This window comes from Flavobacterium zhairuonense (assembly GCF_004352915.1).
GTDB lineage: Bacteria > Bacteroidota > Bacteroidia > Flavobacteriales > Flavobacteriaceae > Flavobacterium > Flavobacterium zhairuonense.
Map to the genome: position 1 here is coordinate 173015 of NZ_SJSY01000068.1, position 45648 is coordinate 218662.

Consider the following 45648-nt stretch of genomic DNA (forward strand, 5'->3'; position numbering starts at 1 on the left):
AAAGCGGCGAAAGAAAACAATACTTCAAATGAACCAATACAGATTAAAAACAAACTGAAAAAAGACGAAACCAAAAGCGCTACAATTGGTGTTCCTCCTTTGTTTACCATTGTTCCCTGTTTGATGAAAAATCCGTCACGACTTAATCCGTAAAGAATCCTTGGAGGAATCATCATAAAAGCATTCAAAATACTGATCAAAGAAAAAATAGAAATTACGGTTACTATTTTAGCGCCGTTTTCTCCGAAAAGGACTTTGGCAACATCGGCCGCGGCCAGATTTGATTTTGCTAAAGTTTCGATAGGCAAAACATGAAAAAATGCCGCATTTACTAATATATAAATTGCTACAACAAGTAAAACACCGCTGTATAAGGATTTCGGAATGTTTTTGCTCGGATCGTCATTTTCTTCAGCAAAAAAACAAACGGCATTCCAACCATTATAAGTTCCGATGATAAGTTGTAAAGATTTAAAAAAGCCAAAAACAAGTCCGATTTGAAAAAAAGTGTTATCTGTTTTGATTGGCGGGACTTCAACTCCTGAATACATAAAACAAGCCACAACTAAAGCAACAAAACAAATCACTTTTAAGAAGCTGGTAATTTGCTGAATTACGCTTCCATTTTTTACGCCGCTTAAGTGCAATAAAACAAATGCAATTAATAATGAAATCGAGATTATAGTCGAATAATTTGCTAATTCAGGAAATAAAATAATAGTATATTCACTAATTACAATGCAATAGAAAGCGGGCGGAATAGCATTAACGATATAATCATACCAGCCCGATAAAAAACCAGCATATTCACCCAAAGCTCTTTTTATATAATTGTAAGATCCACCAGCTTTTGGGAGCATTGTTGCTAATTCTGAATAGGAGTTGGCTCCTAACAAAACGTATATGCCACCAAAAAGCCACGAAGCAAGAATAAGCCAATAATTGTTTAATAATCCAGCAATCGATCCCGGCGTTCGTAAAATCCCGACTCCAATTGTACCGCCAATTAATACGGCTATGTTAAAGCTTAATCCTAGTGTTTTTTTTAATTGGTTTTGTTTGGAATCTGACATCGATTTTGGTTTTGTTGAGAGTGGAAATTTAAAACAAAAGTAAAGATAATTAGAGCACTTTTTGCTGTAAAAAATAAAAACCTCATTTATTGCTAAATGAGGTTTTTGCTGAAATTTAAACCAAAACTTTTGATGCTTTTTAGAATTAAAGAGCTGAAAAAGTTCTAACAAATTAAAATCTAATTCAAAAATTTAGAATTTGTATCGTAGACTTGTCATAACTTGACGAGGTGCGATTGGATTCACGCTATAATTTTCGTGAACGGTATAGTTTAACTCGTTTGTAATGTTTGATAATTTACATAGAAGCGAGAATTTTTTCCAAGTATATCCAACAGATGCATCAATTGTAACATAACCTTCTAATGGAATTTCTCTGTGGTAAATGCCATCAGGATATTTAACTGTATCTGTACTGATTTGGTCGTTCCATCCTCCTAAACGATCACCGATATAATTTCCAACTGCTCCAACAGATAGATTTTTGAATATACCTTCTTGTACAGTGTAAAAGAAACTTAAGTTTGCAGTGTTTGCTGGAGTTCTAACAAGACGGTCACCTTCTATAAAACTTCCGTTCAGACCAGATGTTTTAGTGTAACGCATATCATTGTAGCTGTAACCTGCAATAATACTAAGTCCTTCAATTGGTCTTGCAGTAATGTCAACTTCAACACCTTTACTTTTAGTTTCTCCACTTAAAACTTTTATGTTTGTATCTGAATTTAAGCTTCCATCAGCTTTAAATTCTGCTGTTTGAGCCAAATTGCTATTTGTGATTTGGTAAACCGTAACGTTTGTGCTTAATAATCCTTTTAAGAAATCAGTTTTAACACCCGCTTCGTATTGATCGATAATTGATGGTTCGATCGGTTTTAAATCAGCTGTAGTTCCTGTGTTTGGAGTAAACGAAGTAGAATAACTTGCAAATAAAGAAACATCTTTTCTTGGTTGGTATATTAATCCGAATTTTGGAGAAAATGCATTGTCTAATTTTTTAGGGCCAACAGTTGGTACTGCATCCTCAGGTCTAACAGTTTGTTTGCCTCCAGCATAAGTTTCTTTGTAAGTTGTAACTTCAGCTTCTTGCCATGACCAACGCAAACCTGCCAATACTTTAAACTTTTCTGTAATTGAGATCAAATCTTGGAAATATACACCAAAACGGTTCGTTTCTGTTTTTGCAATTTGAGTCGCTCTAGCGTTAGGAATATCATTTCTTTGCGTTGACGGATCAAAGTTAAAAAGATTTATAGTATCGTAATTTGCAGGGGTAAATGCATAAGTGTAAGCTGTTGCAAATGAGTTTTCCCAGTCTGTACCTGTAAATACTTGATGTTTTATTGATCCAGTATTAAAGTTTCCTTGAAGGCTTAATTGGTCTCCTAAAATTTGTTCTAAGTTTTCATTTTGAACTAAAGGTCTTGTCCAATCTCCATTTGGTTGTATCGTAGATAACTGTGCAGTAGATTTTGAAGCTCTATTGTAAGTTTGGTAAGAACTATTAAAGTTAAGCTTCCAGTTTTTATTGAAATCATGATTTAATAGTACAGATGCACTAGCAGATTTTGTATTACCATTAGACCAAATTGAACCGTAAAAAGCATTTCGAGGCAAATCAAGAATTTGCGTACCAATAATTCCGGTTCCAAAATCAGGTGTCCAATCTGCGCTTAAATAATCTCCCTGAACTGTAATTTGAGTTTTAGGACTAATTACGAAAAGCAACGATGGATTTACATAAACACGTTCGTTTTTTACGACATCTCTAAAGCTTTCAGAATTTTCATAAGAACCATTGATTCTAAATGCAATTGATTTTGTCAAACCTCCGTAAAAATCGAAAGCTGGCTTGTAATAAGAATAACTTCCAATCTGCATTGAAACTTCTCCTCCGCTTTTGAATTGAGGTGTTTTTGTCACTAAGTTTAAGATTCCTCCTGGCGCAACGTTTCCAAATAATAAGGCAGAACCACCTTTTAGAAATTCTACTTTATCTAAACCTGAAACATCTGGAATAGAACCCGCATTGTAACGGAAACCATTTTTAAACATATTGTTGGCAGACATGTCGTAACCTCTAGAGAAGAAAGACTCTTGAGCACCACCACGAGCAGAACCTACATAAACCCCATTTGCATTTTTTAAAACTTCGCTTAATCTGATCGCTTGTTGTTGTTCGATAATTTCTGAACCAATAACTTGAATAGATTGTGGATTATCCATTGGTTTCAAACCAGAACGTACAGCAGTTACTGGTTTAGGCTCTTTGCCTTTAGTAACAACTACTTCGTTTAGGATTTCTCCTTTTTTATTTTTTACGGTATCACTAACAGTTGTGGTATTTTCGGCACTTGTAAATTCTTGGCTATAAGCTCCAAAACTTATCAAAGATAAAGCAAGTAGTAAACTATGTTTCATGTGACTTATTTAGATTTAATAAAAATAATTTTTTGCAAATATAAGGTCACGTAAAGGGTTTAACAAAATTTATAGAGGTATTTTCGCTCTTAAAGTTTTATTATTATTGTCTTAAGATTTGCTTAAGATTTTGGTTTTTAGAATCTATTTTCTTATTTAGATTGAATTAAAAGAAGCTGTTTTAAAACAGAAAAAGCCCTGCTTAAAGTAAGCAAGGCTTTTTACTAAGACTAATTTAAAAATGAAGGGGTATTGTTATTTTACGGTAATCTGGTAAGTTGCCATTTTCCAGATTTCATCATATTTTTTGCCGTTATGTTCTCCAGATGATTTATCTGTGTGTGCATACTCAACCATATAATTTCCTGACCAGATAGGAGTGAATGAAAATTCTCCTTTATCATTTGTCCATAATTCTTTTTCCCAGCCATTTGGAGCAATTACTTTGATTTTTGTTTCTTTTGCTATTGCGCCATCATAAGATGCAACACCAGATACTTTTACGTCTTTTTTTGCAACGTCGGCATTTTCAGAGAAAACAGCAATTTTGTTGCTGTTTGAAGCAATGCTATTTCCGGCAGTTTTGTTTCCAACAACAACATTTGCGCTAGAATTGTAATCTAATTTCATTGTTCCGTAAACATCTTTAACTGTATGGTGCATTACAATTGTGTAAACGCCATCTTCATCTGGAGTAAAGAATGCTTGATATTTGTTATCTAAAGCTTTTGATGTAAGCTTAGTTTCTTTTTTTGATGGACTGATAACTACTAAAGAGAAATCTTTTAAATCTGAAAACCATTTGTCAGCTTTTGTAATATCATTGTCTGAGAATTCTCCAAAATAAACTGAAATTTCTTGTGCTTTTCCTTTAACTCCCGTAGCTTTTGTTTCGATCCAAAGAGCGTGAGCAAATAATTGAGGACTGACAACCAACATTAAAAATAAAAATGCAATTGTTTTTAAAGTTTTCGATTTCATAGTATTTAAGATTAAGATTAATAGTTTAGAAAATTGTGTTGTGTTTAAACTGATGTAGAAAGCATCAATTAGTCAATATTAATGGCCTTTTCGAAATTAAAGGCAAATATAAAGTTTAAAATTAGTTTTACAATTCTTATTTAGAATAAATATTAATAATAACTATAAAAGTTTATTTTTAAGATGATTTAGCCGAAGTTTTTTTCTTTTTATTATTTCGTTCCCACCAAATTAAAAAACCTGTGATAGGCAAACTGGCACATACAAGGCTGGCAAAAAAGGCTAATACTTTTCCAGGAAAGCCCAAAATGCTTCCTACATGCAAATCGTAATTTATAAATCTGAATTTTTCGCCGCCGCTTTTGTCATTGTACGTAGTGATTTTTAAGTTTTTGGCAGTATAGCGATCAAATTCCATTGATACGTCATCAAAGCGATTTTTATATCGCACGAATGCTTGAAAAGTGGCCAATGAATCATCTTCTTTTGGAATAAACAAATAATAGCTTTTAGCCTTAGGATTTGCTTTTCGGGTTGCCGTGAATATTTTGTCCGTGGCTGTATTTTTGATATATTGTGTGGTATCCGAAACTAATTTTTCTTTTTCAACTGTTTTACCTCCGTTAAAGATCCATTGAACGCCTTTGTCATAGCATTCAAAAGCCCAAACGAGTCCGGTTAGTGCGATAATTAAGGCGAAAAACATCATGTAATAACCCAGAATATTGTGTAAATCATAATTTTTGCGTTTCCACTGAGTCGTGTTTTTCCATCGAAACCAAAAACGCTGTTTTGCAGCTTGCTTATTTTTTGGCCACCAAAGTATTAGGCCAGTAATCAACGAAATGATGAAAATAATGGTTGCAGTTCCAACAATCGGGTCGCCAATTTCGCTATTCAAACAAAGCGTTTGATGCAACATTCGAACAAAAACAAAAAACTCAAAATTATACTCTTCAAGTTTTTGCACAGTTCCAGTATACGGATTTAGGTAAACATATGTATTTTGATACCGATTCCAGTACCAAACAGCATCTTTATCTAATTCTTCAAAAAACCAGACGATAGCGGTACGTTTATCATCATTAATGATTCGGGCGCCAGAAAGTTTTTGATTCGGATGAATTTTTGCATTTGCTTCTTCAGCAATTTTTATAAGTTGGCTTACAGGCAGTTTTTTTGCTTTTACCTGATCAGCATAATAATATTCGTGGACAATAGGGCGTAATTCTTCTTCAAAAACATATAAACAGCCTGTAATGCCTAGTATAACCACAATTAAGCCAGAAGACAATCCCAGCCATAAATGTATTTTTTTTATAAAATTTTTAAATGTCATGTTTGTTTATGATCCAGCAGTTAGATTTAAATTGCTCTTATTTTAAAAAGCACCTCTTGATTGAGTGGAGGTGCTTTTTTATGAATTTAAATTTAGAATTTAAGAGTCAAGCTTGCCAAAATGTTAGTTGGAGCTTGTGATGTTCCCCAAAAATCCCAGTATCTTTCATTGCTGATATTGTTGAATTTCAAACCAATTCTCCAAGAAGATTGTTCATAATAAACAGATGCATTGTAAGTTGTATAAGATGGCATATAAAAAGTATTATCTGCAGTAAAGTAATTTTTATCCACATAATTTGCGCCTGCACCAATTCCTAAGCCTTTTAATTTGTTTTGGAAAGTATAAGAAGTCCAAAAGTTGAAAACATTTTCGGGAGAACCTGTCGCTTTATTTCCTTCTATAGTTGCATCAGAAGCTTTTACGATTCTATTGTCATTATAGCCGTAACCAGCAACAATGTTGAATCCGTTGATTGGGTTAGCAATTAATTCAAAATCAAAACCTTTGCTCACTTGTTTTCCATCTTGCACTGTAAATCCAGATGCATTTAATCTTGTCGCATTATCAATTGTAATATTGTAATAACTTACAGAACCGCTTAATTTTTTGTGAAATGCTTCGGCTTTAATTCCTCCTTCGTATTGTACAGCATAAATCGGATCCAAAACTAGCTGAGTTGCATCTGGTTGTGTAACAGGTTGCATATTTTGAAAACCGTTCATATAATTTCCAAATAATGAAACTTGATCTTTCACAAGTTCGTAAACCAATCCAAGTTTTGGAGATAATGCAGTTTGATGATACCCTTCGACAGTTCCAACTTTTTCGCGGTCAAAATTGTCCAAACGCAAACTCAGCATTGCAGAAAGACGATCTGTAAAATTGATAACATCGCAGGCATAAGCACTGAAAGTTTTTTGATCAGCAACAGGAGATGTTGTCAGTACTAGGCCAGCATCAACAGCTTTTCTTCTAATGGGAGCGAAGTTTGTTGTAACATCAATATTGTCAAGAGTGAAAGTAGTTCCGCCAGAAAAAGAGCCACTAAAAAGTCTGTAATTTAAACCAACCAAGAATTTGTGTTTGATGCTTCCGGTATTAAATTTTCCGTTTAAGTTTTCCTGAATGTTGGTGTAGTTGTTGTAGATTGGCCCCCAAAGTCCAACTCTTCTTGCGACTTGAGTTGGAGAACTCCAAACCGCATAACTTTGATAACTGCGCTCTACATCTTCGCCCACAAAAGAGAAAACGGTTGTCGATTTCCAATTTTCTGAAATTTCATATTCTGCCTGAGCAAAAACTTTAGTTGCTGTTGTTTTTGCATCGTTGTCGTCATGGAACATCGATTTTCTGTAATCAATTTTCAAATCATTCGGATTTGTTATTCCTGAAGTTGTCGCGTAAGTATTGTAAGTGCGGCGTGTATTGTTTACATTATAAAGTTCGGCGTCAAAATTAAAAGTAAGTTTTTCTGATGCCTTATAAGTTAAGCTTGGGGCAAAAAGAAATGCATTGTTAAAGCCGTAATTTAAGAAGCTTTTCTCCCTGTTAACAGCCATATTGATTCGGAACAAAACAGTTTTGTCTTTATTTAATGGTGTATTTACATCTGCTGTAAGTCGGTTAAGATTGTAGCTTCCTGCTGTATAAGATATTTCGGACGCAGTTGCTTCAAAAGGTTTTTTGGTCACCAAATTCACAACTCCTCCAAATGAAGAAACAGATGAACCAAATAAAGTTCCCGATGGACCTTTCATAATTTCAATTCGCTCAACATTCCCAAGATCTACAGAAGAACGCCCAGAAGCCGTTTCCATTCCATTTCTGGCATTTACTCCAGTTGAGAATCCTCTAAAAATCACGCCAACTCCTCCAGAAGGATAACTGATTGAAACTACACCAGGCGAATTTTGAACGGCGCTTCTAATATCTACAGCAACTTGCTCCTGTAAAAGTTCTTTGTGTATCACGCTGTAAACTTGCGGGTTTTCGAGATTTTTCAGAGGCATTCTGGCAACATAATCTGTTTTTTTAGAAACGATGCTTTTTTTGCCGCTAATTACCACTTCTTGAAGTTCTTTATTTGAAACTTTAAGTTGCAGGTTTAATGTATTGGTTTCGTTTTCTGTAACCATAACCTCTTTTTCAGAAGTTTCATAGCCTGTTAAAGAAATTTGAAGTGTGTAAGTCCCTGTTTTTACTCGGTTAAATTCAAATGTACCATCATCATTGGTTGTGGTGCCATATTTTGAATTTTTTAAAATGATATTCACTCCAGCGGCAGCATCGCCATCTGAAGTTGTAATAGTTCCTTTTATTTTTCCACTGTTTTGCTGTGCAAAAATGCTTAAAAACGAAAATAAAAAACTGATTGAAAATAGAAAACGAGAAGTTTTCAGCATAGTGTAAGTCATTGAATTATTTAATTGGTTTGTAATTAATTTTATTTAGAATAAATAAAAACAGTACAAATGTAGAAATTAAAATAATTTTAACAATTTTTATTTTTATCAATTGTTGATGAAATTGTTAAATGTTGGTTTTGTGGGTAATTAAAGGGAATTCTTATTCAAAGTTGTAGTTAGATAAAATTTAAAAGCCTTAATTTTGCAGTCAGAAAATTGATTTCATGATTTTACCTTTCTTAAAAAAGTATCAAAACACACCCAAAGGATATCGAATAGCAAACACTGTATTTTTTTTCCTTTCTGGAATTGGCTATTCTTCTTGGGTTTCCAGAATTCCGCACATACAAGCCCAATTGCATTTGTCTGAAGCACAATTTGGAGCAGTATTATTTGCCTTTCCGATTGGATTGATGCTTACAATGCCATTTACAGGAAAATTATTGAACAAATACAGCAGCCGCTACATTATGCTTTTAGGCGCAATTATGTTTAATATTGTACTTGCATTGCCTGGTTTGGTGGCTTTTGTATGGCAGTTGGTTCTTGTGCTTTTGATTTTTGGGGCATCCCGAAATATTTTCAATTTGTCGATTAATGCACAATCGCTCGAAGTGCAAAAATTATATCCAAAATCGATTATAACACGTTTTCATGCCGTTTGGAGTATTGCCATTTTTACAGGCGCTGGATTGGGCTATGTAATGGTAACGCAACATATTTCGCCTGCACATCATTTGTTGGGTGTAAGTGTTTTTATGATGGCGCTTACGGCTTGTTTTTATCCTATGAGTATTCATAATGAACCAGTTCCAGTTAAAAAGAAATTCTTTTCAATGCCCGAAAAAAACTTAGTCAAATTTGCTTTGATTTGTTTCGTTTCAATGGCTTGCGAAAATACCATGTATGATTGGAGCGGAATTTATTTCGAAAATATACTAAAAGCGTCGCCAAAATTAACCAGCGCCGCGTTTGTGTTTTTTGCTACAGCTGTAACTTTAGGACGCATTTTTGGTGATTATGGTGTAATGAAATTTGGAACTAAAAAAATCTTGCTTTATAGCGGAATCTTAATTACAGTAGGTTTCGGAATTTGTTTTATCCTGCCTTATGTTTATCCAACTATTTTTGGTTATATGTTGATTGGATTTGGCGTTTCTTGTGTGGTTCCATTGGTATTTAGCATTGCCGGAAGATCATCAAATTTAAGCAGTGGTTCGGCGTTGACTTCGATTTCTACAATTGGTTATTTGGGGTTTTTATTGGTTCCGCCAATGGTTGGTTTTATTTCTGAATATTTAAGTATGAAATGGGCGTTTCTAGTAATGGCGCTTTTAGGTATTCTGATGATTTTCATGGTCAATAAAATCGGGGAGAATGAGTAGTTTTTTTTAGCTTCTAAGATGCTGAGGTTTTTAGAAACTGAGTTTTATTATTTTTCATTCTCGATTGTAGTTTCAGTATGATATTCAAAAATGTAGCTAAAAATTATCAGAATTGGTAAAGCAAGCCAAGCTGTAAAAACCAATTCAATTCCGTTTTGACCACCCGAACCATAACATAAAATATCTGCAGTTGTAAAAAATATACTAAGTGCAGTTTGAATAAAAAAGTATTCAAAAAAATTGAAGAAAATCAGATATGTTCTCAGTTTTTCCGAAGTTTCTGTTTCTTTACTCCTAAGTTTTTTAAGCATTAAAACAGGAAGCGAAATCATTCCAATCCAAGAAAGTGCCCAAAATGTTTTCCAAATTAAGGTGCATTCCATTCCTAGTTTTTGTAGAATGAACTGACCACAAACTAAAAGAATAACAGTAAATCCTGGAATAATGACACCTATGAGACAAAAAATCATCGTAGCTCTAATATAATTGTATTTATATTTCAAATTATATCAATTGATTGTGTTCTTTAATTCTTTATTTATGATTATATAATTGAAAAAATTACTTCTTAGCTGTTTCAATCACTTTTGGTGATGCATCTGAATTTTGTCCTGTTGTTTTAAAAACCGATTTGATTGTCGCTAAATCAGTACTTATTTTATACACTTCACCAGATTCATCTGCAAAATAAATAGCATTTTCAATCAGTACAGGACTTGATTTTATTTTTTCTTTTGCTGGAAATTTCTTGATTAGTTTTCCTGTAGCTTTATCTAAAACGTAAAGGTTTTTATCATCACTTCCAAAGATGATTTTATTGCCACTTACAAGCGATTCTGTGCGAATACTAGCATTGGCTTTAAATTTCCATTTTGTGGCCATGGTTGTTTTGTCAAGACAATAAAAGAAGCCTCCGTCATTGCCAAAGAAAATAAAATTTCCATCAATTGCTGGAGTTGAGGAAACCCATTCATTTGTAGTTGCTTTTGCAACAATTTTCTTTTCGTCTAAACTGAATTTGTAAAAATTCATATCGTTGCTGCCCAAAAAAAGATTGTTTTGATCCACTATTATTCTTCCAAAAATACCCGCAGAAGCGCATTGATAAGATTCGACTAAAGATCCTTGCAAACTCAGTTTATATATTTTTCCTTTTGTATCACCAATAAAAATCGAATTATCCTTAAATGAAACAGGAGAACTGATTGGCGCATCAGCATAGAATTTACCAAGAGTTGAACCATCTCGAGGATCAAGAATAAATAAACTGGATGCCGATGTAACATAAAGATTGTTATCTATCAGCGTTGGTTTGTTGGCTATAGGGCTGTAGGTGCCAAGGTTTATTTTCCAGATTTGTTTTCCATCAGCTCCAATGCAATAAATCATCGCATTAGCATCACCAATGAAAATCTTGTTTTCTTTAATTTCTGCTTGACTATATATTTCATTTTCAGCATTAAAAATCCAATTTGTATTTTTTGTATCGCTATTCAGGGAGTATAAATTTTTATTTAAGCTCCCAAATATTAAATTTTTGTTTTGAAAATTTATTTTAGCAATAATGCTTTGTGCTTGCAAGTTGGTTAATGTTGCAAAAAAGCTTACAAATAGTAGGATTTTTATTTTCATATCATGGCTTATTAGAAAATGTTATTTTTTAGTCATCACAAATTTTTCAGAACTTGGTTTACCATTTAAATTTCCCGAAATCTCAGCAGTCAAAGTATTGTTTGGACCCTTTGTATAAGTGATTTTTTGGGGATAATCATGTTTCGGATTTTCGAAAACTAATTTTTGATCCGTTTCAGAAGTCGAAGGGAAGAAAACGGGTTTGTCTTCATTCTGACCTCTTACAGTTGCTTTATAGGTCAATGTTTCACCCAATTGAGCCAAAATAATAGTTTCAAAATGCAGCGTGTCTTTTCCTTTAATAAAATAAGATGAAGCGCTAAAAGTACTGTCATTAAGTTTTTGCCAGTTTTCGGATAAAATGCCTTCATCAGAAGTATTTTCCCAATTTCCAATCAACCAATCGGCTTTTTTGATTTTGTCTTTTTCAATCGTTTCTTTTTTCTGGCAAGAAACAAAAGCTATAATTAGGGCGATAAGGGTAATTTTCTGAAACATATTTTTCCGTTTTGATTTTGTATTGAAGTACTAAAATAAGAAAAAAATGTTTGCTACGAATAATACCGATTTTTAGAGATTGATTTGAAAATAAGAATAATTTATGTCTCTCGCAGATTTGGCAGATTAAGCAGATTAAAATTTATTAATAGGTACTAAAAATCTTTTTAAATCTGTGCGAAATAACTTAAAAGCTTTCACTCAAAATAGAGTAAACTAACTCTTTAGTAGGTTTTTGATCTTTTAGTTTCGCTCTAACTTCGTCGAAAGTCACTTTGAAATCGCAACCCGATTTATATTCGGCGCAACCATACGCAGTTTTGCCTTTTAGGATGGTTCCTTTTTTGCATTTTGGACAAGTCAAAGAGTCTGAACTTTCTTTAGTTTCTGCTTTTTTCTCGGTTTTCTTTGGCTCTAATTTCAGTTTGTAGTTTTCTTCAAAACGAATTAGACCTTCAACCGTTCCAGAATCAGTTTTAAAACCTTTTATGTTTACGGTTGAACCTTTCTGAACCAATCTTAAATATTGAGCTTCAGTGATTTTTTTGTCATGAAAAACAAAAGGCAACACAAAATCACAACCCGATTTGTATTCACTGCATCCAAAAGCCGATTTTCCTTTAATCAGATTTCCTTTTTGGCATTTAGGACAAGTTTCGGCTGTAATTCCAGAAGTCTTCTTTTTCTCCTTTTCTGTTTTTGCGACAGGTTTTTGAATTGTTGCGGCATGCGAAATATTGGCGTGCTTGGTTTCGCTTCGAACTTCATAAACCAAAGCTTCAACCATTCTTTTCATGTTTCGGATAAAGGCAGCAGCGGTGAAAGTTCCTTTTTCGATATCTTTCAATTGTTTTTCCCAAGTTCCCGTAAGTTCAGCCGATTTTACTAATTCATTTTGAATCGTATCAATCAATTGAATTCCAGTTAAAGTAGGCAAAACCTGTTTTTTATTTCGGACAATATATTGACGTTTAAAAAGCGTTTCAATAATATTCGCACGCGTTGACGGACGCCCGATTCCGTTTTCTTTCATCAATTCACGCAAATCTTCGTCATCAACCTGTTTTCCAGCAGTTTCCATGGCGCGCAATAAAGTTGCTTCCGTAAATTGATTTGGCGGTTTGGTTTCTTTTTGAAGAAACGAAGGCTCATGCGGCCCTTTTTCGCCCACAACAAAACTCGGCAATAAATCTGGTTCTTTTTCTTTCGCATTTGGATCTTCAAAAACAACGCGGAAACCTTTTTTCAGGATTTCTTTTCCTGTTGCCTTAAACATTACTTCGGCTGCTTTTCCTATTACGGTGGTGTTGGCAACTAGACAATCATCATAAAAAACGGCAATAAAACGTTTTGTAATTATATCATAAACCTGCTGTTGATTGTATGGCAGATTATTTTGAATTCCGGTTGGAATAATTGCATGGTGATCGGTTACTTTTTTATCGTTGAAAACCTTTGGCGATTTCTTGATTTTTTTCTCTAAAATGGGCTGAGTCAATTCGGCATAATTCGTTAATTTTTGCAGAATTCCTGGCACTTTCGGATAAATATCTCCTGGCAAAAAAGTCGTATCAACTCTCGGATAAGTGATTACTTTTTGCTCATACAAAGTTTGTGCGATTTTCAGTGTTTCTTCTGCAGAAAATCCAAATTTTTGGTTGCAATAAACTTGCAATCCTGTTAAATCAAAAAGCTTCGGGGCATACTCGTTTCCGTTTTTTTTGTCAACAGAAACAATTTCGAAATCACTTTCTTTTACTTTTTCGGCTAGAATTTCTCCGTCTTCTTTGTTTAAAAAACGACCTTCTTCATAACTGAAAAGTGTTTCTCTATACAAGGTCTGCAATTCCCAATACGGTTGTGGTTTGAAGTTTTCAATTTCTCTAAAACGATCTACAACCATCGCCAGTGTTGGCGTCTGTACACGCCCGATAGACAAAACTTGTTTGTAACCGCCATGTTTTACGGTATACAAACGCGTTGCATTCATGCCTAAAAGCCAATCTCCAATCGCTCGAGAAAAACCGGCGTAAAATAAATTATCGTAATTTGAAGAGGGTTTTAAGTTTTCAAAACCTTCTTTGATCGCTTCTGTTGTCAAAGATGAAATCCATAAACGCTGAATTTCGCCTTTGTAATGCGCTTCGTTCATTACCCAGCGCTGAATTAATTCTCCTTCCTGTCCAGCATCCCCACAGTTTATGACCACTTCGGCTTTGTCGAAAAGACTTTTAATGATTTTGAATTGTTTTTGGATTCCCGAATTCTGAACGACTTTAGTCTCAAACTTTTCAGGAAGCATTGGCAAGTTATTTAAATCCCAGCTTTTCCAGTGCGGTTTGTAATCGTTGGGTTCTTTCAAGGTGCACAAATGCCCAAATGTGTAGGTCACTGCATAACCGTTGCCTTCGTAATAGCCATCGTGCTTGGTATTGGCACCCAAAACGGATGCAATTTCACGTGCGACACTTGGTTTCTCAGCAATACAGACCTTCATTTTTTCATTTCTTATTGGAGAGCGAAATTAGGGAATTTTTTTGGAAAGGGGCAAAGGTTCTAAGATACTAAGATTCTAAGCTTTTCTTTTGTATTGAAAAAAATGAATGCTCAGTTTTCTTGTTTTTTTATATAATTATTTAAACGATCTAAAAATTATTTCTGAATTTCGATCAATTCTCCATCGACATAAATATCTTTCTGAATAAATTTTCCTTTATCATCGTACCATTTCCAAACTCCCTCTTGCTTGTCATTTTTATAACTTCCTTCGACTTGAAGATTTCCATTATCATGATATTTAAATGCTTTTCCATTTTTCTTTCCTGAAATATAGTTTAGATCTGCTTGTAATTTGCCATTAGGATACCATTGTTTGCCATTTCCATCAATATTTCCGTCTTTTAGAAATTGGATGTTTTTTTTGTAGCCGTTATCATACCATCTTTCACTAAGCCCTTCGGGTTTGTCATTTTTCCAACTTGTTCGCTGTTCCAGTTTTCCATTTTCATAGTAGCTTTCAAATACGCCATTTTGCATTCCATTACTCCAATAAGAGATTTCTTTAACTAGACCATTTTCAAACCAATGTTTATTTTCTCCTTCTATTTTACCTTTGACATAGTTAGTGCTTGCAGACATTTGTCCGTCTTCAAAATACCATATTTTTTTGCCTGTTCCATCTTTAAGATCGTTCATCCATTCGATATTGCCATTGTTGTAATATCTAGTCCACTGATCTTTCATTTTATGATTTTTCACAATGCCTTTTTCAAAAACTTTCCCGTTTTGAAAATAGGAAACATAAAGTCCTTCATTTACATAATATTGAATGAATTTACCAGACTTGACGAGCGCATAATGAATGAGTTTTTCATTTTGATCGTACCAATAAATTGTATCGATATTTTTACCGTTTTTTAATTTTCCTTTTTCATAAATTGTGCCTTTGGAATAAAATGAAGTGTATTTTCCATCTTTCACTGTAGTTTGATCTTTCACAGGAATCCAAGACGCTTCACCAGTCTTAGAATCTACCCAATAAACCCAGTTTTCATTTCTTTTATTTGCATCATTTATGTCGGCGTTATTACAACTATAAATTAGAATTGAGAGTAATAGTAAAAGTTTTTGTTTCATAAAAAAATATGAGAAATTAAAAAGAAGATTTTTTAATATGCCACACAAAGATTGATTTTTTAGTTATCAAATAAAAAAGCACAGAAAAATATTTTCCTGCTTTAATAGATTCTAACTGTTGCTTTTTTTCTTTTCAATAAGCTGCGTTGGCGAATGTCCGAACATTTTTTTGAATGCAAACGAAAAATGAGAAAAATTCTCAAAGCCCAAATCGAGATAAATGTCAGATGGTCTCTGTTTTTTTTTATCAATTAGATGATACGCTTCTTCGAGTCGTTTTTGAACCAGCCAGTGACTAGGAGTGGCATTAAATGTTTTTTCGAAATCTCTTTTGAAAGCCGATAAACTGCGTCCTGTTAGATACGCAAAACGTTCTATGCTTACATTGAATTTGAAATTTCGAATCATAAAAGCTTCTAGATCTATTTTTTCGGGATTGCTAAAATCAAATAAAATATTGGCCAGTTCTGGATTCGCTTTTAATAATACAAGTAGTAACTCACTGCGTTTTACATTTAAAAACTGCTCGTCAATTGTGCCTTTTTCATTGAAGTATGGAGTAAGCGACTGAATAAAGTTTTTAGTTAATTCATTTTTGCTTAAAGCTATAATACCATTTGCAGGTTTTTCGTTTTCGACTTTGAATTGATATTTTTCATTAAATTCTCTTAAAAAATCCTGTTCAAACAAAACGTAGATTTTTTTAAATTCGCCATTATCAGGTTGTTTAGTATATTTTGTCAAATGATTTCTTCTGGCAATACCAAAATCTCCGGGTTTAATTTTATATTCCTTGTTTCCGTCATAAGCTAGCATTGAACCCGAAATAAGATACATAAAACAATGTTCAGGAACGAATTGCTCGTTATTAAGTGAAGGATTCACATAGCAGGCAGATATAGCAGTTTCTTTCATCTTCTGGAATTTTATTGTTTTGCCAATTGACTAATATCATCTACTTCCAAAATTTGTTTTGGATATCCTTTCAATACTGCATTGATCATTGCACGACCTACTTGTTGAAGTGTCAATGTCTTTTGAGGAAAAAATGGAGCAATTATTGGTGCCAGGATTTTGTAAACCCTTTTGACGTTAACTTGTCCTTTAGTTGCTTTCATTATTGCAGGGCGAAAATTATATTGATTTTTGCCATATAATTTCATAAGTGCATTTTCTGTTTTTCCTTTTACTCTTGCCCACATAACCTTTCCTATTTCAGAACTATCTGTTCTGTTTCCGGAAACAAAATTGAAAACGGTAGCAGGATTCAACTGGAATAGTTGCTTTGCAAAAGAAAGTGTAGTATCATAAGTAATGCGGGTAAACTCTTCTTCTTTTATGCCAATTGAACTAATACCAGCACAGTAAAAACAGGCATCATAGCCTTTTAATTGTTCTGAGAAATTTTCTAATTGCAAAAAGTTAGGAATAAGAAGTTCTTTTAATTTAGGATGATCGAGATTGTAATGCTTGCGATTTACGATCAAAACCTCTGTTACATTTTTGTTGGCTAAACACTCGAATAAAACACCTTCACCAACCATTCCTGTAGCTCCTGTTATGATTACTTTCATCTTTTTATTTTTTGATTAGACCTAATTTCAATAAACTTTCAGCTGTTGCCAAGATCGCTTCTTCATTTGAACGAGGAGACCAATTTAGTGTTTTTTTTGCTTTTTCTCCGCTTGCCTGCATGTATTGGCCAAGTAAAGTTACCAGCATTTTCAACGAAGGTTTTTTCAAAGCGCTTGCTTTTAAAACCCAATTAGGCAGCTCTTTTGTTGGAACTTTTTCAGCATTGGTGCCTAATTTATTTTTTAAAATTTTGGCAACATCAAGCATTGATAAAACATCTCCTGTAGTGGCTAAGAATCGTTCCCCTTTTGCTTTAGGATGTGTCATAGCGAGCAAATGTAAATCAGCAACGTCGCGCACATCAACATAGCAAGAACTGATTTTTGGACAAGCTTTGATATCACCGTCCAGCATTTGTTTGATCATTTGATGCGAATGCGAATAATCTGGCCCCAATAATGGTCCCATGACACCAACCGGATTTACTGCTGAAAGTTCAAGATCACCGCCTTCATTTTTTATAAATTCCCAAGCAGTTTGTTCTGCAATGGTTTTAGATTTTTGATAAGCATGAATATTACTGTCAATGTTTGTCCAGTCTTCTTCGGTATATGGGGTTTTGCGGTTTTTGTGCCCCATGCCGACAGCGCCGAAGGCAGAAGTTAGAACCACTCGTTTTACATTGGCATTTCTAGAAGCTTTCAGGACTCTTAAAACACCGTCTTTGGCGGGATTAATTAATTCGTCTTCATGAGTAAATTGAATCACCGGAGTAGGAGAGGCAACATGCAAGACAAATTCGCAACCGTGAACTGCTTCATCCCAATTTTTGTCGTTAGAGAGATCGGCTTCAATGAACGAAAGATTATCAAACATATTGATGCCACCAACTCTAAGCATTTGTTTTACTTCATCTTGCCTGTTTAACGAACGAAGGGTTGTTTTTACTGAATAACCTTCTTCAAGTAATTTTAAAATACAATGAACGGCTATAAAACCTGAACCGCCTGTAACCAAAACCGTTTTGCTTTTTTCTGAATTTGTCATTTTTTTAATTTTAATATTGCAAAGTTCAGTGTAAAAGTGACAAACTTGTTTTGTTATAAAGTCCAAACTTTATGTGTTTAAAAGTCCAGTTTTTAAATTGTCTTTTATTAGAAAATGTTTTATCGGTTTTTTGTATTTAATTATTAATCATCGGATTTAAATTTTCGTCTTTATTACGCAAATCCAATCCACCTTCATAAACCGATTTCAGATTGGTTAAATAAAAATGCCAACCGTTTGAACAGCCAAGTCTGATGTATTGTTTTGAATAATCATCTGTTGGAATATTATGATGACGGAGTTCCACTATCGTATAACTATTGGTTTCGCTCAATTTTATATCAACGAGACAATTTCCCTCAAATGTAAACTGCAAATAATCTTTTCCGTTTGCAGTAGTTATTTTTCCCAACATTGAATCTTTGTACAAATGCCAAAGCCACTCATAAGTAAAGCCTTCTGAAACATTTTGGTCTTTATCAATTGGTTTCTGATTATCATTAAAAAAAGAAACTTTTTCCAGAAACCATTTTTCTAGTTCATCTGCAATTGTCCAAGCATTGTAAATGTCACTTATTTTAGCTTTAATTGCTATTGTCTTTGTAAAGGATGTCCAGTCGAAGTTTTCCATGATTAAACTTTTTAGATTTTTTTAAGCTTATTCCGCAATTTTCAAATTTAGTTTTAGCTCTTTTATTGTTGTTTTTTTATCTCTGCTTATAATCGTAATTCCGTCCGAAAGCAAATCAGGATTTATAACCTTCATTTCATTTGTAAAAACGTTTTCAATAATTCGTTCATCAAGAACGGCATATTCTGCACCGTTTTTTTTAATTAGCTTCATTCCAGTAATGCCATAAGTATAAAATACTGATTTCCCATCTGTAAGATAGTTGGAGTTTTCAATTTGTCTTAAATTTTTCAAATCTAATTTTGAAGTTTCTACGGGACGATCATCAAAATAGAGCACATCTTTATATTGAATAAATTGATTTTTATAGATTTTTAGATGCTTATCATCAAAAGCTGTAGTAGTTTTTGTTTCAGAATGATAGAATAATGGTTTGCCGATTTTTGTTTTCTTTTTATTTGACAAAATGTAATTCTCGTTATTGATTACAGCAACTAAATCAAGTGATTCTTTAGGACCTCTTTTATTAAAAACAACTGAATTCTTTTCTTGTACAAAATACAGTGATCGAGGATATATTTTTTGCAGATTGCTTCCCGAAAACAGAGAAGGATATAAAAAGCCATAACTTCCTTTTTCATTTCGATCACCATGAGCATATCCATAATTTGAATTACTATACATGGTTTTGCCATCAGTAATTATTGATTGGCTATCATAAAAGGTAATTTCAATTAATTTTTTAATATCAATATCCAGCTTTGTTACTTCCTTGTCATCTATTGCAAAAACTTGATTGTTAAAAATGAAGTAGTTTTTTGAAATAATAGGAACTACGTTTTTTGCATCAATTATCTTTTCTGATTTGTAGCTATAATCTCTTTCATTATTTTTTTCATTTTTCTTGGCGTGTGCACCAAAAAAATAAAGACCGTTTTTGTCTGAATAATAATTTCCGGCTAAATGTTTTATCGAGTTTTCATCGATATTTATTTGCACAGGATTAAGTTTGAATGTTTCTATATCCAGAAAAAAGAGTTCTCCGCTTGCTGATTTATAAATAAAATCATTTACAGGTTTGTAGTCTGCAATATGAATTTGCGCTGATTGTACACGATAAGAAATGCGGTAAATATAATTGTCGTCTCTGCAGATAGTCCAAATATCATTGCTGAAAATCAACTTTAGTTTATCTAAGTTAAAGGGAAAAGGAAAATACTCTTTGAATAAAATGCTGTTTCCAAGTATCAATAAAGTGGTTTTTTCGTAATCGATTTTTGGGTCTTTGCTATACCTATAACCATCCCAAGTTTCTCCGCCAACCATTTCATAGGTTCGTACTTCCTTCAATTTTGGAATAAGCATATAATCTCCAATAATGAAATGCTTTATTGTATCTTCAGGATTGTTTTTAACAATGTCATCCTGTTTTTCATGCCCTTTGCAGGAAGTGAAAAAGAGTAATAAAGCAAGAAATGGTGCGAGTTTGTTTGGGTTCATTTGTAGGTTGTATAAATCGTGCGATTTGTTCTATTCGTAAATATAAAAAAAGCCACATAATTTTGTAGCTTTTGTTGTGATAATTTATGATGTGTTTTGCGCTTGCAGGCAAGGATAGCAAATTTGCGCTATCTGAGCTAAAACTTTACTGATCTACAATAGAAACAAGATAATCATCAGAAGCCGTAATTAATATATTATAGCTCGTTCTGGTAATATCATTCTCATTTTTTGAAGAAACAGTAATTTCTATTGTAAGTCCCTTGCCGAGATATAATTTGACAATTGAATCGTTTTGAACTTTAGATACCACAAAATCATACCCTAAAATTTTGAGTCTGTTTAAATAGGAATTGTATTTTTCTTGGTTTGAAAACTGTAGGTTCAACCTATTTGCTTTGCCCGTACCTGAATAGGCATAAGTCAAAAAACTTTCGGCACGATCGCTTTCATTGCTTTTATTGAAAGTAAATGTTGCGGTTCCCATTTCATTATATTGAGGTGCATTTGCCGAAAGAAATGTCCAGTTTTTTGGGGTCACAAATTCTTCAACTTCTGCTACATCACTTTTTCTCAAATCAATTAATTCGTCTATGGTCAGGTTTTGGCAATAAAAATTATTGGCGTACGAGAGCAACAGTACTAAAAAAATAAACTTTCTCATTTTCGTAGATTTAATTGTTTACATAAAAAAATTCAAAAAAGGGGCCAGCCTATTTTTTTCTGACAGAAGCACACAAAGAGTTGCAAACAGAAAATAATCAGAATACTATGAAAATAGTTTTCTGAGGTTCATAATTTTAGATTTGAGGATGATTTTTTTAATCCAGCAGGTAAGTTGTCAAGTTTGGGAGAGTGTAACTTGAAAGCATAAAGTTATTGATTTTTACTGATATAACTTGTAAGGTATTGAAAATAAATGTGTTTTTGTTGTTTTGTTTATCTGTAAGAAAAAGTATATATTTGTTGGGTGTAAAAATGATTTACAATAATGGAAACTGCAAATTTATACTTAGTAAACAGCTGTTTGATGTGCTTGATGTGCACCTTATTGTATTTGCATGACGACAAATTCTTAAAAAACTCAAAAGAGTTTATTTCTTTTGCCCTGTCGCAACTCTAGACAGGGGAAATCTTTTACGATTTAAATTAAGTATCAATCTTCATTTTTTATTCAGAATAGGATATCATTGAATGAATCGCTTTTGTGCGGCATTCAATGAAGAGTTGTGTCGTAGGTCTCGATGAAATGAAGCAAACAAGAAAGTCATGTCACAAAATATAATATTAACAACAGGAACATACGATTTAATTAAAGACCATATAAGAAGAAAAAAAGTAACGGTAGAAGAAGAAGAATTGTTATTAAACCAATTAAAAAAAGCTTCTCAGGTATTGCGAAAAGACTTGCCTCATGATATTGTTTCAATAAATAGAAGAGTTACTTACAAAGATCATAACAAGAATGAAGAAAAAACAATTCTTCTTGTGGGACCAGAAAAAGCAAAAGCAAGCAAAAATAAGATTTCGGTTCTTTCAGATGAAGGTATTGCTATGGTAGGATGCAAAGAAGGTAATATTATCGATTGGCCTACTAAAAAAGGGAATCTGAAACTTGAAATTTTAAAAGTAGAAGTCGAGGCTTAGTACGTTTCGTTTTCGGTTTAAGTTAAAATAAAACATCCCAATAAGAACTTGCTTTTTGGGATGTTTTTTTGCAGATAAAATTTGCATTTCCAGACAGGATATTTCAATTCGTTTACGATTTGGTTTTCATAGCTCTTATTAGCTTCTCATTGCGTTTATCAGCTCTTGCGTTTTGCAAAGAAATAACAGCCCAAATTGCCGCGGGAATCCAGCCAATTAAAGTGATTTGCAAGATCAAACAAATAATAGAAGTTAATATTCGTCCTCTCAAAAAGAAAGAAGCAAACGGAAAGAAAATTGCAATTAGTGTCATAATCTTGATTTATATAAGTTGTTTTCAAGTCTCGCAACGTTGCAGACTAAATTAAACTCTATTTTTGGATTTGGCAAAATTATTTAAAATTGGCATCATTTTATTTATAGGTTAATTCTTTCAATAAGAGTAAAATTATGTAAATGATTCCAGAAATTGTAAAACATTTCTTTAAAACTTTGGGCATAATTTAGCAGTATAAATTTTAAAGAAATCAAACATGAAAACTAAAAGAATATTATTCGGGATATTATTAAGTATTGGAGTATTTGCAACATCGTGCAGCAGTGACGATAACGAAGGAGAAACAATAATTCCGATACAAGGGAAATACAATCTAAGCCAACAAGGTACGATTATAGATGGAAAAGAGGTATTGACTGATGCACCGCAAAACGCAGCGGGCTGTAATAGAGATTATTTAGATTTAAGATTGAGCAATACTGCAGTTATTGGTGATTATAGCGGTTCTAACTGTAGCTTGGTAGAAACTACAGGCGTTTACGCGAGATCGCATAATGATTTGACTATTACGGTTGGTAATGTAAGTTCAACAAGCGATATCATGAATCTTACCAACAAAGAGTTGAAATTAAAGGATAAAACTACTGGTGTAATTACGGTTTATACAAGATAATACGAACCCACAAAGATTGCTTTGTGATTACTGTAAAAGAACAAAAGCTACAAGTTTACTTGTAGCTTTTCTTTTTATGATTTGTTTTGTGTCTTATAGTTGTGGGCACGGATTGCAAATCAGCACTATCGGGAAACATATTCTTTGACATTGTTTCGCAATCCTGAAAGTTTTTGGGATTGTAAAATTTTTGATCCAGAACTCTGTGAAAGTTGAACAAACTTCTCTTTTAATCTGAATTTAAAAGATAGTATTGTATCCAAGTAGATTTCCGATTGAGAGACCAGTAAAAATTAAACCAGCAATGGTTAGCATAATTAGACCAAAGCCGTTGGAATTATCTTTTAAAATGAATTTTTCAGGACTCTTTGAATGGTAAATTATTTTACGGTTTTATTTATATTTTCTCTGTGAGATCGAAATTGGTCTAAATTTGATGAGGTATAAAAAAAAGGTTTTCCTGTAATTTTTTTTTCTTCAGCAATTTGAAACTCAATAATTGGTGTTTTATACTTTTCTTCGCCTGATTCATAAGATACAATTTCTCCTCTAATTTCTATGCCGTTTTTACTAATATCATTCAAGTATAAAACAGTGTAAACAACATAAATTAAAAAAACCGTTCCCAGCATTAAAAAGCAAATCACAGGTTTATAAAACATAAAGAAAACAAAAATCACAGCATATAGTATTTGATAATTTTTATTAAAATTCATTGAGTCAGAATGTTTTATTTTGAATTGATTTTTTTTTTAATATGAGAAACTTTCACATCGAACAATCCTAAAAGCTGTCCAGATGTTATTAAGAACACTTCTTGAAATTTTATTTTGCAATATTACTATTAAAGTTGTTTTTTACAATCATTTGTGAATGCGATTACCAATGCAATTCCACAAAAAAGCAAGCATACAAATGCACGTACAATTTCGTTTCCGCTACCTGCTGACGGATTTGCAATGGCATCCGGAATATGAAAGAATAGGAAAAACAGCAAAAGTGTCAAGGCTAAAAGAAGCGAAATAGGTTTTAAAAGTATTTTGAAAATAATAGATATTCCAGAAACGACAAGAGCTACGCCAAAAAAATACGTCCAAAACATAGGTGCTGGCAACCATTTTGGAACCATGGTAGCGATAAAGTTGGCAAAAGCAAAATGACTCAAGCCAAATATGATGATCAAAATGGAATAAAAAACACACCCACACGGAATAAGTTTTTCTAATACTGAGGTGAAATTCTTTTCGTCTCCAGCAGAATTATTTTCTGTAAATGAGCCAGCCATTACAAACGCTCCACCGCTATAAGTTAAGGCTTCGATAGCATTTATCCAAACCTGAAAATCTGGAGTTTTTTCTGCGCTGAGCATTATCATATAAGGCAAATGAGAAACGAGGACCGAAATAAGAAAACCAAAACCCAAATAAAGACAAACTTTTTTGGTGTCAATGAATTTAATTTTAAATACTCCAGAAATGATAATTCCTGCCAATATCAAAATGATTCCGACAAGAATAGGGAAAATGCTATTTTGATGCGCCCAAGCAGGAAATGGTGCTAAAATTTCGGATCGAAAATCTTTGAGAATAAGTTGATGAATCCCTAAAGCAACAACGCCGATACTAAAAAAAATACGGCCAATTTTAATAAGTTCTTTCATTAGTGGTTTGGTTAGAAAAAATTATTAATGATTAGATTTTGGCAATGATCAAATATATAAATTAATTTTTAAGATGTTGATTTAGTGTTTGTTTCGTTTTTATGATAAAAAATATTTGTTGTGAAAAATCTTTTTTGAAGCTACGCAAACGTCTCTGACTTTGCGCTAATTTATAAAATGATTTGTTTAAAATAGAAATTTATCAAAGTCTGTTACTGCGCTATCGGGTTGGACTTCTCACAGCAATGACTTTGCAGTTAAGTTATATTTTTCATCTTCCCAAATTCTTCAATTGTTTTAAAATTCAAAGCTGAGTGTATTCTTTCCTTGTTATACCAATTTTCTATGAATTCGAAAATTTCGATTTCCATCTGTTCTTTTCCAAGAAGTTTATTTCTATATACCATCTCAGTTTTTAATCGACTGAAAAAACTTTCAGCAATAGAATTATCCCAGAAATTTCCTTTACGACTCATACTTCTAGTAACTAATTTATTAGAATCTAATATTTTTGTAAAGTTTCTATTTGCATACTGAAGTCCTCTATCTGAGTGAAATATTAGTTCATTTATAATTTCCCTATTATTAATCGCCATTTTCCAAGCTGGTATAGTAGTTTGTTCAGTAGTCAGACTATTACTTAGTTTCCATCCAATTATTTTTCGGTCGAATAAATCCAAAATAATTGTGAGGTATAAAAATCCATCTTTTATTCTTATATAAGTAATATCTGAAACCCAAACTCTAGAAGGTTCGTTTACAGTAAATTTTCTATTTAAAACATTATCAGCAACAAAATTATTATGATTTGAATTAGTAGTTATTTTCTTTTTTTTATTCCGTTTGCAGCGCAAACCTAATTGATTCATGTATCTTGTAACTGCGGAACTTGATGTTTTATATCCACGGTTTTGGAGTTCTCTTAAAATTTTAGAACGCCCATATCGTTGTTTAGATTCAAAAAAGATAGAGGTAATTTCTTTTTTTAATAAAGTTATTCGATGTTGGGTTTCTGAAATAAATTGGTTTTTCCATTTGTAATATGTCAATGTACCTACTCCTAAAACTTTACACATTTTTTCAATAGTGTATACTTTTTCATTTATTTTTATAAAATTAAAAGTCATTGATTTTCCTTGTAAAAGATATTTACTTCCATTTTTTAAGATTTCAAATCTTAATTCTGATTGTTTAACTTTTTTTTTAAGCTCACGGATTTTTTGTTCTTCAATACTTAATCTTAATTTACCATTGCCTCGTCCACAAAAACCTGACGATCCAAATTTTTGATACTCTTTTCGCCATCTATACAACAATGGGCAAGATATTTCAAATTCTATTGCAACTTGTTTCGCAGAGCCTCTTTCATAACTTAAAAGAACAGCCTGTTCTTTGAAAATTCGATTATAGATTTCTATTTTTCCCATCATTTCAAAGTAAAATACAATCTTTTTCATTATTCCAAGTTTCGATGTATTCAAATATTTTGCCTCGCATTTCATTTTTAGTCAAGCGTTTATTTCTGCATGCAAATTCCTTTTTTAATTGATTGAAAAAATCACGAGCAATAGCATTGTCCAAATAGTCACCTTGATTGCTCATACTTCTGGTTATAGACGTATGAGAATTTAATATTTTTGTAAAACTTCTACTAGCATATTGAGCTCCTCTTGTTGAATGAAATATTAATTTGTTTGTAATTTCCCTATTACTAACAGCCATTTCCCAAGCAACTAAAACAGTTTCTTTAGCAGTCAACCCGTCGCCTAGGCTCCAACCAATTATTTTATGATCAAACAAATCCAAAATAATTGTTATATATAAATATCCTTTTGTGGTTTTTATATAAGTAATGGCTGAAATCCAAACTTTAGATGGTTGCGTTGCTATGTATTTTTCATCTAATATATTAGGGGCGTAAACATTAAATTCCGAATTAATTTGTACTTTATTTTTTTTTATCACCATGCTACGCAAACCTAATTGTCGCATGTATTTCGCTACTCTTGTACATTCTATTTTATAGCCTCTTTTTTGGAGTTCTTTAGTAATTCGTGGACTTCCATATCGTTCTTTGAATTCAAAAAATATCGATGTTATTTCTTGCTTGATTAAAATTATGCGTATTTCAGTTTTGGGAATAATTTGTTTTTTCCATCGATAATATGTAATATGACTCACTCCTAAAGCTTTGCACATATTGTTGATTGAGTATATTTTTTTATTGCTGTCTATAAATTGATAAAGTGATAATCGGTCTTGAAAAAGATATTTATTTCCTTTTTTTAAGATTTCGAATTTCAATTCTAATTCTTTAAGTTTTTTTTCAAGTTTGTGAATTTGTTCTTGTTCAGGATTTAATTTTAATTTACCTGTTCCAGGAAAACTTGCATTTCCAAATTTTTGATACTCTTTTCTCCAACTAAACAATAATGAGCGTGTTATTTTTAGTTCTTTTTCAACTCGTGAAACATTCCCCCTTTCATAACTTAATTGAATTGCCTTCTCTTTGAAAATAGGGTCGTATATTTTTAGTTTTTCTTTCACCTATTAAAGTTAAGGTTTTATTTGTCTTATTGTATTATAAATGAACCCTTAATGTACTTTTTTAGTTTTTGCCATTCTATATTTTTGATAAAAAAAATGGAAAGTGTAAGAAGTTATATTGATTTTAAAAATGTAGCGAAACTAGTTCAAATAGAAAACCAAAGAAAAAAGATGCTTTGGGAACGAAAAAGCAAAAAGCTATTAATAGCTATAATAGTTCTTTTTCTAATGATTATACTTTTTATAGAATAAACCTCCTGCCTGAGCGAGCGTCTAAATAGCACTCATAATTTTTGAAGTTGGTTACTTTCAAAAGCTTGACGTTCGCATTAGTAGGGGAATTGCCTACAATAATTGTTTTATTCTCTGTGTAAAATAAAAAACAAAAGCTACATGATATTGTAGCTTTTGTTTTTATGATTTGTATTGTGTTATATTGTTGCGGCACGGATTACAAATCCGCGCTAACGGGTTAAGGAACAGGAAAAATTATTCGCCAATTTGAATCTGGGTTAAAGATTTCATCTAGATTTGAATCGTCTTCGGGATACCAAGCACCAAAAAAATCTTCCACCATTCCTTCAGTCATTGTTAAATGTAAGCTAAAAGGTCTTTTTTGTTTCCTTGTTATGTAGTCTAACCTATACCCATCCTCTTTATCAATAAATTTAAAATTTTTCTCGCCATAACTATAACCAATACTTAAAATTTTCCAATCTAAATCGAAATCAGTTTTTACATTTTTTGAGATCGCATTTTCTAGTACCTTACTTTGGAGTTGAGCAATTTCACATAGTAATCTGCAAATTTCAATTGCGTCGTTTAATGAAAGATGCTTGTTGTTTAATCCATTAGCTGGAAATTTATATGAGAAAATTTCTCTGTATTCTCTAGCCCAGTCAATAAAAGCTTTTATGTTGTTACCTTTTTCTTTGTTATATTTAGAAACGATATCTCCTAAAATATTAATAGTTTTTTGATGAGTCATAATAAACAGTTCTTCATTGTTCCAATCACTAAAAGGAGAAGTTAGTATAACTGCTCTAGAACAATTTAACAATGAATAGTAAATCAAATAGGGTTCAACAATTCTAAGATTTTTTTCATTTGCAAACTCTAAGGAATTTAGCAATACACTTGAAGATAGAATCATTTTAATAGCTATGTAATCTCGCACGACCCACTGAGTATTCAATTGATCATTCCAATTTTTTGATAATTTTGAAAATTCTTTTTTTAGACTTTCTAAATTTTTTGTGACTTCGGCATCACTAAATTCGGCATCGATATTATTGTATTCAAAATAATCGTCTAAAATTTCTCTCATTGTAAATTCGCGCTAACGGGGTGTTATTTTAGATCTAAAATTTCTAATAATTCATAGCTTATTTTTTCTTTTCCTGATGTAAAAATAGTCTTGTAAAAGTTTAAATGAATTATACATGATTTATTAAGAAACTTCTTGTCGTATTCAAGAATTTGTTCTTCATTTAAGTCTGGGCTTATAATCCCAGTTATAGTTTTTCCGTCTTCAGTAGTAATTTCAAATTTGCCACTATCGAGTAAAAAACCTCGTAATACACCATTAATAAAAATATCTTCATTATCACTTTCTGTTAGGTTTACTCTTTTAAAACCATTATGAATTTGTTCTTCTGATATATTTATGCCATATGAACCTGATTCAATTTTTAGAATAGAATTTTCTTCATCAATTTGTTTTAGAAAAGTTTTTAAGTTAGCCAAATTTCTTTTAGGCGTATTTTCAATAGCTTCTTCAAAGGCTTCATCGCTCGTAGTAGTGGCTGAAATAAGTTCCATGACTTGATTAATTGCTATTGCGACATCATTTTCATCAAATAAATTATCAAACTCTAACTTAGATAGTTCTACGCCAAAAGATCCAGTAGGTAAGGCTGTTAAATATAAGTCAGAGAATTTACTTTTTTTTATTCTGCCTCTTTTACCAACATCTCCAAATCTAACTAAAGCAGTTTGTGTTTTGATTAATTCCTGTATTGGGTTTATAGTTTTGCTGACAAATTTAGATTTAATTCCAATAGAACCTTTAACAGCACTTCCACTAAATAGAAGTCTTAGTCTAGGTTCTATTGAGTTTTTAGGATATTTTTCTAATTTATTTTTCAATAAATTTAACTTTTCCCGAATACTTTTTGACATAAGTGGATGGTCACCCACTAATTCTAAGATCTTTTCAGTATCAAGAATCTGAGCTTTTATTTTTTCTATTTCAACAAATAAACTCATAAAACTATCTTTTTTAGATATTCATATGACTCTTCGTCTATATGGGGAGTATTTAATTCTAAACGTAATATACCTTTCCATATCCCTAAACGATTATGAGTGAATAATTGAATCCAATATCTTGTAAGTTCAACGGTTACGTCTGGACTATAACAATAATCAACAGGATAATGATCTAATTTATAATTAAGTTTTGCAGTTTGTGAATCACCAAATTCTATAAACTCTTTCAGGATTATTTCTTGATGCTCAATACTTATTCCACCAAAGAAAGTTACTAAATCTAAATCATTTGGAGGTCGGTTTTCTCGATTTTCTACATCTTCTGTAAAACTGCCATCCAACCACTGAAATCCTTGTGTGATACCAAAATCATTCATTTTTTTTCTAAAAGATAATAATCCTTTTAAAATTTCAATGCGATTTTGCGAGGTAACAAAAGTTTGACAAAGTTCCAAAGTTGTACAGCAATAAGGGCTTAGATGTTCCTTACTTGTAGGATTTCCAAGATGGGGAGGAATGACAAAATTATGATCAAATTTAGGTATCACTTAAAAATATTTTCTAAAAAATTAGTTTATCGAAATATCATTATTTTTCAAAAAAAGTAAAAAAGTTTCTTTTGATTCGATTGGTATAAACCAGATATTTTCTTTATTTGATATTAACTCTTTCATTTCGTGAGTCAAAGTGTTATAAAAATTTTCTTTATGCAAAACACAATTAAATTTTACATATTCATAGCAGTTAAATAAATTTTGAATTTCATCTGACTCTTTAAATTCCTGAATTAAGGATAATAAAAATGTATTTCTTTTTTCTTTAATTTTCTGTTGTATAGTTTTTTCTTTCATACGGTTTGAATTGTTACTTTAATGGATTTTAAATGTAACTTGCTATTTTTTAATAGTATTACGGAAAACCGTAAATCTATAAATAAATACTTTGTTATAAAATCATTTGAAGTAGAATTTTATTTTTATATTAAGTTATTCCAGATGTAAAAACAAACATCGGATTTAATTTAAATTTACCACCAAGTAAAAACCCCTGTTTTTCAAAAACAAAAACCACTAAATTCCTTCTCAAATTCCTCAAAAAATAACCACTAGAATAATCCACAAATATTTCGTAATTTTGCCGTCCAAATAAAAGGAATTAGAAAATGTTAGATAGACTTCAATATGTAAAGCAGCGTTTTGATGAGATTTCGGATTTGATTATTCAGCCGGATGTTATTTCTGATCAAAAACGTTACAAGCAGCTTAACCAAGAATATAAAGGGATTAAAGCGCTGGTTGAAAAGAGAGAAGAATACATCATAGTTTTAGCAAATATTGACGAAGCAAACGAAATTATTGCAGACGGAAGCGATGCCGAAATGGTAGAAATGGCTAAAATGCAATTAGATGAAGCAAAAGAGCGTTTGCCAGAATTGGAGGAGGAAATCAAATTCATGCTGATTCCTAAAGATCCTGAAGATGCTAAAAACGTTATGGTGGAGATCCGCGCCGGAACGGGTGGGGACGAAGCGAGTATTTTTGCAGGTGACTTGTTCAGAATGTATACGAAATATTGCGAATCTATGGGATGGAGATCATCTGTAGTAGATATGAACGAAGGAACTTCTGGAGGTTTCAAAGAGGTTATTTTTGAGGTTACTGGAGAAGATGTATACGGAACTTTGAAGTTTGAAGCGGGTGTTCACCGTGTACAGCGTGTGCCACAGACAGAAACGCAAGGACGTGTACATACATCAGCAGCAACGGTTATGGTTTTGCCAGAAGCTGAGGAGTTTGATGTTCAGGTAGATATGAATGATGTTCGTGTCGATTTCTTCTGTTCGTCAGGACCTGGAGGACAATCGGTAAATACAACGAAATCGGCTGTACGTTTAACGCACATTCCAACCGGATTGGTGGCGCAATGTCAGGATGAGAAATCACAACACAAGAATAAAGATAAAGCTTTAATGGTATTACGTTCTCGTTTGTACGAAATGGAATTGGCCAAAAAGCAGGAAGAAGATGCTAAAAAACGTAGTTCTCAAGTAAGTTCTGGAGACCGTTCGGCAAAAATCCGTACGTACAACTACGCGCAAGGGCGTGTAACCGATCACCGTATTGGTTTAACGCTTTACGATTTAGGAAACATCATGAACGGTGATATCCAGAAAATCGTTTCTGAGCTTCAGTTGGTAAACAATATGGAGAAATTGAAGGAAGCTTCTGAGGTGTACTAATCGTACACAGGTTCAAAGTGACATAGTGACAAAGGTTCAAAGGTTTTTTCCTAGGAATCTATAAATATTGGAAAGCCGAACTTTGTTCGGCTTTTTTAGTTTAAAATAGGCAATAAAAATTAGTAGACAAAAATACTAAACCTTTGAACCTTTGTCACTATGTTTCTTTGCAACTTTTAAAAAAAAATGCAAGAACCTTCCTAGATTTTTAAATTTTCAATTTTTTTCTTCGAGAAGTTGTTAAATTTGTGAGATTAAATTGTTAATAAGTATGAAGTGGATTTTTTTGACTAAGTATTTTAAATTAAGAGCATTACTACAATATGTTTTAATAAAGTAAGATTAGTAATATTTTTAATAAAACTTAGTGTCTTAGCATCTTAGTGTCTTAGCATCTTTAAAAAAAACTTCCCTAATCGATTAGATTATGGAAGTTTTTTTTTGTCCTTTTTTTGTTAATATTTGTGTGCTTTTTCAAAAAAAGGCACAAACCAACCAACCCGTTTAAAAATAATCTATGAAGAGAACTTTACTTTTATTATGCTTCTTTGGAAGCTTTTTTTATGCACGATCGCAATCGTATTTTGGATTCAGGGATGATAATTATGCTGGAATTCAGGGCGTTTTGTTTAATCCGTCGGCTATTGTAGATTCGAAATACAAATCGGATGTCACGATTTTTGCAGCAAGCGCAACAGGTCAGAATGATTTGTACGGATTAAATTTTGCCGAGGTTTTTGACGGAAATTACGATATCCAAACTGATGCCAGCAAAAACATCAAAACAAACAATCGTGGAAATTTGAATCTCGATCTTATGGGGCCGTCATTTACGCTGAATATTACGCCGGTTCATAGTATTGCGCTTTATTCGCGTGTGCGCAGTATTACAAGCCTTGTCGATGTAAACGGCCAGTTGATTGATGAGGTGAGCAAAGATCTGGATGTTTCGAATAGTTTCCTGATTAAGGGCGGAAATCCAAATGGCGTGACTAATTCCTGGGCAGAAATTGGTGCGAGCTACGCTACAGTTTTAATGGACCATGACGATCATTTTATTAAAGGCGGTTTGACAGTCAAATATTTGATGGCGGGAGTAAATGGCTATATCAATGGAAATGATTTGAGCGTAGCTTTTGTTAAAAACAATGCCAATCCAGAGCAAAGCCAATATTTGTCAACCGGAACTTTGAGAACTTCAGCGAGCTATGATTATCAAAACGGAAATGATCCTAAGTTTGATGGCTCATCGGCAGGCGTGGGATTGGATTTGGGATTTACATATGAATACCGCACAAATTGCCATACGTGTATCGGGAATCGATACAAATTCAAAGTGGCAGCTTCGGTAACAGATATCGGAAAAATCAATTATAAAAATATTGTTGAAAACACTTATAATCTTGCAGGGAGCGTTTCGCAGGCTGATATTGACAATGCAGAAAATATTTTCGAATTCTTTGATACGCATTATACAAAAGTTTCATCAAAAACGGGCGTGAAAGCGAATTTGCCAACAGCGGTTCACACGAATTTTGATTGGAATATTGATAATAAATTCTACCTGAATTTAAGTACAGATTTCAGCTTGGTTGATGCCAAAAAAGTAAACGGAACAGCAATCGCAAATTCGGTTACTTTTACGCCGAGATATGAAACCAGACAATTCAGTTTTTACGTTCCGGTAACTTACATGGAATTTAGCGGCACACAAATTGGAACTGGTTTTAGAGCAGGACCGTTGTTTGTGGGTTCAGGTTCTTTGATCTCAAATTTGTTTTCGAATACGTCTAAAGCTTGTAATTTATACGTAGGCTTGAAATTACCGATTTATCAAAATTATAATTAAGAGGTTCAAAGGTACAAAGGGGCAAAGGTTCAAAGGTTTCTTGCGTATAAATAAAACCTTTGTGCCTTTGCATCTCTGTCTCTTTGAACCTAAAAGGAGGACTAAAACTTAAAAAGTTTTAGTCCTCCTTTTATTAAAAAATATAGTGTGTATTAACCGTTTAATCGTTTGATTTAAAAGAAAATTATTCGATTAGAAAAAACGTATAAGCGTGTTAGATACCGAGAAATACTCTTGTGTATTCAAAACATTTATATAGGTTAGAGTACATGTAAACTCCATTTTTTATTACAATTTCGCTTAACTTTTCCATAATACTAAATTTAAGTTAGACAAATTACTCCTATGATGGTTCGTATTGTGATGAGGCTTCTTGCGAAGTTTCATCTGAAGATTCGTGATGAGGTTTCGAAACCAAATTGGTTACAACCAATTGAACGATTGAGCCCAAAATTCCTTTAAACATAGAATCGCCTTTTCCGACAATAAATCTTTTGGCTAAATATCCAATTCCGATACTGATTGCCGATTGTGCAACGTGGCTTTTGAAACCAACTGTTTCGTTGATTTCTTCCACCGTATTCCGAATCAAGTTTATAGGTTTTAAGTTCTCTTTGATATCGTCAATTTCATCTTTTATGGAGCACCACTCGGCGTCCTGACGATCTTCTAACAACTTTATTCTCTGATTTAATTCATCAATAGTGTAAATAGGCTCCATAACAGTCTTTTTTAGTTATCAATAGTTTTAAATCAGTTTTGTTTTTCTTTTAAAATACTCGAAATGATGGTATTGCCAATTGGAGTTTTTATCAATGAATGATGCGTTTTATGAATCACAATGGCAACGATTAAATAAAATAGCGCCATGATAAAAAAGCCGTAGTAATACTCTCCAAGTTGTTTTCCTACCCATAAACTGATCCCGATATTAAGGAACAGGGTAAAAAATGCAACAACAACGCCGACCGCTATCTTTGATGTTAAGGTTGACACCACATCTGCGACAGAACATACCGTTTTGAGTTTAAGTAATTCCAAACTCGTTTTAGTATAGTTTTCCGCTTTTTCATAAAGATTTAGGTTCTCGTTTGTTGTTGCATTTGGTTCCATGATATAAGGTATTTAGGGTTTAAAAATCTCACTTTTGATTAATAGTTTGATTTTACAGTTTTTGCCTCGTCTTTAATGGTATTGAAATCTTCTTTAACTTGGTTAAATTTAGATTTTCCTTCGTCCATAATTTCTTTTCCGTTTGATTTGATTGTGCTTACAATTCCGTCAAACTTTGCTTTCATGTTATCTCCGTAATCTTTCGATTTATCTTTGATTTTTCGTCTTGTTTCCGAACCTTTATCTGGTGCAAACAATACTCCTAATAATGCTCCTGCTGCTGCAGCTCCAACAATTCCTAAAATGGTGTTACTTGCTTTCATAATATTTGATTTTAATGATTAATATATAATTGTGTAATATGATTTGTTTTAAATTTCCCTGCCTTTGATTAATCTAAGCAATACAGCAATAATGGCAATCACCAATAAAATGTGAATGATACTTCCAAAGCTGTAAACAAAGAAACCAAGTGCCCAAAGAATAACCAGTATAACTGCGATTGTATATAATAAATTTGACATGGTTTTTATATTTATAGGTTAATTAAAATGTTTTCTAGTTTAGTTTATACGATAGGTATAAAGACAAATTGCTGTTTTTTGCATCAGGAATCGTAAAGGTGGTTCCTGCAATTGTTCTTTCTTTTCCAATCGTTGTTAATCCATAATTGTATCGTAATCCAATACTGATCGGACTAAAATCAACTCCAATACCAGCTGATAAACCAGCATCAAATCGGTTTAAGTCATCAGTGTCGATTTCTTCGTCAAAGTTGAAATCGCCGTCTCCAGAAACTTTAGAACCTACTAGATAAGATGCATATCCTCCGGCATGAATATTAAAGTTTTTGGTAACGTTTACACGAACTAATAAAGGAACTTCTATATAATTCAGTTTAAATTTTCCTGTTCCGCTTGCAAAAGCGTTGTTGTATTCTAATTCGGCGCCTTTTGTTGTATAGATAATTTCAGGCTGGATCGCGATAAAATCTGAGATTGGCAAAGTTGCATAAACACCGGCATTGAAACCGTATAAAATATTTTCGTCGTCAGCATTATTGTTATATAAGTTTGACATGTTGAATCCTCCTTTAACACCAAACTCGGTGGTTACATTTTCGTCGTTTTGGGCTTGAAGCATTCCAAATGAAGCTGAGAAAAATAAGGCTAAGGCGCATAAAAAATTGATTTGCATTTTCATAGTAAAAAAATTAGTTAATAATAGATTGTAAGGCGTTTAAATAAATTCTGTTTTAAGTCTTTCGGTTTCTCTCAAAAGCTGATACTGTTCTGGCAAATATTGAAGCACTAATTTTAAAATGGTTTCGTCATTCGTTTCTGTCGAAATATTTTCAAACAATTTAATTTGTTCTGATAATGACTCCGATATTGAATTCAGATAAATTCGGTCAAAAGTGTTTTCATTTGTATCAATCAATTCAAATAAATCTCTTTTATGGCTCACATTTATGTCAGTAATGATGACTAGTTTTTTGTTTGCCATTTCAGCTATTTTTTGAAGCAATTGATTTTGATTGTCTTCAATTTTTTTGCTCAGATCCTGTATCGGATTTTCTGAATGTTTTTGTGCAAATTGACTTTTTGAAATAAGAGCATTGCTTACATTTGCTACCGCAATAAAAAAGGATGTTTCTGCTAAATCCTGATCATTTTGCTGTTTGTTGATTTGGTTAAAAGTCTCATTTTTAAAGACGTTTGCTTTTTGATGTTCTTTCTTTCCGCATGCTGAAAAAAATAGTATTGTCAATAAGAAAACGACTTTTAAAATAGCTGCTTTTATTTTGGGCTTTGCTTTCATTATTACTTCATAAAGTATTACATTACAAAGGTGCTAACGAATAAGAAGTTTTGCCTTACAGCATAAAAAAGAAACGTTATATAATTCCCATAATCTGTTTATACAAAGGCTGTAAGGAGTTTTTTTAAAATAAAAAAAGAGGCTTTATAAAAAGTATTGGATGATCCAAGATCAGCTTCGTAGAAGCGAAATATTTATAGAAATTACATTTATTATCTACAACAAAGCTCCAGTGGAGCGACATTTTTTTTAATGTGAGTCTATTTTGCTCCTCTGGCGCTCTTATGCATATCTGTATTATTGAATATCTATAAATATTCTACCCCGCTGGGGCTTAAAAAATAAACAGAAATATAAAAAAGTAAATAGGCTGTCACTTTTCGGATGGCCAACTGTAAGAATTTTTGTTTTTTAGTCTGGAAGAAAAACGGTAAAGACAGAACCTTTTTCAGGAGCACTGTCAGCCAAAATATAACCTTTATGGTTTTCGACAATTTTTTTGCAAATTGCTAATCCGATTCCGGTTCCAGGATAATCGGTTTTTGAATGCAAGCGCTGGAAAAGAATAAATATGGTTTCTTTAAACTGCGGATCAAATCCCATTCCATTATCTGAAAAAGTTATTTTATGGAATTTCTTCGTTGTTTGTTCCAATAAATCTGGATAATCTGCAGAAAGCACTTTTGTGCTCTCGATATTAATTTCCGGAATTCGGCCCGGTTGGCTGTATTTAAGAGAATTTCCAATCAAGTTGATGAAAAGCTGTTCGATTTGATACGGAATAACATCTAATTTCGGCAATTTTGAAGCTGTAATGACGGCTTTTTTCTCATGTATAATTTCCGTCAATTCAGATTCTGCGTTATGGAGCAATTCATTCAAATTCGATTTTAGGAACTCTTTTTTTGTGGTGTTGGTTCTCGAAAAAAGTAATAAATCGTCAATTAAAACGCGCATTCTTTTTGCCGAACTTTCAATTTTAGAAAGATATTCGCGGGCACTGTCAGACATAACGGCTTTATCAGCATCAGAAACTCTGGAGATAAAAGTCTGAATTTTTCTCAGTGGTTCTTGTAAATCGTGACTCGCAACGTGATTGAAAGAAGCCAGTTCTTTATTGCTTTTTTCTAATTCTCTGTTTCGTTCTTGAAGTTCAATATTTAAAAGATGCTCATCTGTAATATCAAAATTGATTCCGAGCAAGATTTTGCTTCCTTGCTGATCGGTCAATAATTTTCCGGTAGATTTAAAATAACGTATTTCGTGATCGGGACGCACAATTTTGTAGTAAATAAAAGGAAGATTCCCTTTTTGGATGATTCCTTCCATTGAAGCGGCCACAGCATCTTTATCTTCGGGATGCACAAATTCAATAAAAGTCTCTTTTTCAGGAACAAAAGAATTCGGTTCAACGCCCAACAGCCTAAATTGGTTGTCGGAATAGTCAATTTTGTTTGAATCCAAATCCCATTGCCAAGTGCTGAATTTTCCAATTTTTTCAGATTCAGCCATTAAACCGCTAGAAATTAAAAGCTTTTTATTGAAGACTTTCAAACGCTCAAAATCTCTGCTGATTTGTCTGTAGGCCAATAAAATAAAAGTAAGTGCAGTCAAGAATAATGAAATAGAGAAAATCGGACTTAACGAGATTTCTTGATCGTAAATTTTAAGTCGGTTTTCCAAATATTTTTTCTCAATGTCATTCATTTTATCCACTTGAAACCGAATGTTTTCCATTAAAATTCGGCCTCCAAACATATGATTGTCAAGTTTCCTTTTATCATATGTTTTGGGATCGCTGTATTTCAGGCAATTTTCAAAAGAGACAAATCGCTGGATAATTAGCTTGAATAAATTTTCGAGATTTTGTTGCTGAATTGGATTGTCAGCGGTCAGTTTTTTAAGTGTAACAAAAGAAGCGTTTACTTTGTCGCGCGAATAAAGATAGGGTGCTAAGAAACGGCCATTACGTGTTATGATGTAACCGCGCTGGCCCGTTTCAGCATCTTTTATAGCCGACATTAATCGCTCTAATTGAATGTTTATTTCATAAGTATGCATAACCAATTTACTTGATTCATTCAAGTCTTGGTTATGTTTGTAAGCGATTGAAGAAAGAAATAACAGAATGAAAACTGCGATTACAAAAATAACTCTCAAAGAGTTTGAAGAATTAAAATTTGGTATCCATTTCATGGCAGGCGTATACTATTTTAGTCGCAGCAGGAAATTATCACGGTTTAACCCTGAGGTATGATAGTGCCAGTTTACGGTCACGACTTCATTAATTATTTTTTTAAGTGTATTAAAATCACTTGGTTTTTTGATATAAATATTGGCACCCTGAATAAAAGTATCTTCAATATCTTCTTCAGATGATGAAGTAGAGTAGATGGCAATAATAATATTTTTGAGACGTTCGGTTTTTTTTATTTCAATCAAACATTCCTTTCCCGTCTTTTTTGGCATGTTCAAATCCAGAAATAAAATATCCGGAAGTTTGTTGTCAGGATTATTTAAATGATCCATCAATTGCATTCCGTCATGAACAAAATCTACATTGGTCTGAATTTTTATTTCTTCAAATGCATCCTTAAAAAAAAGACGATCATCTTCATCATCATCAGCCAATAAAATATATAATGCGTTTTTTTGCATTTTAGTGTGGTATTTGGGTTTTTATTTTAAATTTTCTCTTCGCTTCTTGATAATTCTCTGAAAAGCCGATGGCGTAATTCCGGTTGTATTTTTAAACTGCGTACTCAAATGCGCAACACTTGAATAGTTGAGTAAAAAAGCAATTTCGGTTAAGCTCATTTCATTGATTATGATCAATTGTTTAGCTCTTTCAATTTTCTGTAAAATGATGAAATTTTCGATTGAAGAATAGGTTACTTCCGAAAAAACATTCGATAAATAGCCATAACTGTGGTTCAGTTTTTCGGCCAAAAAAACAGAACTTTTGTAGTTGTTGCTGTCTTCCATAAAAACCAGTTCGATTATGGCGTCTTTTATTTTTTGCACCAAAACGCTTTTTTGATTTTCTACAATCTCAAAACCGCACGGGCTTAAATTATTTTTTAAAGTTTCGAGTGCATCAGCATCAAGATTGTCGGCAATCTCAATCTCTCCAAAACCTAAACTTGTAAAATTAATATTTTGCTGTTCAAGATTGTGTTTAAGATAAAGAGAACAAATGGTATTAATGTCGAACTTTATAAATAGTTTCATTTTATAAAAATTTGGTTAAAGATACTCAATTTATTTTTGGCGTTAATGTTTAATCTTTGATAAGAATGTTGAAACAGATGAAAAAGAAATAAAATTTTCAAAAAAATACCGCCTAATATTTGTATTACTAGACGGTATTTCCCTGAATTGAGTTCAAGTTCTTTTTACAAATCTGAAAGGATTTGATGAAATTCTTCTTTGGTTTTACCCAATTTTTGCTGCAGTCTTCCGTACATCTCGTCTTCTTTTCCTTCAGCAAACAGTAAATCATCATCTGTCAGTTCAGCATATTTTTGTTTTAATTTCCCTTTTAGCTCATTCCAGTTTCCTTTTATTTCGGTAGTATTCATGACTGTTCTATTTGAAATTAATTACAATGTAAAGTTCCAATTTTTAAAGCTGAAAGCTGTTACATTAATTTTGGATATTGTTGCATAATTTGCACTTTCAATTCAAATTTAAGCTTGGTAACGGCGCAATACCCAAGCCATTTTTTCATGTTCCTGCAGTAATCCTGTGACAAAATCGGCAGAGCCGGCGTCTTGCGTTTCGTTCTCAAAAACCGGAATGTAATCTCGAAATTCTTTTATCAATTGTTCGTGGTTTTCAAGAAGCTCTTCCAACATGTGTTTTTGCGAAGCATATTCTTTCGGAGATTCTTTCAAAGTTGAATTTTCGATAAACTCTTTCATTGTTCCGATGGCTTTTTCGCCAAGTTGGCTAATACGTTCAGCAACTTCATCAATTTGCGCTTCTAGAACACGATATTGGTCTTCAAATAATTTGTGCAATTCCATAAAGCTGTTTCCAGAAATATTCCAATGAAATTTTCTGGTTTTGACATAAAGCGTCATTTCGTTTGACAAAATAGTGGCTAATATACTCGTGCTCTTTTTTAAATGTGATGTCGAAATTCCAATATTTGGGCTCATAATGGTCTGATTTTTAGGTTCAGTTTCAAAATTAGAGAAGAAGTGTTTCTTTTTTCTTATATAATTTTTAAGAGTTGTTACAGGAATTCAATGTTAAATTAGATAATTAGGAAATTGGGCAATTAGATAATGGAAGCCTGATAACAATTCACAATTCACAATTCACAATTCACAATTCACAATTATAATTTGTAATTTTGGCGCACTATTAAAACACACTATGACAACACAACAGCTGCACGAACAAATTCTTCAAAAAAAATCATTTCTATGCGTTGGCCTAGATCCTGATTTATCTAAAATGCCTCAACATTTATTAGAAACCGAAGATCCTATTTTCGAATTCAATAAAGCAATAATTGATGCAACTCACGATTTAACAGTTGGCTACAAACCAAACACTGCTTTTTTTGAAGCATACGGAATAAAAGGCTGGATGTCATTGCAGAAAACAATTAATTACATCAACGAAAATTACCCAGATATTTTCACAATTGCCGATGCAAAACGTGGCGATATTGGAAATACATCAAGCATGTACGCAAAAGCTTTTTTTGAAGATTTGAATTTTGACAGTGTAACCGTTGCTCCATATATGGGAAAAGACTCGGTTGAACCTTTTTTGGCTTTTGAAAACAAACATACAATTATGTTGGCTTTAACTTCAAATGAAGGCGCTTTCGATTTTCAGACTTTAAATACAAACGGAACCGAATTGTATAAACAAGTTTTGGAAACTTCTAAAACATGGAAAAACAGCGAAAACTTAATGTACGTTGTAGGTGCAACAAAAGCGGAATATTTTGCTGACATCAGAAAAATTGTCCCAGACAGCTTTTTACTAGTTCCAGGAATTGGCGCTCAAGGCGGAAGTTTGTCGGAAGTTTGCAAATACGGAATGAACGATAAAATTGGTTTGTTGGTAAATTCAGCAAGAGCCATTATTTATGCTTCAAAAGGAACTGATTTTGCTGAAAAGGCAAGGGAAGAAGCTTTGAAAGTACAGCAGGAAATGGAAGAAATTATGAATTCTAAGTTTTAAATAACTTTATAAATACATTTAACCGCAAAGTTCGCTAAGATTTTTCGCAAGGTTCGCAAGGAAAAAACTTTGCGTTCTTAGCGTAAATCTTTGCGAACTTTGCGGTTAAAATGACAATCTAAATTAATGAAACAATTAAAAGATCAATTAGGAACTATTCATTCTTTTGAAAATGCTCCAAAACGAATTATCTCACTTGTTCCTTCGCAAACCGAATTATTATATGATTTGGGTTTAGAAGAAAAAATAATCGGGATTACAAAATTTTGCGTTCATCCGTTTCATTTTAAATCAACTAAAAAGATTGTCGGCGGCACAAAGAAGATTCATTTTGAGAAAATAAAGCTTTTACAGCCCGATATTATAATTTGCAATAAAGAAGAAAATACCGAAGAAATTGTAAACCAATTAAAAGAAATTTGTCCAGTTTGGGTGACGAATATTTTGTCTATAGAAGATAATTTTCAAATGATTTCTGATTTCGGCCAAATTTTCAATTGCAGAACCGAAGCTCAAAAATGGAATGATAAATTGGCCTTCGCTTTAACCGATTTCAAAAAATACATTCAGAATGTAGAAGTCAAAAAAGCGGCTTATTTTATTTGGAAGAATCCGTATATGGTTGCAGGAAATGATACTTATATAAATGAATTACTAAAACTGAATCATTTTAAAAACATTTACGAAGATAAAGGAAGATACCCGGAAATTGAATTAAAGAAAATGCGTTTAGAAGGTGATCCAGATATTGTTTTCCTTTCTTCTGAACCTTACCCTTTTAAAGAAGAAGATGCTTTCGAAATTGGAAGATTTACACATCATGCCAAAACGATTTTCGTAGACGGTGAAATGTTCTCTTGGCACGGAAGTAGATTATTAAAGGCTTTCGCTTATTTCAAATTACTGCATGAAAGATTGAAGAATTAGTTTTTTTTGTTTCAGGTTTCAAATTTCAAGTTGTCGGAAACTTAACCGCAAAGATCGCAAAGCTTTATGTATAAAGCTTTGCGATCTTTGCGTTTGTACAACGAGCTCTAAAAAAAACCTTGCGCTCTTTGCGGTTAAATATGTTCAAAGTAAAGCAACCTGAAACCTGAAACAAAATAAACATAAAAAGAATGCCGACATCTCAAAGACGCCGGCATTATTTAACTAACCAAAACCAAAATAATAAATAACCAGTTTATTACAATACAAAGATCCGACATATATCAATGTTATGCTGTTAAGGTCTTGTTATTACTTTGTTGGAAATAAGTTAATGTTCAAAAGATTGTATTTTTTAACCGCAACGAACGCTAAGAATTACGCAAAGTTTTTTAGATAAAGCTTTGCGAACTTTGCGCTTTATATAAGAGTTCATAAAAAAAACCTTGCGGTCTTTGCGGTTAAATTGTATTCAAAGTAAAGTAACTTGAAACAAATAAAACATGAAACTTGAAACCAAACTTTCACAAAAAAAGAATGCCGGCATCTCGAAGACGCCGGCATCATTTAACTAACCAAAACCAAAATAATAAATAACCAGTTTATTACATTACAAATGTCCGACATATATGAATCTTTTGCTGTTAAGGTTTTGTTATTACTTTGTTGACCATAAGTTAAGATTTGTAAAATCGTCTTTTTGAGCTTTCTGCAGCGTTAAATAATTTTTGGTTATTAAAATATAATAACAATCAATTTTGTTTATCAATATGCTAAAGATAAGTTTGTATATTTGGTAAAGAGTTAAATATCAATGAAATGAAATTTAAATAAAAATTGGCATTTGACCAAAAAATAGATAACAGCAACATAAAAAACAAAAGAAATGAGCGAATCAAATGAAAGTAAATGTCCATATCATAACGGACAAATGAAAGAAACATCTGGAGCAGGAACATCTAATAAAGATTGGTGGCCAAATCGTTTAAATCTAAACATATTACGTCAACATTCTAGTTTATCAGATCCTATGGAAAAAGGATTTGATTATGCTGCTGCATTTAAGACTTTAGATTTAAATGAAGTCAAAAAAGATCTTTTTGCATTAATGACAGATTCTCAAGATTGGTGGCCTGCAGATTATGGTCATTATGGACCTTTATTCATTCGTATGGCTTGGCATAGTGCAGGAACTTATCGTATTTCTGATGGACGTGGTGGCGCCAGTTCGGGTAATCAACGTTTTGCGCCTCTTAACAGCTGGCCGGATAATGGTAATTTAGATAAAGCTCGTTTCTTGCTTTGGCCTATTAAACAAAAATATGGAAATAAAATTTCATGGGCAGATTTAATGATTTTGACAGGGAACTGCGCATTAGAATCGATGGGATTTAAAACTTTTGGATTTGCTGGTGGTAGAGAAGACGTTTGGGAACCAGAACAAGACGTGAATTGGGGTAATGAAAAGGAATGGTTAGCTACTAGTGACAAACCTAATAGCAGATACTCTGGTGATAGAGATTTAGAGAACCCTCTTGCCGCTGTGCAGATGGGATTAATATACGTAAATCCAGAAGGCCCAGATGGAAATCCAGATCCGCTAGGTTCAGGTAGAGATATTAGAGAAACGTTTGCTCGTATGGCGATGAACGATGAGGAAACGGTTGCTTTAACTGCTGGTGGACATACTTTTGGTAAAGCGCACGGAGCGGGAGATGCGGCATTAGTAGGAGCAGAGCCAGAAGGTGCAAGCATTGAACAAATGGGATTGGGATGGAAAAGTTCATATGGCACAGGAGTAGGTGGAGATGCTATTACAAGTGGTCTTGAAGGCGCTTGGAAACCAAATCCTACAACTTGGGATAATGGTTATTTTGAAACCTTATTCAAATATGATTGGAAATTAACTAAAAGCCCGGCAGGAGCACATCAATGGACACCAACAGATGAAAGTGCAGCTACAACTGTAGAAGATGCGCACGATCCAACAAAAAGACATGCGCCAATGATGACAACGGCAGATATGGCTATGAGAATGGATCCAGCTTATGAAAAAATTTCAAGAGACTACATGCAGAATTTTGACAAATTTGCTGATGCTTTTGCAAGAGCTTGGTTTAAACTGACACATAGAGATATGGGGCCAATCAGCCGTTATTTAGGTCCGGAAGTTCCTAGTGAAGAGTTGATTTGGCAAGATCCAATTCCTGCGGCTAAAAGCGAATTAAATCACGCCGATATTGCTCTTTTAAAAGAAAAAATTCAGGCTAGTGGTCTTTCAATATCTCAATTGGTATCAACTGCTTGGGCTTCGGCTTCGACTTTCCGTGGTTCTGATAAACGTGGAGGTGCTAATGGTGCTCGTATTCGTTTTGAGCCTCAAATTAATTGGGAAGCGAATTCGCCTGCACAATTAAAAAATGTCTTAGCAACTTACGAAAAGATACAAAATGAATTTACAACTACTGGGAAAGTAGTTTCTATTGCCGATTTGATTGTTTTAGGAGGATCTGTAGGAATTGAAAAAGCGGCAGCAAATGCCGGAATTAATATTGACGCTCCTTTTACGCCAGGTAGAGGTGATGCGACTTTAGAACAGACTGATGTTCATTCTTTCAATGCTTTAGAACCAAAAGCTGATGGATTTAGAAATTACAAAAGCGCTCAATGTAATCAAGTAACTGAAGAACTTTTAGTAGATAAAGCACAATTGCTAGGTTTAACTGCACCAGAAATGACAATTTTGCTTGGAGGTTTAAGAGTCTTGAATACCAATTATGATGGTTCTAAACATGGTGTGTTGACAAAAAACACAGAAACATTGAATAATGATTTCTTTGTTAATTTATTAGACTTGGGTACAGCATGGAAAGCAATCAATGAAACGGGTGAAATTTTTGAAGGACGTAACCGTAAAACGGGTGAATTGAAATGGACTGCAACTCGTGCCGATCTTATTTTTGGCTCAAACTCAGAATTGCGCGCTATTGCTGAAGTTTACGCTTCTAACGATGCAAAAGAACGTTTCGTAAAAGATTTTGTTGCTGTATGGACAAAAGTTATGAACGCTGACCGATATGATTTGGTTAAATAAGAATCTAAGATACTAAGGAGCTAAGCTCTTTAGGAAAGGGTCTAAAACAAGACCTGCTTCCAAATGAAAACCCGATAAATTTCTAAAATCTGTCGGGTTGTTTATTTTATGAAATGCAAATTTAATTTTATCGTTGTCTAAACTGGACTGAAGTCCAGCTCTACAATATGATTCGTTCCTTCGGAACTTTTGAAAGAGC

At 32.9% G+C, this 45648-nt stretch carries 45 protein-coding genes (1 of these 45 running past the window's edge); 8 read left to right on the forward strand and 37 right to left on the reverse strand.

The features are described 5' to 3' along the window. From EYY60_RS06610 to EYY60_RS06630, 5 genes are all read right to left on the reverse strand, one after another. On the reverse strand, positions 1 to 1073 hold the 5' portion of the coding sequence (locus EYY60_RS06610; RefSeq protein WP_132988594.1) for an APC family permease. 241 nt of this gene lie to the left of the window's left edge; 1073 of the gene's 1314 nt are visible here — the first part of the coding sequence; it begins with the start codon at positions 1071 to 1073; its stop codon lies off the left edge, out of view. A 192-nt stretch (positions 1074 to 1265) separates the two neighbouring features. Then, complete coding sequence (locus tag EYY60_RS06615; RefSeq protein WP_132988595.1) at positions 1266 to 3494, reverse strand: TonB-dependent siderophore receptor; 2229 nt, start codon at positions 3492 to 3494, stop codon at positions 1266 to 1268. Positions 3495 to 3749: 255 nt separating this feature from the next. After that, positions 3750 to 4475 (reverse strand): DUF4198 domain-containing protein, encoded by a 726-nt coding sequence (locus EYY60_RS06620; RefSeq protein ID WP_132988596.1) that lies wholly within the window; start codon positions 4473 to 4475, stop codon positions 3750 to 3752. Between the two features lie 178 nt (positions 4476 to 4653). Further along, the gene (locus EYY60_RS06625) at positions 4654 to 5814 is read right to left on the reverse strand and encodes a PepSY-associated TM helix domain-containing protein (RefSeq protein WP_132988597.1); all 1161 of its coding nucleotides are present in this window, start codon (positions 5812 to 5814) and stop codon (positions 4654 to 4656) included. Between the two features lie 92 nt (positions 5815 to 5906). Then, positions 5907 to 8219 (reverse strand): TonB-dependent receptor, encoded by a 2313-nt coding sequence (locus EYY60_RS06630; protein ID WP_235832299.1) that lies wholly within the window; start codon positions 8217 to 8219, stop codon positions 5907 to 5909. 227 nt (positions 8220 to 8446) lie between these two features. Here EYY60_RS06630 and EYY60_RS06635 point away from each other — a divergent pair, with 227 nt between their 5' ends. Further along, complete coding sequence (locus EYY60_RS06635; RefSeq protein WP_132988599.1) at positions 8447 to 9607, forward strand: MFS transporter; 1161 nt, start codon at positions 8447 to 8449, stop codon at positions 9605 to 9607. Positions 9608 to 9654: 47 nt separating this feature from the next. Here EYY60_RS06635 and EYY60_RS06640 read toward each other — a convergent pair whose 3' ends face one another. The 11 genes from EYY60_RS06640 to EYY60_RS06690 form a co-directional block, all read right to left on the reverse strand. After that, the gene (locus EYY60_RS06640) at positions 9655 to 9990 is read right to left on the reverse strand and encodes a hypothetical protein (protein WP_132988600.1); all 336 of its coding nucleotides are present in this window, start codon (positions 9988 to 9990) and stop codon (positions 9655 to 9657) included. A 178-nt stretch (positions 9991 to 10168) separates the two neighbouring features. Next, on the reverse strand, positions 10169 to 11239 hold the full coding sequence (locus EYY60_RS06645; protein WP_132988601.1) for an outer membrane protein assembly factor BamB family protein: 1071 nt from the start codon (positions 11237 to 11239) through the stop codon (positions 10169 to 10171). A gap of 21 nt (positions 11240 to 11260) precedes the next feature. Next, positions 11261 to 11737 carry a DUF6265 family protein gene (locus EYY60_RS06650; RefSeq protein WP_132988602.1) on the reverse strand — a complete coding sequence of 159 codons (477 nt, stop codon included), beginning with the start codon at positions 11735 to 11737 and terminating at the stop codon, positions 11261 to 11263. Positions 11738 to 11924: 187 nt separating this feature from the next. Beyond that, a complete protein-coding gene (locus EYY60_RS06655) occupies positions 11925 to 14234 on the reverse strand; it encodes a type IA DNA topoisomerase (RefSeq protein WP_132988603.1) in 2310 nt (769 codons plus the stop codon). Between the two features lie 155 nt (positions 14235 to 14389). Further along, positions 14390 to 15373 carry a toxin-antitoxin system YwqK family antitoxin gene (locus EYY60_RS06660; protein ID WP_132988604.1) on the reverse strand — a complete coding sequence of 328 codons (984 nt, stop codon included), beginning with the start codon at positions 15371 to 15373 and terminating at the stop codon, positions 14390 to 14392. Positions 15374 to 15484: 111 nt separating this feature from the next. After that, positions 15485 to 16288, reverse strand: a complete 804-nt coding sequence (locus EYY60_RS06665; RefSeq protein ID WP_132988605.1) for a helix-turn-helix domain-containing protein — start codon at positions 16286 to 16288, stop codon at positions 15485 to 15487. An 11-nt stretch (positions 16289 to 16299) separates the two neighbouring features. Then, on the reverse strand, positions 16300 to 16947 hold the full coding sequence (locus EYY60_RS06670) for an NAD-dependent epimerase/dehydratase family protein (protein WP_132988606.1): 648 nt from the start codon (positions 16945 to 16947) through the stop codon (positions 16300 to 16302). Between the two features lie 4 nt (positions 16948 to 16951). After that, positions 16952 to 17995 (reverse strand): SDR family oxidoreductase, encoded by a 1044-nt coding sequence (locus EYY60_RS06675; protein ID WP_132988607.1) that lies wholly within the window; start codon positions 17993 to 17995, stop codon positions 16952 to 16954. 136 nt (positions 17996 to 18131) lie between these two features. Continuing rightward, the gene (locus tag EYY60_RS06680) at positions 18132 to 18626 is read right to left on the reverse strand and encodes an SRPBCC family protein (protein ID WP_132988608.1); all 495 of its coding nucleotides are present in this window, start codon (positions 18624 to 18626) and stop codon (positions 18132 to 18134) included. A gap of 27 nt (positions 18627 to 18653) precedes the next feature. Beyond that, entirely contained in the window at positions 18654 to 20126 is a 1473-nt protein-coding gene (locus EYY60_RS06685) for a hypothetical protein (protein WP_132988609.1), read from the reverse strand. A gap of 145 nt (positions 20127 to 20271) precedes the next feature. After that, a complete protein-coding gene (locus tag EYY60_RS06690; RefSeq protein ID WP_132988610.1) occupies positions 20272 to 20790 on the reverse strand; it encodes a hypothetical protein in 519 nt (172 codons plus the stop codon). Positions 20791 to 21395: 605 nt separating this feature from the next. Here EYY60_RS06690 and EYY60_RS06695 point away from each other — a divergent pair. Then, positions 21396 to 21773 (forward strand): GreA/GreB family elongation factor, encoded by a 378-nt coding sequence (locus tag EYY60_RS06695; protein WP_132988611.1) that lies wholly within the window; start codon positions 21396 to 21398, stop codon positions 21771 to 21773. Positions 21774 to 21885: 112 nt separating this feature from the next. Here EYY60_RS06695 and EYY60_RS06700 read toward each other — a convergent pair whose 3' ends face one another. Beyond that, positions 21886 to 22086, reverse strand: coding sequence for a YqaE/Pmp3 family membrane protein (locus tag EYY60_RS06700; RefSeq protein WP_132988612.1), 201 nt, complete (start codon positions 22084 to 22086; stop codon positions 21886 to 21888). A gap of 220 nt (positions 22087 to 22306) precedes the next feature. Here EYY60_RS06700 and EYY60_RS06705 point away from each other — a divergent pair, with 220 nt between their 5' ends. Further along, complete coding sequence (locus EYY60_RS06705; protein WP_132988613.1) at positions 22307 to 22723, forward strand: lipocalin family protein; 417 nt, start codon at positions 22307 to 22309, stop codon at positions 22721 to 22723. A gap of 380 nt (positions 22724 to 23103) precedes the next feature. On the opposite strand, the gene EYY60_RS06710 is transcribed toward EYY60_RS06705, so the two are convergent. From EYY60_RS06710 to EYY60_RS06745, 8 genes are all read right to left on the reverse strand, one after another. Continuing rightward, on the reverse strand, positions 23104 to 23439 hold the full coding sequence (locus EYY60_RS06710) for a hypothetical protein (protein WP_132988614.1): 336 nt from the start codon (positions 23437 to 23439) through the stop codon (positions 23104 to 23106). A gap of 128 nt (positions 23440 to 23567) precedes the next feature. Next, positions 23568 to 24383 carry a DoxX family protein gene (locus EYY60_RS06715; protein WP_132988615.1) on the reverse strand — a complete coding sequence of 272 codons (816 nt, stop codon included), beginning with the start codon at positions 24381 to 24383 and terminating at the stop codon, positions 23568 to 23570. A gap of 257 nt (positions 24384 to 24640) precedes the next feature. Beyond that, on the reverse strand, positions 24641 to 25813 hold the full coding sequence (locus tag EYY60_RS06720) for an IS3 family transposase (protein ID WP_132988639.1): 1173 nt from the start codon (positions 25811 to 25813) through the stop codon (positions 24641 to 24643). Between the two features lies 1 nt (position 25814). Then, the gene (locus EYY60_RS06725; RefSeq protein WP_132988616.1) at positions 25815 to 26930 is read right to left on the reverse strand and encodes an IS3 family transposase; all 1116 of its coding nucleotides are present in this window, start codon (positions 26928 to 26930) and stop codon (positions 25815 to 25817) included. Between the two features lie 472 nt (positions 26931 to 27402). Continuing rightward, complete coding sequence (locus EYY60_RS06730; protein ID WP_132988617.1) at positions 27403 to 28257, reverse strand: hypothetical protein; 855 nt, start codon at positions 28255 to 28257, stop codon at positions 27403 to 27405. Between the two features lie 23 nt (positions 28258 to 28280). Then, entirely contained in the window at positions 28281 to 29198 is a 918-nt protein-coding gene (locus tag EYY60_RS06735; RefSeq protein WP_132988618.1) for a hypothetical protein, read from the reverse strand. Continuing rightward, entirely contained in the window at positions 29195 to 29749 is a 555-nt protein-coding gene (locus tag EYY60_RS06740; protein WP_132988619.1) for a DUF6932 family protein, read from the reverse strand. The genes EYY60_RS06735 and EYY60_RS06740 overlap by 4 nt, the downstream gene beginning before the upstream one ends. A 21-nt stretch (positions 29750 to 29770) precedes the next feature. Beyond that, on the reverse strand, positions 29771 to 30052 hold the full coding sequence (locus EYY60_RS06745; protein ID WP_132988620.1) for a hypothetical protein: 282 nt from the start codon (positions 30050 to 30052) through the stop codon (positions 29771 to 29773). Positions 30053 to 30363: 311 nt separating this feature from the next. Here EYY60_RS06745 and prfA point away from each other — a divergent pair, with 311 nt between their 5' ends. Beyond that, positions 30364 to 31440, forward strand: a complete 1077-nt coding sequence (prfA, locus tag EYY60_RS06750; protein ID WP_119789747.1) for a peptide chain release factor 1 — start codon at positions 30364 to 30366, stop codon at positions 31438 to 31440. Positions 31441 to 31957: 517 nt separating this feature from the next. Further along, positions 31958 to 33289, forward strand: coding sequence for a DUF5723 family protein (locus tag EYY60_RS06755; RefSeq protein ID WP_132988621.1), 1332 nt, complete (start codon positions 31958 to 31960; stop codon positions 33287 to 33289). A gap of 343 nt (positions 33290 to 33632) precedes the next feature. Here the strand turns inward: EYY60_RS06755 and EYY60_RS06760 are convergent, their stop codons facing one another. The 11 genes from EYY60_RS06760 to EYY60_RS06810 form a co-directional block, all read right to left on the reverse strand. After that, positions 33633 to 34010, reverse strand: a complete 378-nt coding sequence (locus EYY60_RS06760; protein WP_132988622.1) for a hypothetical protein — start codon at positions 34008 to 34010, stop codon at positions 33633 to 33635. A 32-nt stretch (positions 34011 to 34042) separates the two neighbouring features. Beyond that, the gene (locus EYY60_RS06765; RefSeq protein WP_132988623.1) at positions 34043 to 34402 is read right to left on the reverse strand and encodes a hypothetical protein; all 360 of its coding nucleotides are present in this window, start codon (positions 34400 to 34402) and stop codon (positions 34043 to 34045) included. Positions 34403 to 34440: 38 nt separating this feature from the next. Further along, positions 34441 to 34725, reverse strand: a complete 285-nt coding sequence (locus EYY60_RS06770) for a YtxH domain-containing protein (protein ID WP_132988624.1) — start codon at positions 34723 to 34725, stop codon at positions 34441 to 34443. Between the two features lie 48 nt (positions 34726 to 34773). Beyond that, positions 34774 to 34926: a lmo0937 family membrane protein gene (locus EYY60_RS06775; RefSeq protein WP_109192514.1), complete on the reverse strand. Its 153-nt coding sequence runs from the start codon at positions 34924 to 34926 to the stop codon at positions 34774 to 34776. A gap of 34 nt (positions 34927 to 34960) precedes the next feature. Then, positions 34961 to 35605, reverse strand: coding sequence for a porin family protein (locus EYY60_RS06780; protein WP_132988625.1), 645 nt, complete (start codon positions 35603 to 35605; stop codon positions 34961 to 34963). Positions 35606 to 35641: 36 nt separating this feature from the next. Continuing rightward, complete coding sequence (locus EYY60_RS06785) at positions 35642 to 36223, reverse strand: DUF4142 domain-containing protein (protein ID WP_132988626.1); 582 nt, start codon at positions 36221 to 36223, stop codon at positions 35642 to 35644. A gap of 411 nt (positions 36224 to 36634) precedes the next feature. Next, positions 36635 to 38419 (reverse strand): sensor histidine kinase, encoded by a 1785-nt coding sequence (locus tag EYY60_RS06790; RefSeq protein WP_132988627.1) that lies wholly within the window; start codon positions 38417 to 38419, stop codon positions 36635 to 36637. Positions 38420 to 38431: 12 nt separating this feature from the next. Then, positions 38432 to 38881 (reverse strand): response regulator, encoded by a 450-nt coding sequence (locus EYY60_RS06795; protein WP_132988628.1) that lies wholly within the window; start codon positions 38879 to 38881, stop codon positions 38432 to 38434. Positions 38882 to 38902: 21 nt separating this feature from the next. After that, entirely contained in the window at positions 38903 to 39454 is a 552-nt protein-coding gene (locus EYY60_RS06800) for a helix-turn-helix domain-containing protein (RefSeq protein ID WP_132988629.1), read from the reverse strand. Positions 39455 to 39618: 164 nt separating this feature from the next. Then, on the reverse strand, positions 39619 to 39804 hold the full coding sequence (locus EYY60_RS06805) for a CsbD family protein (RefSeq protein WP_132988630.1): 186 nt from the start codon (positions 39802 to 39804) through the stop codon (positions 39619 to 39621). A 108-nt stretch (positions 39805 to 39912) separates the two neighbouring features. Beyond that, positions 39913 to 40386, reverse strand: coding sequence for a Dps family protein (locus tag EYY60_RS06810; protein WP_132988631.1), 474 nt, complete (start codon positions 40384 to 40386; stop codon positions 39913 to 39915). 220 nt (positions 40387 to 40606) lie between these two features. Between EYY60_RS06810 and pyrF the strand changes: the two genes are divergently transcribed. From pyrF to katG, 3 genes are all read left to right on the forward strand, one after another. Further along, positions 40607 to 41428 carry an orotidine-5'-phosphate decarboxylase gene (gene pyrF / locus EYY60_RS06815; protein WP_132988632.1) on the forward strand — a complete coding sequence of 274 codons (822 nt, stop codon included), beginning with the start codon at positions 40607 to 40609 and terminating at the stop codon, positions 41426 to 41428. Between the two features lie 126 nt (positions 41429 to 41554). Beyond that, positions 41555 to 42355, forward strand: coding sequence for an ABC transporter substrate-binding protein (locus EYY60_RS06820; protein WP_132988633.1), 801 nt, complete (start codon positions 41555 to 41557; stop codon positions 42353 to 42355). An 886-nt stretch (positions 42356 to 43241) separates the two neighbouring features. Then, positions 43242 to 45449 (forward strand): catalase/peroxidase HPI, encoded by a 2208-nt coding sequence (gene katG / locus EYY60_RS06825; protein ID WP_132988634.1) that lies wholly within the window; start codon positions 43242 to 43244, stop codon positions 45447 to 45449. Between the two features lie 12 nt (positions 45450 to 45461). On the opposite strand, the gene EYY60_RS22390 is transcribed toward katG, so the two are convergent. Beyond that, positions 45462 to 45648: hypothetical protein (locus EYY60_RS22390; protein ID WP_208749452.1), on the reverse strand; the 187-nt coding region annotated here is incomplete at its 5' end.

What these genes read in the sequence shown, in the direction of transcription:
- EYY60_RS06645 (WP_132988601.1), bottom strand. Translation starts at nt 11,239, where the DNA reads ATGAAAATAAAAATCCTACTATTTGTAAGCTTTTTTGCAACATTAACC.
- EYY60_RS06695 (WP_132988611.1), top strand. Translation starts at nt 21,396, where the DNA reads ATGTCACAAAATATAATATTAACAACAGGAACATACGATTTAATTAAA.
- EYY60_RS06745 (WP_132988620.1), bottom strand. Translation starts at nt 30,052, where the DNA reads ATGAAAGAAAAAACTATACAACAGAAAATTAAAGAAAAAAGAAATACA.
- EYY60_RS06625 (WP_132988597.1), bottom strand. Translation starts at nt 5,814, where the DNA reads ATGACATTTAAAAATTTTATAAAAAAAATACATTTATGGCTGGGATTG.
- EYY60_RS06630 (WP_235832299.1), bottom strand. Translation starts at nt 8,219, where the DNA reads ATGCTGAAAACTTCTCGTTTTCTATTTTCAATCAGTTTTTTATTTTCG.
- EYY60_RS06680 (WP_132988608.1), bottom strand. Translation starts at nt 18,626, where the DNA reads ATGGAAAACTTCGACTGGACATCCTTTACAAAGACAATAGCAATTAAA.
- EYY60_RS06790 (WP_132988627.1), bottom strand. Translation starts at nt 38,419, where the DNA reads ATGAAATGGATACCAAATTTTAATTCTTCAAACTCTTTGAGAGTTATT.
- EYY60_RS06620 (WP_132988596.1), bottom strand. Translation starts at nt 4,475, where the DNA reads ATGAAATCGAAAACTTTAAAAACAATTGCATTTTTATTTTTAATGTTG.
- EYY60_RS06635 (WP_132988599.1), top strand. Translation starts at nt 8,447, where the DNA reads ATGATTTTACCTTTCTTAAAAAAGTATCAAAACACACCCAAAGGATAT.
- EYY60_RS06800 (WP_132988629.1), bottom strand. Translation starts at nt 39,454, where the DNA reads ATGAAACTATTTATAAAGTTCGACATTAATACCATTTGTTCTCTTTAT.
- pyrF (WP_132988632.1), top strand. Translation starts at nt 40,607, where the DNA reads ATGACAACACAACAGCTGCACGAACAAATTCTTCAAAAAAAATCATTT.
- EYY60_RS06715 (WP_132988615.1), bottom strand. Translation starts at nt 24,383, where the DNA reads ATGAAAGAACTTATTAAAATTGGCCGTATTTTTTTTAGTATCGGCGTT.
- EYY60_RS06775 (WP_109192514.1), bottom strand. Translation starts at nt 34,926, where the DNA reads ATGTCAAATTTATTATATACAATCGCAGTTATACTGGTTATTCTTTGG.
- EYY60_RS06685 (WP_132988609.1), bottom strand. Translation starts at nt 20,126, where the DNA reads ATGAACCCAAACAAACTCGCACCATTTCTTGCTTTATTACTCTTTTTC.
- EYY60_RS06660 (WP_132988604.1), bottom strand. Translation starts at nt 15,373, where the DNA reads ATGAAACAAAAACTTTTACTATTACTCTCAATTCTAATTTATAGTTGT.
- EYY60_RS06760 (WP_132988622.1), bottom strand. Translation starts at nt 34,010, where the DNA reads ATGGAGCCTATTTACACTATTGATGAATTAAATCAGAGAATAAAGTTG.
- EYY60_RS06785 (WP_132988626.1), bottom strand. Translation starts at nt 36,223, where the DNA reads ATGAAAGCAAAGCCCAAAATAAAAGCAGCTATTTTAAAAGTCGTTTTC.
- prfA (WP_119789747.1), top strand. Translation starts at nt 30,364, where the DNA reads ATGTTAGATAGACTTCAATATGTAAAGCAGCGTTTTGATGAGATTTCG.
- EYY60_RS06670 (WP_132988606.1), bottom strand. Translation starts at nt 16,947, where the DNA reads ATGAAAGTAATCATAACAGGAGCTACAGGAATGGTTGGTGAAGGTGTT.
- EYY60_RS06735 (WP_132988618.1), bottom strand. Translation starts at nt 29,198, where the DNA reads ATGAGTTTATTTGTTGAAATAGAAAAAATAAAAGCTCAGATTCTTGAT.
- EYY60_RS06615 (WP_132988595.1), bottom strand. Translation starts at nt 3,494, where the DNA reads ATGAAACATAGTTTACTACTTGCTTTATCTTTGATAAGTTTTGGAGCT.
- EYY60_RS06795 (WP_132988628.1), bottom strand. Translation starts at nt 38,881, where the DNA reads ATGCAAAAAAACGCATTATATATTTTATTGGCTGATGATGATGAAGAT.
- EYY60_RS06730 (WP_132988617.1), bottom strand. Translation starts at nt 28,257, where the DNA reads ATGAGAGAAATTTTAGACGATTATTTTGAATACAATAATATCGATGCC.
- EYY60_RS06710 (WP_132988614.1), bottom strand. Translation starts at nt 23,439, where the DNA reads ATGAATTTTAATAAAAATTATCAAATACTATATGCTGTGATTTTTGTT.
- EYY60_RS06820 (WP_132988633.1), top strand. Translation starts at nt 41,555, where the DNA reads ATGAAACAATTAAAAGATCAATTAGGAACTATTCATTCTTTTGAAAAT.
- EYY60_RS06655 (WP_132988603.1), bottom strand. Translation starts at nt 14,234, where the DNA reads ATGAAGGTCTGTATTGCTGAGAAACCAAGTGTCGCACGTGAAATTGCA.
- EYY60_RS06805 (WP_132988630.1), bottom strand. Translation starts at nt 39,804, where the DNA reads ATGAATACTACCGAAATAAAAGGAAACTGGAATGAGCTAAAAGGGAAA.
- EYY60_RS06810 (WP_132988631.1), bottom strand. Translation starts at nt 40,386, where the DNA reads ATGAGCCCAAATATTGGAATTTCGACATCACATTTAAAAAAGAGCACG.
- EYY60_RS06690 (WP_132988610.1), bottom strand. Translation starts at nt 20,790, where the DNA reads ATGAGAAAGTTTATTTTTTTAGTACTGTTGCTCTCGTACGCCAATAAT.
- EYY60_RS06720 (WP_132988639.1), bottom strand. Translation starts at nt 25,813, where the DNA reads ATGATGGGAAAAATAGAAATCTATAATCGAATTTTCAAAGAACAGGCT.
- EYY60_RS06755 (WP_132988621.1), top strand. Translation starts at nt 31,958, where the DNA reads ATGAAGAGAACTTTACTTTTATTATGCTTCTTTGGAAGCTTTTTTTAT.
- EYY60_RS06675 (WP_132988607.1), bottom strand. Translation starts at nt 17,995, where the DNA reads ATGACAAATTCAGAAAAAAGCAAAACGGTTTTGGTTACAGGCGGTTCA.
- EYY60_RS06650 (WP_132988602.1), bottom strand. Translation starts at nt 11,737, where the DNA reads ATGTTTCAGAAAATTACCCTTATCGCCCTAATTATAGCTTTTGTTTCT.
- EYY60_RS06705 (WP_132988613.1), top strand. Translation starts at nt 22,307, where the DNA reads ATGAAAACTAAAAGAATATTATTCGGGATATTATTAAGTATTGGAGTA.
- EYY60_RS06770 (WP_132988624.1), bottom strand. Translation starts at nt 34,725, where the DNA reads ATGAAAGCAAGTAACACCATTTTAGGAATTGTTGGAGCTGCAGCAGCA.
- EYY60_RS06640 (WP_132988600.1), bottom strand. Translation starts at nt 9,990, where the DNA reads ATGGAATGCACCTTAATTTGGAAAACATTTTGGGCACTTTCTTGGATT.
- EYY60_RS06765 (WP_132988623.1), bottom strand. Translation starts at nt 34,402, where the DNA reads ATGGAACCAAATGCAACAACAAACGAGAACCTAAATCTTTATGAAAAA.
- EYY60_RS06700 (WP_132988612.1), bottom strand. Translation starts at nt 22,086, where the DNA reads ATGACACTAATTGCAATTTTCTTTCCGTTTGCTTCTTTCTTTTTGAGA.
- katG (WP_132988634.1), top strand. Translation starts at nt 43,242, where the DNA reads ATGAGCGAATCAAATGAAAGTAAATGTCCATATCATAACGGACAAATG.
- EYY60_RS06780 (WP_132988625.1), bottom strand. Translation starts at nt 35,605, where the DNA reads ATGAAAATGCAAATCAATTTTTTATGCGCCTTAGCCTTATTTTTCTCA.
- EYY60_RS06665 (WP_132988605.1), bottom strand. Translation starts at nt 16,288, where the DNA reads ATGAAAGAAACTGCTATATCTGCCTGCTATGTGAATCCTTCACTTAAT.